The 56604-nt window shown below is 71.4% G+C and carries 48 protein-coding genes (2 of these 48 only partly in view); 23 read left to right on the plus strand and 25 right to left on the minus strand.

Features of this window, described 5'->3' with window-relative positions; translation table 11 throughout:
* Nucleotides 1-271, plus strand: the end of a protein-coding gene (locus ACWC2B_RS22225; protein ID WP_450719136.1) for a Type-2Aa cytolytic delta-endotoxin. 326 nt of this gene lie to the left of the window's left edge; the window shows 271 of its 597 coding nt (coding positions 327-597); its start codon lies off the left edge, out of view; it ends in the stop codon at nucleotides 269-271.
* Between the two features lie 9 nt (nucleotides 272-280).
* Here the strand turns inward: ACWC2B_RS22225 and ACWC2B_RS22230 are convergent, their stop codons facing one another.
* From ACWC2B_RS22230 to ACWC2B_RS22240, 3 genes are all read right to left on the minus strand, one after another.
* Nucleotides 281-2005: a ricin-type beta-trefoil lectin domain protein gene (locus ACWC2B_RS22230; protein ID WP_450719138.1), complete on the minus strand. Its 1725-nt coding sequence runs from the start codon at nucleotides 2003-2005 to the stop codon at nucleotides 281-283.
* 316 nt (nucleotides 2006-2321) lie between these two features.
* Entirely contained in the window at nucleotides 2322-2972 is a 651-nt protein-coding gene (locus ACWC2B_RS22235; protein WP_450719140.1) for a response regulator, read from the minus strand.
* 3 nt (nucleotides 2973-2975) lie between these two features.
* A complete protein-coding gene (locus ACWC2B_RS22240; RefSeq protein WP_450719142.1) occupies nucleotides 2976-4181 on the minus strand; it encodes a sensor histidine kinase in 1206 nt (401 codons plus the stop codon).
* A 168-nt stretch (nucleotides 4182-4349) separates the two neighbouring features.
* Here ACWC2B_RS22240 and ACWC2B_RS22245 point away from each other — a divergent pair, with 168 nt between their 5' ends.
* From ACWC2B_RS22245 to lepB, 4 genes are all read left to right on the plus strand, one after another.
* Complete coding sequence (locus ACWC2B_RS22245) at nucleotides 4350-4865, plus strand: YceI family protein (protein ID WP_450719144.1); 516 nt, start codon at nucleotides 4350-4352, stop codon at nucleotides 4863-4865.
* A 131-nt stretch (nucleotides 4866-4996) separates the two neighbouring features.
* The gene (locus ACWC2B_RS22250) at nucleotides 4997-5755 is read left to right on the plus strand and encodes an N-acetyltransferase (protein ID WP_450719146.1); all 759 of its coding nucleotides are present in this window, start codon (nucleotides 4997-4999) and stop codon (nucleotides 5753-5755) included.
* A gap of 230 nt (nucleotides 5756-5985) precedes the next feature.
* Nucleotides 5986-7095: an alpha/beta hydrolase gene (locus ACWC2B_RS22255; RefSeq protein WP_450719148.1), complete on the plus strand. Its 1110-nt coding sequence runs from the start codon at nucleotides 5986-5988 to the stop codon at nucleotides 7093-7095.
* Between the two features lie 169 nt (nucleotides 7096-7264).
* The gene (gene lepB, locus ACWC2B_RS22260) at nucleotides 7265-8137 is read left to right on the plus strand and encodes a signal peptidase I (protein ID WP_450719258.1); all 873 of its coding nucleotides are present in this window, start codon (nucleotides 7265-7267) and stop codon (nucleotides 8135-8137) included.
* A 57-nt stretch (nucleotides 8138-8194) separates the two neighbouring features.
* Here the strand turns inward: lepB and ACWC2B_RS22265 are convergent, their stop codons facing one another.
* The 4 genes from ACWC2B_RS22265 to ACWC2B_RS22280 form a co-directional block, all read right to left on the minus strand.
* Nucleotides 8195-8710, minus strand: coding sequence for a hypothetical protein (locus ACWC2B_RS22265; RefSeq protein WP_450719150.1), 516 nt, complete (start codon nucleotides 8708-8710; stop codon nucleotides 8195-8197).
* Nucleotides 8707-9354 carry an RNA polymerase sigma factor gene (locus tag ACWC2B_RS22270; RefSeq protein WP_450719152.1) on the minus strand — a complete coding sequence of 216 codons (648 nt, stop codon included), beginning with the start codon at nucleotides 9352-9354 and terminating at the stop codon, nucleotides 8707-8709. The genes ACWC2B_RS22265 and ACWC2B_RS22270 overlap by 4 nt, the downstream gene beginning before the upstream one ends.
* A gap of 73 nt (nucleotides 9355-9427) precedes the next feature.
* Nucleotides 9428-9898 (minus strand): LAETG motif-containing sortase-dependent surface protein, encoded by a 471-nt coding sequence (locus ACWC2B_RS22275; RefSeq protein WP_450719154.1) that lies wholly within the window; start codon nucleotides 9896-9898, stop codon nucleotides 9428-9430.
* 179 nt (nucleotides 9899-10077) lie between these two features.
* Entirely contained in the window at nucleotides 10078-11295 is a 1218-nt protein-coding gene (locus ACWC2B_RS22280; RefSeq protein WP_450719156.1) for a carbohydrate-binding protein, read from the minus strand.
* A 244-nt stretch (nucleotides 11296-11539) separates the two neighbouring features.
* Here ACWC2B_RS22280 and ACWC2B_RS22285 point away from each other — a divergent pair, with 244 nt between their 5' ends.
* The 11 genes from ACWC2B_RS22285 (at nucleotide 11540) to ACWC2B_RS22335 (ending at nucleotide 24062) form a co-directional block, all read left to right on the plus strand.
* Entirely contained in the window at nucleotides 11540-12700 is a 1161-nt protein-coding gene (locus ACWC2B_RS22285) for a D-alanyl-D-alanine carboxypeptidase family protein (protein WP_450719158.1), read from the plus strand.
* Nucleotides 12701-13067: 367 nt separating this feature from the next.
* Nucleotides 13068-13514 carry a subtilase-type protease inhibitor gene (locus ACWC2B_RS22290; protein WP_450719160.1) on the plus strand — a complete coding sequence of 149 codons (447 nt, stop codon included), beginning with the start codon at nucleotides 13068-13070 and terminating at the stop codon, nucleotides 13512-13514.
* 203 nt (nucleotides 13515-13717) lie between these two features.
* A complete protein-coding gene (locus ACWC2B_RS22295) occupies nucleotides 13718-14809 on the plus strand; it encodes a phosphatidylinositol-specific phospholipase C domain-containing protein (RefSeq protein WP_450719162.1) in 1092 nt (363 codons plus the stop codon).
* 433 nt (nucleotides 14810-15242) lie between these two features.
* On the plus strand, nucleotides 15243-15641 hold the full coding sequence (gene melC1, locus ACWC2B_RS22300; RefSeq protein WP_450719164.1) for an apotyrosinase chaperone MelC1: 399 nt from the start codon (nucleotides 15243-15245) through the stop codon (nucleotides 15639-15641).
* A 109-nt stretch (nucleotides 15642-15750) separates the two neighbouring features.
* Nucleotides 15751-16578 (plus strand): tyrosinase MelC2, encoded by an 828-nt coding sequence (gene melC2 / locus ACWC2B_RS22305; RefSeq protein WP_450719166.1) that lies wholly within the window; start codon nucleotides 15751-15753, stop codon nucleotides 16576-16578.
* 384 nt (nucleotides 16579-16962) lie between these two features.
* On the plus strand, nucleotides 16963-18081 hold the full coding sequence (locus ACWC2B_RS22310) for a hypothetical protein (RefSeq protein WP_450719260.1): 1119 nt from the start codon (nucleotides 16963-16965) through the stop codon (nucleotides 18079-18081).
* A gap of 134 nt (nucleotides 18082-18215) precedes the next feature.
* On the plus strand, nucleotides 18216-19433 hold the full coding sequence (locus tag ACWC2B_RS22315; RefSeq protein ID WP_450719168.1) for a cytochrome P450: 1218 nt from the start codon (nucleotides 18216-18218) through the stop codon (nucleotides 19431-19433).
* Between the two features lie 66 nt (nucleotides 19434-19499).
* Entirely contained in the window at nucleotides 19500-20180 is a 681-nt protein-coding gene (locus ACWC2B_RS22320; RefSeq protein WP_450719170.1) for a transcriptional regulator, read from the plus strand.
* A gap of 170 nt (nucleotides 20181-20350) precedes the next feature.
* Nucleotides 20351-21889 (plus strand): alpha/beta hydrolase, encoded by a 1539-nt coding sequence (locus ACWC2B_RS22325; RefSeq protein ID WP_450719172.1) that lies wholly within the window; start codon nucleotides 20351-20353, stop codon nucleotides 21887-21889.
* A gap of 131 nt (nucleotides 21890-22020) precedes the next feature.
* Nucleotides 22021-23496: an MFS transporter gene (locus tag ACWC2B_RS22330; protein WP_450719174.1), complete on the plus strand. Its 1476-nt coding sequence runs from the start codon at nucleotides 22021-22023 to the stop codon at nucleotides 23494-23496.
* Nucleotides 23493-24062 carry a TetR/AcrR family transcriptional regulator gene (locus tag ACWC2B_RS22335; protein ID WP_450719176.1) on the plus strand — a complete coding sequence of 190 codons (570 nt, stop codon included), beginning with the start codon at nucleotides 23493-23495 and terminating at the stop codon, nucleotides 24060-24062. The genes ACWC2B_RS22330 and ACWC2B_RS22335 overlap by 4 nt, the downstream gene beginning before the upstream one ends.
* Nucleotides 24063-24129: 67 nt before the next feature.
* On the opposite strand, the gene ACWC2B_RS22340 is transcribed toward ACWC2B_RS22335, so the two are convergent.
* Together ACWC2B_RS22340 and ACWC2B_RS22345 are read right to left on the minus strand one after the other, a co-directional pair.
* Nucleotides 24130-24321 carry a ferredoxin gene (locus ACWC2B_RS22340; RefSeq protein ID WP_450719178.1) on the minus strand — a complete coding sequence of 64 codons (192 nt, stop codon included), beginning with the start codon at nucleotides 24319-24321 and terminating at the stop codon, nucleotides 24130-24132.
* Between the two features lie 32 nt (nucleotides 24322-24353).
* Complete coding sequence (locus ACWC2B_RS22345) at nucleotides 24354-25586, minus strand: cytochrome P450 (RefSeq protein WP_450719180.1); 1233 nt, start codon at nucleotides 25584-25586, stop codon at nucleotides 24354-24356.
* A gap of 348 nt (nucleotides 25587-25934) precedes the next feature.
* On the opposite strand from ACWC2B_RS22345, the gene ACWC2B_RS22350 reads away from it, so the two are divergent.
* Nucleotides 25935-26939 (plus strand): cytochrome c oxidase assembly protein, encoded by a 1005-nt coding sequence (locus ACWC2B_RS22350; protein WP_450719182.1) that lies wholly within the window; start codon nucleotides 25935-25937, stop codon nucleotides 26937-26939.
* A gap of 16 nt (nucleotides 26940-26955) precedes the next feature.
* On the opposite strand, the gene ACWC2B_RS22355 is transcribed toward ACWC2B_RS22350, so the two are convergent.
* A complete protein-coding gene (locus ACWC2B_RS22355) occupies nucleotides 26956-27369 on the minus strand; it encodes a hypothetical protein (RefSeq protein WP_450719184.1) in 414 nt (137 codons plus the stop codon).
* Between the two features lie 83 nt (nucleotides 27370-27452).
* Complete coding sequence (locus ACWC2B_RS22360; RefSeq protein WP_450719186.1) at nucleotides 27453-28223, minus strand: DUF2127 domain-containing protein; 771 nt, start codon at nucleotides 28221-28223, stop codon at nucleotides 27453-27455.
* A gap of 391 nt (nucleotides 28224-28614) precedes the next feature.
* Between ACWC2B_RS22360 and ACWC2B_RS22365 the strand changes: the two genes are divergently transcribed.
* Complete coding sequence (locus ACWC2B_RS22365) at nucleotides 28615-30048, plus strand: PP2C family protein-serine/threonine phosphatase (protein ID WP_450719188.1); 1434 nt, start codon at nucleotides 28615-28617, stop codon at nucleotides 30046-30048.
* A gap of 69 nt (nucleotides 30049-30117) precedes the next feature.
* Here the strand turns inward: ACWC2B_RS22365 and ACWC2B_RS22370 are convergent, their stop codons facing one another.
* Nucleotides 30118-31611, minus strand: coding sequence for a DNA-binding protein NsdB (locus ACWC2B_RS22370; RefSeq protein WP_450719190.1), 1494 nt, complete (start codon nucleotides 31609-31611; stop codon nucleotides 30118-30120).
* Between the two features lie 233 nt (nucleotides 31612-31844).
* Between ACWC2B_RS22370 and ACWC2B_RS22375 the strand changes: the two genes are divergently transcribed.
* Complete coding sequence (locus ACWC2B_RS22375; RefSeq protein ID WP_450719192.1) at nucleotides 31845-32978, plus strand: aminoglycoside phosphotransferase family protein; 1134 nt, start codon at nucleotides 31845-31847, stop codon at nucleotides 32976-32978.
* 182 nt (nucleotides 32979-33160) lie between these two features.
* Here ACWC2B_RS22375 and ACWC2B_RS22380 read toward each other — a convergent pair whose 3' ends face one another.
* The 3 genes from ACWC2B_RS22380 to ACWC2B_RS22390 all read right to left on the minus strand — a co-directional run bounded on the left by ACWC2B_RS22380 (nucleotide 33161) and on the right by ACWC2B_RS22390 (nucleotide 38352).
* Entirely contained in the window at nucleotides 33161-34489 is a 1329-nt protein-coding gene (locus ACWC2B_RS22380; protein WP_450719194.1) for an N-acetylmuramoyl-L-alanine amidase, read from the minus strand.
* 287 nt (nucleotides 34490-34776) lie between these two features.
* Complete coding sequence (locus tag ACWC2B_RS22385; protein WP_450719196.1) at nucleotides 34777-35277, minus strand: hypothetical protein; 501 nt, start codon at nucleotides 35275-35277, stop codon at nucleotides 34777-34779.
* Between the two features lie 153 nt (nucleotides 35278-35430).
* Entirely contained in the window at nucleotides 35431-38352 is a 2922-nt protein-coding gene (locus ACWC2B_RS22390) for an ATP-binding protein (protein WP_450719262.1), read from the minus strand.
* Nucleotides 38353-38622: 270 nt separating this feature from the next.
* Here ACWC2B_RS22390 and ACWC2B_RS22395 point away from each other — a divergent pair, with 270 nt between their 5' ends.
* Nucleotides 38623-39684, plus strand: a complete 1062-nt coding sequence (locus ACWC2B_RS22395; protein ID WP_450719198.1) for an isoafricanol synthase — start codon at nucleotides 38623-38625, stop codon at nucleotides 39682-39684.
* A gap of 122 nt (nucleotides 39685-39806) precedes the next feature.
* On the opposite strand, the gene ACWC2B_RS22400 is transcribed toward ACWC2B_RS22395, so the two are convergent.
* The 5 genes from ACWC2B_RS22400 to ACWC2B_RS22420 all read right to left on the minus strand — a co-directional run bounded on the left by ACWC2B_RS22400 (nucleotide 39807) and on the right by ACWC2B_RS22420 (nucleotide 44464).
* Nucleotides 39807-40043 carry a DUF397 domain-containing protein gene (locus tag ACWC2B_RS22400; RefSeq protein WP_053726879.1) on the minus strand — a complete coding sequence of 79 codons (237 nt, stop codon included), beginning with the start codon at nucleotides 40041-40043 and terminating at the stop codon, nucleotides 39807-39809.
* Between the two features lie 131 nt (nucleotides 40044-40174).
* On the minus strand, nucleotides 40175-41341 hold the full coding sequence (locus ACWC2B_RS22405) for a thiolase domain-containing protein (protein WP_450719200.1): 1167 nt from the start codon (nucleotides 41339-41341) through the stop codon (nucleotides 40175-40177).
* Nucleotides 41338-42399: a thiolase domain-containing protein gene (locus ACWC2B_RS22410; protein ID WP_450719202.1), complete on the minus strand. Its 1062-nt coding sequence runs from the start codon at nucleotides 42397-42399 to the stop codon at nucleotides 41338-41340. The genes ACWC2B_RS22405 and ACWC2B_RS22410 overlap by 4 nt, the downstream gene beginning before the upstream one ends.
* Complete coding sequence (locus ACWC2B_RS22415; RefSeq protein WP_450719204.1) at nucleotides 42399-43358, minus strand: Zn-ribbon domain-containing OB-fold protein; 960 nt, start codon at nucleotides 43356-43358, stop codon at nucleotides 42399-42401. The genes ACWC2B_RS22410 and ACWC2B_RS22415 overlap by 1 nt, the downstream gene beginning before the upstream one ends.
* A gap of 305 nt (nucleotides 43359-43663) precedes the next feature.
* The gene (locus ACWC2B_RS22420) at nucleotides 43664-44464 is read right to left on the minus strand and encodes a crotonase/enoyl-CoA hydratase family protein (RefSeq protein ID WP_450719206.1); all 801 of its coding nucleotides are present in this window, start codon (nucleotides 44462-44464) and stop codon (nucleotides 43664-43666) included.
* Nucleotides 44465-44630: 166 nt separating this feature from the next.
* Here ACWC2B_RS22420 and ACWC2B_RS22425 point away from each other — a divergent pair, with 166 nt between their 5' ends.
* Nucleotides 44631-46253, plus strand: a complete 1623-nt coding sequence (locus tag ACWC2B_RS22425) for an acyl-CoA synthetase (RefSeq protein WP_450719208.1) — start codon at nucleotides 44631-44633, stop codon at nucleotides 46251-46253.
* Between the two features lie 74 nt (nucleotides 46254-46327).
* Here the strand turns inward: ACWC2B_RS22425 and ACWC2B_RS22430 are convergent, their stop codons facing one another.
* On the minus strand, nucleotides 46328-47854 hold the full coding sequence (locus tag ACWC2B_RS22430; protein WP_450719210.1) for an alpha/beta fold hydrolase: 1527 nt from the start codon (nucleotides 47852-47854) through the stop codon (nucleotides 46328-46330).
* A gap of 210 nt (nucleotides 47855-48064) precedes the next feature.
* Here ACWC2B_RS22430 and paaK point away from each other — a divergent pair, with 210 nt between their 5' ends.
* Nucleotides 48065-49357, plus strand: coding sequence for a phenylacetate--CoA ligase PaaK (paaK, locus tag ACWC2B_RS22435; protein WP_450719212.1), 1293 nt, complete (start codon nucleotides 48065-48067; stop codon nucleotides 49355-49357).
* Nucleotides 49358-49439: 82 nt separating this feature from the next.
* On the opposite strand, the gene ACWC2B_RS22440 is transcribed toward paaK, so the two are convergent.
* The 4 genes from ACWC2B_RS22440 to ACWC2B_RS22455 all read right to left on the minus strand — a co-directional run bounded on the left by ACWC2B_RS22440 (nucleotide 49440) and on the right by ACWC2B_RS22455 (nucleotide 54691).
* On the minus strand, nucleotides 49440-50930 hold the full coding sequence (locus ACWC2B_RS22440) for an acyl-CoA synthetase (RefSeq protein WP_450719214.1): 1491 nt from the start codon (nucleotides 50928-50930) through the stop codon (nucleotides 49440-49442).
* 70 nt (nucleotides 50931-51000) lie between these two features.
* Entirely contained in the window at nucleotides 51001-51858 is an 858-nt protein-coding gene (locus tag ACWC2B_RS22445) for an RNA polymerase sigma-70 factor (RefSeq protein WP_450719216.1), read from the minus strand.
* 188 nt (nucleotides 51859-52046) lie between these two features.
* Nucleotides 52047-53585 carry an acyl-CoA synthetase gene (locus tag ACWC2B_RS22450; RefSeq protein WP_450719218.1) on the minus strand — a complete coding sequence of 513 codons (1539 nt, stop codon included), beginning with the start codon at nucleotides 53583-53585 and terminating at the stop codon, nucleotides 52047-52049.
* The gene (locus ACWC2B_RS22455) at nucleotides 53582-54691 is read right to left on the minus strand and encodes an NAD(P)H-dependent flavin oxidoreductase (RefSeq protein ID WP_450719220.1); all 1110 of its coding nucleotides are present in this window, start codon (nucleotides 54689-54691) and stop codon (nucleotides 53582-53584) included. Before ACWC2B_RS22455 ends, ACWC2B_RS22450 begins: the two co-directional genes overlap by 4 nt.
* 305 nt (nucleotides 54692-54996) lie before the next feature.
* Between ACWC2B_RS22455 and ACWC2B_RS22460 the strand changes: the two genes are divergently transcribed.
* A protein-coding gene (locus ACWC2B_RS22460; protein WP_450719264.1) for a serine hydrolase crosses the window boundary here: on the plus strand, nucleotides 54997-56604 show its 5' portion. 111 nt of this gene lie beyond the right edge of the window; 1608 of the gene's 1719 nt are visible here — the first part of the coding sequence; it begins with the start codon at nucleotides 54997-54999; its stop codon lies beyond the right edge, outside the window.

Raw genomic sequence — 56604 nt, forward strand, 5'->3', positions numbered from 1 at the left:
CCAGGTGTTCCTCGGCCTCGGCGAGCAGGAGGGGGCCGCGCACCTCGCCTTCCAGGACGGCACCGACGGCACCCATTACTTCTACAACCTCCTCTTCGCGCTCCAGGACGAGGAGACCGGCCGCCATCTCCACGTCGTCGCCTTCCGGGTCGAGGTGAGGGTGGGCGCGGACAAGGCGAAGCTCCTGTCCCTGGGCGCCGAGGACACCGCGGCGGTCACGATCCGCCTCGACGCGATCAGCGTGCGACAGGACCTCGCCGTCACGGCCTGACACGGTCCGTCACACGGGCAGCGACCACGCCTGGTTGGCCTGGTGGTCGCCGCAGGTCCACGTGTCGAGCTTGGTGCCGCTCGCCGTGCCCCCTCCGTACACGTCGAGGCAGAGCCCGGATCCGGCGTTGACGAGCGTGCCGTCCTGGTCGGTGGTCCACCGCTGGGCATCGGCGCCGGTGCACGTCGAGAGGGTGGCGGCGCTACCGGCGCCGGTGCCGCTCGCGGTCAGGCACTTGCCGAGCGCCCGTACGGTGTCGTCGCCTGCCAGGGTCCAGCGCTGGTTGGTGTTGCCGGTGCAGGGATAGAGGATCACCGGGGTGCCGTTCGCGGTGCCGCTGTTGGCCACGTCCACGCAGTTGGCTCCGTTGCCGGTGATCTGCCCGGTGGGCACGGCGGGGGCGCAGCCGCTGCCCGGCGTGAGGCGCCAGATCGCGGTGCCGTGGGCGGGCACGGTCGCGGTCAGCGCGGACGAGGTCGTCGAACTCGCCCCGCTCCAGAGGTCCTTGGCACGCACCTCGCAGCCGGGCAGGCCGATCGAGGCGAGCGTCGTGGAGATGTTCCGCGCGGAGGAGGACCGGTTGAGCACGGCGACAGCTCGGTCGCCATTGGCCAGCGGGCGGGCCAGGACATCGGTGGTGCCGTTGGTGGCGACCACCCCGGCCTGCCGTCCGAGACTGTCCTGGTCGATGGCGACGAGGGCGGTGTTGCCCAGTGCCGCGAGTCCGGCCGGGCTGAGGGCAGCAACGTCGGAGGAGAGGATCAGTGGTGCGGCCATCATCGACCAGAGCGCCACCTGGCTGCGCGATTCGTCGGCGGTCAGGCCGGGCGCCCCGGCGAGCACGAAGTCGGGGTCGTTCCAGTTGCCCGGCCCGGCGTAGCGGCCGATCCAGCGGTTGTAACCGTAGTTGGTCAGCACGCTCGCCCAGCGGCTCGCGTCGGGCTTTCGCGGGTCGTACGTCGCGATGTCGTAGCCCTCGCGCCAGAGCTGGCCGTCCTCGCCGACCCACGAGAGCACGGAGAACCAGCCGGGGTTGCCCCATTCGCCGGTCTGGAAGTAGGCGGGTGCCGATTCGGAGAAGACGATGTCCCGGCCGACTGCCGCCAGGGCCGCGGCCTCGGCGTCGTACGCCTGGCGGTAGGCCTGCTCCTTGGTCTGGCCGGGCTCGACGTACAGGTTGCAGCCGTCGAGCTTGAGGTAGTCCACGCCCCAGGAGGCGAAGGTGGCGGCGTCCTGGGCGAAGTGGTCGGCGCCGCCGCCCTGGGGCCGACCGCTGCCGGGGTAGCCGCCGCAGGTGCTTGAGCCGGCGTCCTCGTAGATGCCGAACCTGAGGCCGCGCGCGTGCAGGTAGTCGCCGAGCCAGGCCATGCCGTGCGGGAACCGCGCCGGGTCCGCGACGAGGTTGCCCGCCGCGTCCCGGCTCTTGGTCATCCAGCAGTCGTCCACGGTCAGCGTGTTGTAGCCCTTGGCGGCGAGGCCCTTGGAGACCAGGGCGTCCGCGTTGTGCACGACGGTCTGTTCGCTGATGTCGCACATGTAGTGCGCCCAGTTGTTCCAGCCCATCGGCGGCGTGGCCGCGAGCGGCCGGCTCGGGGCGGGCACCGGGAGCTCCGCCGAGGCCGCGGGCTTCGCGGGGGCCGGGGAGGCCAGAGCCGCGGTCGCGGTCAGCGGGACGGCCAGGAGTGCGGCCAGCAGAGCGGCGACTCTGCGGCGGCGCGCGGGAAGTGACGGCACGACAGATTCCTTCCTGGCCCGGCCGGTTGGGGCCCGGGCGGGATGCGTCGGAGGGCAGGGGAAGGTGCCGATCCCGCCGGCACGAGCCTGCCGGAGGGCACCCGCCAGTGCAGTACTGATGCTCGTATCTGTCAATGGCTCCCATCGAACGAGCAGAAACAAGCATCCGCCGCCGTCCGCACCGAGCCCCGCATTGCCACGGCGTGTCCGGGCGCGGGCCGCCCGGGGGCGATGAACGACCCCGCACGCACTTCCACAGGCTGGACGCGCCGACGACCCAACTACCGTATGGATCAGGGAAGTTGACGAGGAATGGCTACGGTGCGACCACGCCCGCCTCGTGGGCGAGCAGGCCGGCCTGGGTGCGATTGGCGCATTCCAGCTTGTCGAGCACCCTTGACACATAGCCCTTGACGGTCGCCTCCGACAGATACAGCCGGGCCGCGATCCGCGCGTTGGAGAGTCCCTCCCCCAGACCCGCCAGGACCTCGGCCTCGCGCTCGGTCAGCTGGGCCACGCGTTCGCGCGCCCGGTCGCGGGCCGACAGGCCGTCCGTCGAGGCCGCGATCAGCCGCCGGGCCGCGGCGGGCGAAAGGACGGTGTGTCCCTCGGCGGCCACCCGGACGAGCCCGATGAGGTCCTCCGGCGGAGTCGACTTCACCAGGAACCCCGAGGCCCCGGCGCGCAGCGCCCGCAGGACGTACTGGTCGGCGTCGAAGGTCGTGAGCACCACGATGGGCGGCGCGTCCGCGCGCCGGGCCAGCTGCTCGATGGCCGCGATCCCGTCCATGCCCGGCATCCGCAGATCCATGAGGACGACGTCGGGCCCGTGGCGCAGCACCGCTTCCACGCCCGCCGCCCCGTCGTGCGCCTCGGCGACCACCTCGATGTCGGCGGCCGAGCCGAGGATCGTACGGAGGAACCCGCACACCATCGGCTCGTCGTCCACCACAACCACTCGGACCACAGGTCACACCACCGATTCCGCTGTCGGTACATAGGCGGGCAGCACGGCCTCGACGCAGAACCCGCCGTCCGCCTGAGGTCCGGCCCGCAGGCTTCCGTGCACGAGCTCTATACGCCGGCGCAGTCCCGCGATGCCGAGGCCCGAACCGGTGCGTGCCAGCTCGCTGTTGGGCCCGCCGCTCGGCCGGGTGTTGCGGACGGCGACCCGCACCCGGGTCTCGTCGTACTCGACGTCGACGGTGACACGGGCCCCGGGGGCGTGCTTGTGCACGTTGGTCAGCGCCTCGCGCACGATGCGGTACGCGGTGCGGCCGACGACCGGTGAGGCCAGCGACCGGTCGCCCCGCTCGGCCAGTTCGGCCGGTACGCCCGCCGCCGTCGACTCGGCGACCAGCGCCGCGAACCCGTCGAGCGAAGGCGTCGGATCGTCTTCCGGTGCCGTACGCAGAATGCCGACGAGGTCCCGCAGCTCCTCAAGGGCCTGGCAGCCGGCCGCCCGCAGTTCCTCGGCCGCGCGCCGCGTCGCCTCGTCGGACGCCGTCACGCGCAGCGCGCCCGCCTGGAGCACCATGAGGCTCACCCGGTGGGTCACCACGTCGTGTATCTCACCGGCAAGCCGGGCGCGTTCCTCGGCGCACGCCCGCTCGGCGAGCAGATGGCGCTCCCGCTCGGCCCGCTCGGCGCGCTCGGTCAGGGCGCACACGAGGCGCCCGCGCGCGTCGAAGTACAGGGCGAGCAGGGGGCCGACGGCAGTGCGCAGCAGACCGATGGTGATGACCGTGATGGACGGCTCCCAGGCCCGGGCGACGATCAGGGTGAAGACGCCGAGCACGAGGAACGCCACGCGCCGGTTGCGGGCGTGCTTGCCGTAGAAGAGGGGACCGTACGCCGCGAGGGCCGTCGACAACGGGGCCCATACGTTGCCCGGCTTCGCCGGGGTCAGCGCGTGCACGGGCGAGATCAGCAGGGTCACGGCGAGCAGGAACGCGCCGAGGACCGCCACCACCGTCAGGGGTGCCCGCCGTCGGGCGACCAGCGAGAGGCAGGCGAGCGCCTGGAGACCGAGCAGCGTCCAGGCGAGGCCGCCCGGCCGCTCGGGCCACCACGTCGCGCCGACCAGTGTCAAACCGACGTCACCCAGGGCGAAGCAGAAGGCGAGCGCCGCATCCACGGCGAGCGGATGCCGACGGTGCCATGGTCCGTCACTCATGCGGCTTACGGTAGGTCATTCCCGGGCGGGGGCTCCCGGCATCGGACCTTCCGGCCCGGGCACCACCTACGAAAGTCGCATGCCGCGCCGAACGGCCCTTCCTTCGTCGCCTCGGAACCCGACCGGCCGCCCTGCCGCGCGGCCCCCGTTCCGCGGTGGAATCGACGCATGGAAACGAATCAGGACAGGACCACGGCGGCCCCCGGCCTTGGGCGCTACGAGATCGACCCGGGCGGCTCGACCGTCACCTTCCGGACTCGGCACGTGTTCGGGCTCCTTCCGGTGAGCGGCGGTTTCGCGATCCGGTCCGGGACCGTCGACATCGCCGAGCCGCTCGTCGGGTCGGGCGTCCGCGCCGAGATCGACGCGGCGAGCTTCAACACCGGCAGCCGGCAGCGCGACACCGCCGTACGCTCACCGCGCTTCCTGGACGCCGACCGCCACCCGCTGATCACGTTCACCGCGGACCGCCTCGACGGCACGACCCTGCCCGGCACACTCACGGTGTGCGGCGTCGCCCGGCCGGTGAGCCTGACCATCGAGGAGTCCACCTCGTCGGCGGGGGCGTTCAGCGCCGTCGCCACGACCCGGATCGACCGCACCGCGTTCGGGGTGACGTCGTCGCCCGGCATGGCGGGGCGCCATCTCGACCTGACGGTGCGGGTCCGGTGCATACGCCCGTGACCTGCTTGGGCCGCGCGGGGGCGGTCGGCGCGATCCGCCGGTTCCGCCAGGCCCCGCGGCCTCGGCGGGCCCGGAGCGGCCGGGTCCAAAAGCATTGGCAGGGCCCCGGGGCTTCTGGCAGGGTCCGGTCCGTGACGGACACCGAGAACATCGAGATCAGCACCCTCGCGGAGCGCCCCGAACTGGCCGCCCAGCTCTACGACATCAGCAACAATTGGCCCGAGTTCATAGCCCGGGACCTGGTCGGCTACACCCTGCTCAGCCGGGTGCCCGAGGAGTTCCCGCAGTACTGCGTGGTGGCCACCGAGGGGGACCGGCTGATCGCCCGCGGATACAGCGTCCCCTTCGACGCGACGCTGGAGGGCCGCGAGGAGATGCCCGACCGCGGCTGGGACCAGGTCCTCACGTGGGCCTTCGACGACCTCCGGCGCGAACGCCCGGCGACGACGGCCAGCGCACTGGAGATCACGATCGATCTCGACCACCTCGGGCGCGGCCTGTCCCACCTCATGCTGGCCGCGCTGCGCGACGCCGTGCAGCGCCAGGGGCTCGACGTCCTGGTCGCGCCGGTGCGCCCCACGGCCAAGCACCTCCAGCCCCGGGTGCCCATGGCCGAGTACATGCGCCAGGTCAGGGACGACGGGCTGCCCGCCGATCCGTGGCTGCGGGTCCACGTCAGGGCGGGCGGCACCATCGAGAAGGCGGCCGCCGCCTCCATGACGGTGAGCGGGACGCCGGCCGAGTGGCACCGCTGGACCGGCGTCCCCTTCGACCGGGACGGCGAGATCGAGGTGCCGGACGCCCTGGTCCCGGCGCACTGTGACACCCGTCACGATCGCGTCAGCTACGTGGAACCCAACGCGTGGGTGCGCCACGGTCTGCGACCCTGAAGTGAGAGCCGGTGCCTGATCCGAACGGTGTTCGGACACAGGCTCTCAGGCGCCCGGTCGGCTGCGCCGGGCCGGGCGCGGCAGGAACGTTCCGTGATCGCCGTTGACTGATCGATCACTTTCACAAGATTTGTAAGATAAATCCGGAACCCTTTGGCCACTGTTGCCCATCCCGTCTGGTGAACGAACAGGCATGCCCTTGGGCCACAGAACCATCCGGAGCGATCGCAATGACCTACCCCCGCCACGGGGCCTATCAGTCTCAGGGGCACCGCCGGGCCCACCGCGCCAAGCGCTGGATACTCGGCGTGGTCTCCCTCGTCGTGCTCGGCCTGATCGCGTGGCCCGTCCTGAACTACTTCGACGTCTTCTCGGACAAGGGCGACGCGATCAGCTTCGGACAGGACGGCGGCTCCGGCGGTGGGGACAAGCCCGGCGGCTCGGCGAAGGGGGCCGACTCCAAGGTGCTCATGCCGACCGGCCCGGAGGCCAAGTTCACGGTGGCCGGCACGGTCCCCGAGAACGACACCAAGATCGCCGTGACGACCCTCGAAGGCAAGAAGTCCGGCTTCAAGGGCAAGGTCTGGGTCTGGGTCCCGCCGGAGTACAAGGACCCGAAGTACGCCAAGAGCGGCTTCCCGGTCATGGTCGCGCTGCCCGGCGGCGCCGGATACCCGACCAACTACTGGATGGGCACGGACCTCAAGCTGGAGGCGAGCATCTCCCAGTGGTCCAAGGAGGGCAAGAGCCTCCCGTTCATCCTGGCGATGCCGGTCCTCAACCCCAAGCCGGACACGGGCGGCCTGTACTGGGACGCGAGTGACATCCCGGGCCAGCCCAAGATGGGCACCTGGCTCACCGAGGACGTCCCCGACCTCATCAAGGCCAACTTCCGTACGGTCAAGTCGCGTGACGGCTGGGCCTTCATGGGCTCCTCCACCGGCGGCTTCGCTGGCCTCAAGAGCGTGCTGCAGAAGCCGAACCAGTTCAAGGCGGTCATAGCCTCCGGCCCCGACATCACGCCCGACTCCCGTCTGTGGGCCGGGCATGACAAGGAGAAGGCGGAGAACAACCCGAAGCTGCTCGCCCAGAAGCTGATCGACGCGAAGGGCCCGGACGTCTATCTGGCCTTCCAGGTCGGCACCGCGGGCTCCGACGCGCAGGCCAAGCCGAAGATCGAGGACTTCGTGCAGAAGTACACCAAGGGCCCGGTCAAGACAAAGCTGAGCGTCATCCAGGGCGGCGACCACAACGCCAAGACGTACGTGCCGAACATGGCCAACGGCGGCCTCATCCAGTGGATCAGCGAGCACATGCAGGGCCCCGAGCCCGCCTCCTGACCCGTCCTCCCCGTACGCGAGAGCCCCTGCCGTCCGGCGGGGGCTCTCGCGTACCCGGGGTCCATCGGATGCAGGAATGCGGCCGAACACCCCCCCGCAGACCGCGGTGATCGGGGCCGCCCGGAACTACCGTTCGTTGGTCAGGTCGTGGACCCACGCCGCCCGGCGCATGGGCCTCGGTACGAACGGAGGAGCGGGCGTGGGGAATTCAGCGGTCGGCGCGGACGGAAGCCCACAGACCGAGGGTGAGGAGCCGGACGGACCGCGCCGCCCGAAGGCCGGGAAACACCGCTCCTTCTGGAAGGAGTTGCCGATCCTCATCGGTGTCGCGCTGGTGCTCGCGCTCCTCATCAAGACGTTCCTGGTGCAGGCGTTCTCCATCCCGTCCGAGTCCATGCAGAACACGCTGCAGCCGGGCGACCGCGTCCTCGTCGACAAGCTGACGCCCTGGTTCGGCTCGGAGCCGGGGCGCGGCGAGGTCGTCGTCTTCCACGACCCCGCCAACTGGCTTGCCGGGGAGCCGCATTCGGCCCCGAACGTCGTGCAGAAGGTCCTGTCGTTCATCGGGGTCATGCCGTCGGCCAACGAACAGGATCTGATCAAGCGGGTCATCGGGGTCGCCGGAGACACCGTGGAGTGCAAGGGCACCGGCCCCCTGAAGGTCAACGGCAAGGCGCTCGTCGAGCCCTACGTCCATCCCGGCAGCACGCCGTGCACGGTCGACGATCTGGGCGGCCAGTTCAAGGTGACCGTGCCCAACGGCAAGATGTGGGTGATGGGCGACAACCGGCAGAAGTCCGCGGACTCCCGCTACCACCAGAACGACAAGAACCACGGGTTCGTGCCGGTCGACGAGGCCGTGGGCCGCGCCTTCGTGGTCGCCTGGCCCGTCTCCCACTGGGCGACGCTGCCCGTCCCGGACACGTTCGACCAGACCGGCGTCAACGCCGCCCCCGCCCTCGCACCCGGCGCCCTCTCGCTCGCGGGCGCGGTGCCCGCGGTGCTGGTACGCCGCCGACGGATCAGCGGCCGCCGCGATTGAGCCGCCCCGGTCTCAGTTTGTTCTTTTTCTTTCGGGCCCGAAAGAAAAAGAACAAACTCAGCGGGCCGGAGGCACCGACGGAGGTACCGACGGCGAATCGGACCGGCGGGGCACCGCCCCGTGCGACGGCACTCCCGTCACCGGGCCCGCGGCGGGCTTCGACGGGGTGGGGGTGGGCGTCTCGCTCCGCGGCTTCGGGCGGGCGACGGACGCGGACGGCGAGCGGCTGGGCGGCGACGGCACCGGACTGGGTGCCTTGGACGGGCCCGGCGTCGGCGGGGTCTTGACCGGCCCCGGCGAACTCGCGGGCAGCGGGCGCTGTTCTTCGTGACCTGAGGCCAGCGTGACGTAGCCGACCGCCACCGCCGCGACAGTGGCGAGCCCGGCCAGCGGCAGGGTGAACCGGCGCAGCCGCAGCCGGGCCAGCGGGGTGCGGTGCAGATGGGGGCCCGGCGGGTCGGCGGGCCGCAGATCCGCGCGGGTGATGCTGTCCGCGCGGGCGGCGAGGGCGCCGCGCAGCCGCCTCTCGACCGGACGCTCGGCGGTTTCGGGCCCGCTCCAGTGGCCGCTCATGCCCGTGCCTCCAGGATCTTCTCCAGCGAGTCGAGGGCCCGGCTCGCGATGGACTTCACCGAGCCCCGGCTGATGCCGAGGGTGGTCGCGATCTCCGCCTCCGTCAGGTCGCTCCAGTACCGCAGGACGAGCACCTCGCGCCGGCGCACCGTCAACTGGCCCAGAGCGGCGAGCACTTCGCGGTGTTCCTCGTCGAGGACGACGCGTTCCTCGGCGGACGGCGCGTCGGGTATGTGGGGCGGGGTGTAGCCGCGGGCCGTGCGGCGCCGGCGCAGTACGGAGCGCGAGGCGTTGACGACGGCGGTGCGCAGATAGGCGAGCGCGTTGTCGATCTCGTCGATGTGCTCGCCGTGACGCCGGTACAGCGCGGTGAACGCGTCCTGCACGACGTCCTCGGCGCTCGCCCGGTCGTCCACCAGCATGACGGCTAGGTGCACCATCTTGAGGCGGTGCGCGTGGTAGAGCTCGCTGACGGTCGGCGGCGTGGCCCCGGGGTCGCAGGCGTCACCGAACCGGCGCCCTCCGAACGCTTCCGCGTGTCTGTCGCGGGGTGCGGTGCGGCCCCGGCACAGCAGTCCGCGCCACCAGGGCGCGAGCCGGCTCGGGGCGAAGGGGGCCGGGTGCAGTGCGGCGGTGTGCTCCATCAGTTCCTCGGTACGCGGGCGTGGCCCCGCCCTGGTCGCGGGCGGGGCCGTGGGGTGCCTCAGAGCCTGTGTCTCAGTGCTGTTGCCGCCGCCGTACGGCGTAGACGGTTCCGGCGCCCGCGAGGATCAGCGCTCCGGCGCCGGCGCCCATCACCGCGGTGGTCGTGGACGAACCAGTATGGGCGAGCTCCTTCTGGTCCGAGGGCGCGGGGGCGGCGGCCGGTGCGGCCGGTTTGGCGTCCGTGCCGGACGAGGGGGCCGCGGGCCGCGCCGTCGAGGGCGGGCTGACCGAGGGCCGCGCCGACGGGGCGGCCGGCCGCTTGCCCTCGCCCGCGCGCTTGACCGGCGAGGCGGGGGCGGCGCTCGGTTCGGCCGGCTTGGCCGAGGAAGCGCGCTTCGGCTGGGCGCTCGGCTCGTCGGCGTACGCCGTACCGGCGAGCGCGGGGACGGCGAGAGCGAGGAGCAGGACGGTCGCCGCCGCACCGGCGAGACGGCGGGGGCTGCGGGAGACGGGGCGGTCGGGACTGTGCTGGGGGACGGTCACGTTGTGCTTCTCCACGGTCGGCGAGGTGGCGCGGAATTCGCGCCTTCACCCCTGACGACGTGCGGCGGCGACAGGGGTTGCCGCTCGGCCGGAAAAACTTCCGGCCAGTGGACGCGGACGGCCCCGGCCGGCGCGCGGACCGGAGCCGTCATCTCAAGGAGACTCGGGCCGCGGGAGGTTCAGCAGGCGCCCTCGTCCTGCCAGACCCCCCACTCCCCCGTGGTCCCGGGCTCCTCGTTCTGGGTCCACCACTTGGCCTTCCACTGGTGGCCGTTGTGGGACACCTCGTTGCCCTGGGTGTAGACCGTGCCCGAACTCCAGGCCGCCACCGTGCAGGTGCCGCCCGGCGAGGAGGACGGCGGGGGCGAGGAGGGCGGGGTGGCTCCGGCGAACTTCACCGAGTACTTGGCGAAGTCCCAGGCCGCCTGCGGAACGCTGCTGCACGTGCCCGACGTCGTGCCGTTGTTGTCGGGCGGGGTGCACTGCCGGTCCCGGTTGAGGGACCAGAAGGTGAAGCGGGCCATGCCGTGGCTGGTCGCATAGTCGAGCACCGTCTGGAAGTCGGCTGGCGTGAAGAACTCACCCGTGTCGCTGCGGCCGTTCATCCCGGAGAAGCCCTCGTGGGCGTAGGCGGTCGCCGCGTTCCAGCCGAACGTCGACTGGAGGATCGAGTTGAAGTTGGTCAGCGCGCTCGTCTGGGCGGCGGCTCCGGCGAACCCGCCGTCGAAGGGCATGATCGAGAAGTTGTCGGGGACAAAGCCCTGCGTCTTGGCCTCGTTCAGCATCTGCTTCCCGAACCAGCCGGTGCCGTCGGCGGTGCCGGCGGTGGTCACCGACACGTACAGGCCCGGGTTGTTCTGCTGGAGGATCTTGGCGGCGCCGATCTCGTGGGAGATGGCGGTGGTGTTCTCGTACTCCGGCTCCTCAAGGTCGAAGTCGATCGCCTTGAGCTGGTACTTGGTGATGACCTGCTGGTACGCGGCCGCGGTGGAGGCCGCGTCCGAGCAGTTCTGGCCGAGCTTGGTGCCGCCGTAGCCGCCGACGGAGGCCGAGACGTCGCCGCCCTTGGCACGGATGGAGGAGATGGTTCCGGCTACCGCGGTGTCGGAGGAGACCGGCGCTGTGCCGCCCCAAGTCGGGCTGCAGCCACCGCCGTTGGGGGCCAGGACGAAGGCGAGCTGGAAGGCCTTGAGGCCGGTGGCGTCCATGATGGCGGAGGTGTCGGGCGGGTTGTTGTCCAGCGGCATCAGATAGGGCGCGGCGGCGTACCAGCGGCTGCCGAGCCCTGCCGCGTCCGCGGTCGCGCCCGAGGCGTGACCGGTGACGAAGGCGGTGAGCCCGGCCGCTGCCAGTGCGGCGCCGGCGGCGCCGCAGAGGAGAGCACGAAGTGGCTTCATGTCGGGGTCTCCTGGGGGTGGGAGGGGCTCCCAGAATTGGGCGGTGGCCGGAACACGTCAACGACTTGGACTAGACCATTGCCCTTCCTTGAACAAAGGAATCAGGCCACCGATCCAGCGGCTCGGGCTTCGCCCCGGCCGTTCGGGCCGGGCCCCGGACCGCCCGCCGCCCGGACGCCCGCCGTGTAGGCCGGACGGCACAAGCCGACCTGCGTGATGCCCGTTCTGTTCCTACGGTGGCTGAATGGTCATCAGATCCGGATTCCGCTCCATGGCCGCGCTCACCGCCACCGCCGCCATCGGTCTGTGCTGCCTCGCCTCGACGCCCCACAGCACAGCCTCCGCGCCCCGGCCGGGGCCGGCGGCGGGCGAGCAGGTCCGTCCGCGGCCGGGTGCGCCCGCCCTTCCGAGCGAGGTGTCCGCCCTCTCGTACGTGGTCGCGGACGCCCGCACGGGGAAGGTTCTCGCCGCCCGGGACGCCCACCGCAAGCTGCCTCCGGCCAGCACCCTCAAGACGCTGTTCGCGATCACCGCGCTCCCCCACCTGCGCGCCGAGGACCGGCACACGGTCTCCGAGCAGGATCTCGCGGGCATCGGCCCGGGCAGCAGCCTGGTGGGCATCGAGCCCGGGCACACCTACCAGGTGTCCGACCTGTGGCGCGGGGTGTTCCTCAGCTCGGGCAACGACGCGGTGCACGTACTGGCCTCGCTGAACGGCGGCTGGGCGGAAACCGCGGCCCAGATGCAGGCCCAGGCCCGGCGACTCGGCGCCCTGGACACCGAGGTCGTCTCGCCCGACGGCTACGACAGCCCGGGCCAGGTCTCCTCCGCGTTCGACCTCGCGGTGTTCGCCCGGGCGGGCCTGGCCCGGCCCGACTTCGCCGAGTACTGCTCGACCGCGTCGGCGCAGTTCCCCGGCGGGGGCGGCTCGTACGGCATCGTGAACACCAACCGGCTCCTTTCGGGCGCCGACGGGATCGCCCGCTACCCGGGGATCATCGGGGTCAAGAACGGCTACACGACCCATGCGGGCAACACCCTGATCGCGGCCGCCAAGCAGGGTGAGCGCACCTTGCTGGTGACCGTCATGAATCCGCAGGCCGGTGGCGGATTCACGGTCTACGAGGAGGCCCGCACCCTGCTCGACTGGGGCTTCAAGGCGTGGGACAGCGTCGACGCGGTGGGCTCGCTGGAACCCGTACGGCCCACCAAGCCGGCCCAGCGTCAGGCGCAGATCACGCACGCGGCACCGGTCACGCCGAACGCCGCGGCGGACGACGACGAGTCGGTCTGGCCGGCGGCGGGTGCGGCGGCCGGGGGTCTCGCCGTGGCCGGAACGTTTCTCCTGTTGGTACGCCACCGCTCGGACCGGGGCCGGAGCGGTGGGGAGCGTCCCACCGAGTGAACGCACCCCGGGGCATGAAGGCCGGGGGCGAGGGGCCGGGGGCGTGAAGCTGGCACTCCCCCGGCCCCCGGCCCGAGCCCCGCACACACCGCAGAGTCACAGCCTGACCAGCACTCAATTCGGCCTAAGATTCCCAGAATCAAGCTTCCAGTTGCCTTGAAATCGACCACGGATCCGTCAACATGCCTTTCTTTTGGCCGACGTTGGCGAGCTCGGCGACCTGGGCACCAGTGCGATGTCCTGCATTGATGCGGCTTCCTTCGGTGACTTCATGTGACCGAATGTGTCCGTCGTGTTGCGCGAAGCTCACCGCTGCGGGAGAGACTCCTGTTCGTTCTTCGGAAACCAACCCCCAGGAGTGTTCGAAATGCGGAAGATCGCAGCAGTCAGCGCCGTCGCCGTCGCCCTACTGGCCAACGGACTTGTCGGCACCGGACTCGGCAGCGCGGCCGCGGCACCGGCCGACGCCATGACGCCCATGAGCCTGTACGCGCCGTCCGCGCTCGTGATCTCGATCGAGCCCGGCACCGGCGAAGAAGGGGCTTCTGTCCAGCGTGCGGTCACCCTCAGCTGCGCCCCGACGCCGTCGGGCACGCACCCCGCACCGGCCGCGGCCTGCGCCGAACTCCGGCATGTGCAGGGCGACTTCACCGCCCTCTCCGCGAGCGGCGCCCCCCGCATCTGTACCAAGTTGTGGAACCCGGTCACCGTACGGGCGGACGGCATCTGGAACGGCAAGCGGGTCAGCCACGTACAGACCTACGGCAATTCCTGCATGAAGGCGGCCGGCTCCGAAGCCGTGTTCAACTTCTAGGCAGCCGCCCCCGAGGTGCCCATCAACTCGGCCTGTTCACAGCCGAGTTCCTCCTCGGGCGGGATCCGCGGGTCACATCCTCGGGCCGCACAGGCCGCAGGGGGTGACAGGAGGAATCCAACTCGTGTTAGTTGACATGTCTTCGTCGCTTCACTCGACGATGGCAATGTCCTGACGGAGAGTCACCCCCACTAGGAGGACCCGTGTCGGATCCCCGGCCCAGACGTTTCACCCCCCGGCTGCGGACAGCCCTGCTCGGCGCGCTCGCCGCCTGCCTCGCCCTCACCTCGGCGGGCGCCGGCGGCAGCGCTTCCGCGGCGGGGCCCGAGACCCTGCCGCTGTCCGGGGCCACCGTCTCCGGCCTGCACAACACCTACGACCCGGCCGCCTTCCCCTACCTGGCACAGGCCCTCGACACCGGTACGTCGATGATCGAACTCGACGTGTGGGACGACTTCATCACCAAGGAGTGGAAGGTCAGCCACTCCAACCCGCTGGGCAACAGCAACAACTGCGTCAACGCGAGCACCCCCGCCCAGCTCTACACCGGCGGCGCCAACAAGAACCTGGAGAGCTGCCTCGACGACGTACGGGTATGGCTCGCGGCCCACCCCGGGCACCCGCCGCTCGTCATCAAGCTGGAGATGAAGGCGGGCTTCCAGGCCACGTACGGGATGGGCCCCGCCAAGCTCGACCAGACGATCAGCGACCACCTGGGCTCGGCGGTCTTCCGCCCGGCGGACCTGCTGGCCAAGCCGGGCGGCGGCCAGTACGCCACTCTCGACGAGGCCGCCGGCGCGGGCAACTGGCCGACGCGCGGGGCGCTCGCGGGCAAGGTGATGCTCGAAGTGATCCCGGGCACGGTCGAGGAGGGCAACCCCGCCGACCGCCTGTGGACGGACGTCGAGTACGCACGGTACCTGCGCGATCTGGCGGCGGCCGGCCGCACGGCGCAGGCTCAGGTCTTCCCGGCGGTCCACAAGGCACAGGCGGGCGACCCCCGTTCACGCTATGCCGACACCTCGCTCCGTCCCTGGTTCGTCGTCTTCGACGGTGACGCGGCGACGTACACGAACGGCTCGATCGACACCAACTGGTACGACGCCCACCACTACTTCGTCGTCATGACCGACGCCCAGAACGTCTCCCCCGCCCTCGACGACAAGAACCCGTCACCGGCGGACGCCCAGGCACGGGTGGCCCGGCTCGCCGCCGCCCACGCCAGTGTCGCCTCCAACGACTGGACCTCTCTTCCCCAGGTCCAGTCGCTGGCCCTGCCCCGCGGGGTGGGCTGACGGAACCCGCACGGACGGGGGCGGCACACCTCAACCGGCCACGCGGCCAGCAGCTCCGCGGCCCGTCGCCGCCCCGTCCGTGCGGATCCGCCCCCAGACAGTGAAGGTGGCCCCGCCTGCCGCCCGTACGGCACTGCCGGGCCGGACACGGACGGCCCTTTCCGGTCACCTTCCGAGCGTGAGGGCAGCCACACCCAACCCACCAAGTCAGCAAGATTTTCACGGACTTGGCCCATTCCGGGGAGAATTTTCACGGTTCGCGGTCCGGTGACCGGTGTTCAGCAAGAACTCCCTTGTTGAACACTGCACTTCAAATCGGGACATGTCCGCATAGCGGCCAACCAATGTGTCCCGACTTCTTGCTTCGCGGCCCCGACCGGTAGGGATGGCACTGAACCACTTGCCAACCCACCGCGAATCAATGGGGATTCCTATGTCTCGACCGTCCCGGCCCACCCGCCGCGAGGCCATCGGCGCCACCGTCGGCACCCTCGCCGGACTCACCCTGGCCGGCACCGCACACGCCTCCACCACCGGCACCCGGACGCCGTCGGACGACGCGAAGACCGGCCCTGAGGGACACGGCGCACCCGAGGCCTTCGACGAGGTGTTCCAGGGCCGGCGAATACAGGGCGCGCCCGGCGCCGGGCACATGCACCACGGTGGCGGGTACGCCGTGCGGATAGACGGCCAGGAACTGCATGTGATGCGGAACGCCGACGGGACCTGGATCAGCGTCGTGAACCACTACGAGCCGTTCGCCACGCCCCGCGCGGTCGCCCGCGCCGCCGTGGTGGAGCTCCAGGGCGCCGCCCTCGTCCCGCTCGCCTGAGCCGAAGCAACCGAAGCGGCGGGACCCGCAGGACGCAAGGTCCACCGGTCCGCATACCGATCCGCATGCCCATCCGCACCCGCATCCGCGCCCAACAAGGAGCACAGCCATGGCCGTTCGCAAGAACCAGGCGAATCTCACCGCCGCCGAGAAACGCCGTCTCGTCGACGCGCTGCTTCAGCTGAAGCGCAACGGGACGTACGACGCCTTCGTCACCACGCACAACGCCTTCATCATGAGCGACACCGACACGGGCGACCGGGTCGGCCACCGTTCGCCGTCGTTCCTGCCCTGGCACCGCAGGTTCCTCATCGAGTTCGAGCAGGCCCTGCAGTCGGTCGACCCCTCGGTCACCGTGCCGTACTGGGACTGGACGGTCGACCGCACCCCGAGCTCCTCGCTGTGGGCGGCCGACTTCCTGGGCGGCACCGGGCGCAGCCGGGACGGCCAGGTGATGGACGGGCCGTTCGCGCACAGTGCGGGCAACTGGCCCGTCAACGTCCGTGTGGACGGCCGCACCTATCTGCGCCGGGCGCTCGGCGCGAACGTCGCCCAGCTGCCGACCCGGGCCGAGGTCGACAGCGTCCTCGCCATGGCGACGTACGACATGGCGCCGTGGAACAGCGCGTCCGACGGCTTCCGCAACCACCTCGAAGGGTGGCGCGGGGTCAATCTGCACAACCGCGTCCACGTCTGGGTGGGCGGGCAGATGGGGACGGGGGCCTCGCCCAACGACCCGGTGTTCTGGATGCACCACGCGTTCGTGGACAAGCTCTGGGCGCAGTGGCAGGCCAGGCACCCGAACTCGCCCTATCTGCCGACGGCGGGGACGCGGAACGTCGTGGACCTGCACGACACGATGCGGCCGTGGAACAACGTGACCCCGGCCGACCTCCTCGACCACACCCGCTACTACACGTACGACACGGCGGCCTAGGCTCGCGCGCCCGCCTCGGTCCGCCGGTTGTCCAGGAGGCATGTGTCACATCCGGGCCGGGTGGTGACGAGCCTGGGCAGCTCGATGTGGGCGCCGCGCAGCCGGGGCACGGCCATCCGTGGCGCAGCCGCCGGCGGACGATCCGCTGGATTCCGGCCGGCACATCGGCGAAGGGATTCGTCGAACGGTTCGGCCACGTCGACAGCCATGCCCCCTCCCCCGGGGCTCCGGAGGGGTGTGGCAACGAGCACATGTGGACCCGCTGTGTGAACGGACTCGGGCCACATGACATCTTTCCCCGGGGCCTCCCGTGCTCCACGGAACGCCATTCGTATCGGGCAGGGAAACAGGAGCTGAACGCACGTGCCGGCCATCAGCCAGAGGATGCATCTGATCCTTCTCTCCGCATGGACCGCGCTGTGGTTCGCCGTGGTGGAGCCCAACGGCGGCTTCTCCTGGCACTATCTGCGCACCGGCGGCGAACTCATCTTCCAGGGCCCTTCCGGTGACGGCACCGGCGGGCTCAACCTCTACGCCCACCATCCCGAGCTCCAGATGGGCCCGGTCAGCTTCCTGACGGCGGGGCTCTTCAACGCGTTTCCCGACCGGACGGGCCAGTTCCTCGCCGCGCTCCTGATGTCGGTGCTCGGCCTGGTGATCGTGGTGATCGCCGGACGCAGCGCCGCCTGGTACTTCCTGGGGACCGGCACCAACCATCAGCGGCTGCGGCAGCGGGTGCTGATCGCCGGTCTGGCCTTCATCCCGATGTGGATCGAGGTGTCGGTGCGCTTCGGCCACCTCGACGACGTGCTCGCGCTGTTCTTCACCGCGCTCGCCGTCCGCTCGGTGACCCGCGGCAGCGCGGTGGGCACCGGGGTGTGGCTCGCGCTCGCGATGGACTCGAAGCCGACCGCGGTGACGTTCGCCGCGCTGCTCTTCGCGCTGCCGCGCCACCAGTGGCTGCGCGCGGGGCTGTGGTGCGCGGCGGTGGTCGCCGTCGCCTGGGCGCCGTTCTTCCTCAACAACCCGCACTCGATGTCGGCCGCCGGTTTCGCGATACCCAACCAGCCCGCGTCCGCCCTGCGCTGGCTCGGAGTCGCCGACGCCGAGACGCCCGGCTGGGACCGCCCCGCCCAGGCGGCCCTCGGCCTGCTGCTCGGCGCGATCGCGGTGTGGCGGGGGCGGTGGGCCGCGGTGGTGCTGCTCGGCGCGAACGCGCGGATCGTCCTGGACCCCAGCGTCTACACGTACTACACGGCGTCGGTCCTGCTCGGGACCCTCCTGTGGGATGTGATCGGGCAGCGCAGGCTGGTCCCGTGGTGGAGCTGGCTCGCGCTCCTGACGCTGTACGGGAGCGTGTTCGTGGTGCCTGACGACGCGGCGCGGGGGCTGATCCGGCTGGCCTTCGTGGTCGTCTCGACGGCGTACGTGCTGCTGTGGCCGCAGCGCGACAGAACCCGGGACCGCCGTCGAAGGCGCCGGTCCGCCCCTGTCACCGCCTGAGGGGCGGCCTGGCCTGAATCGTTCCCTCGGGCAACTTGGCTCGCGTCCGACCGATGACGTGACGGTGCGTCAGATGCGATGCTCGGCGGAGCCGTCCGACAGGTGCCGCCGGCAGGCCGAGAGGAGCCGCCGTCATGGCCGAGGTGTCGAACCCCCCGCGCGACAGCGGATCGTTCCCCTTCCCGCCCGGCCCGCTGGGCGGCTGCCCCGAGGAGTACCGGCGGCGGCGCACGGAGTGTCCGCTCGGCCCTGTCACGCTGCCCAGCGGCGACGAGGTGCTGCTCGCCACGGCGTACGACGACATCCGCGAGGTGCTCGCGGGCACGTTCTTCTCGCGCGACCTGCGCGGTCCGGGAGCGCCCCGGATGCTGCCCGGCGACGCGCTGGGCGACGATCCGGACGCGCTGACCAACATGGACGGACCCGAGCACGCGAGGCTGCGGCGCATCGTGCGGGGCGCCTTCACGCCGCGCCGCGCGGAGGCCTGGCGCCCGCAGTTACGCGCCATCTCCGAGGAGCTCCTGGACGCTGTCGTGGCGGCGGGGCCGCCCGCCGATCTCCTCGCCTCGTACGCGTTGGCGCTGCCCGTCGAGGTGATCTGCCGGCTGCTCGGGGTGCCCGCGAAGGACAGCGGGCTCTTCCGGGCCTGGTCTGAGACCCTGCTGTCGCTGACACCCGCCGCGGGCGGGGAACGGCTGCGGGCCTCCGCCGCGTTCGGCGCATACGTCGAGGGCCTGGTGGCCGAGCATCGCCGTGCGCCGGGCGGCGACCTCATCGACGCTTTGATCGAGGCGCGCGACGAGGGCGACCGGCTCAGCGAGGCGGAGCTCGTGCGGATGGTGTGCGGGCTGATCGTCGCGGGCCACGAGACCACCGCCCATGTCATCGCGCGCGGCGTCCTGACCCTGCTCCGCCACCCGGCCGAGCTCGCGGCGCTGCGGGCCGACCCGGGGCTGATGCCGGACGCGGTGGAGGAGATCCTGCGTCTGCAGATTCCCGGACACGGCGCGCTGCTGCGGGTGGCGACGGCTGATGTGACGCTGCCGTCGGGCGGCGCGGTGGCCCGTGGCCGGGCGGTGCTCGCCCCGATGGTGGCCGCCAATGACGACCCCGCGCGGTTCCCCGGGCCCGGCCGCCTGGACATCCGCCGCACCGACAACAGGCACCTCTCCTTCGGTCACGGGCCGCACTTCTGCCTCGGCGCGCACCTCGCCCGGGTGGAGGTCCAGACCGCCCTCGAAGCGGTCGTGCGCCGCCTGCCGGGGCTCGCGCTCGCCGTCCCGGCCGAGGAGCTGACCTGGACGACGGGAAGCCGGGTGTGCGGGCTTCGCCGACTGCCCGTCACCTGGTGAGCGCCGGAGGCGGGCGCGCGTGAGACGCTGGGCGCGACCGCACCGGCAGACTTGCGAAGAGGGTCCATGATGACTCGTCAGACGCGTACGGCCAAGGAGATCATCGCGGCGACGGCGGCCACGCTCGCCCCCTCGGCGGACGACAACCTGCTCGTGCCGCTAGTCGAGGCCGGCACGGCGCCGCTGTCCGCGCTCGCCGGGCTCGCCCTGGAACAGCGCCACATCATCGCCTCCGACCGGCGCGCCTTCGAGCTCCTGGCCGAACGCTCGGGCAAGAGCACGGCGTGCGCGGAGTTCTTCGGCTCACTCGCCGTGGGTGAGACGCTGGCGCTCGAACGGCTCGGGGCGTACGAGAGCGCCTGCGGGCTCACCCCCGAGGCCATCGGCCGGTACGAGCCCAAGGCGGGCTGTCAGGCCTATCCGGCCTATGTGGCGTGGCTGGCGCTGAACGGCGAGCCGCCGAGCGTGGCCCTCGCCCTCACCGCCAACTTCGCGGCCTGGGGCGGCTATTGCGCCCGGGTGGCCGCCGCGCTGCGCACCCGGTACGGGTTCACCGACCAGGCGTGCGGCTTCTTCGACTTCTTCGCGGGACCGGCCCCCGAACTCGAACAGCAGGCCGTCGCGGCCGTCGCCGCCGGCTCGGACGACGAACACGGCGAGGGCGTCGGCAGCGGGGCCCACTACGGGCGGCTGCTCCAGACGTACGAGGCGATGTTCTGGAACACGCTCGCGGAGGCGTGCGCCTGACGTCAGCGCCCGCGCACGTCATCAGGCCGGGCACCTGAACCACCCCGGGGGTGGCATCCGTGCCACCCCCGATCCGGGTGGTGGCCAGATCGCGGCGGGGCGCCCGGGCGGTGGACGATCTCTACGACCGATTCACCGCAAGGGGAGCGATCCCAACGGGGGAGAAACACATGCAGTTGTTCAGGAAGCCGGGCCGGTGGGCCGCGGCCGCCGCGTGCGGGCTGCTCGCCGCGGCGGCCCTGCCGGCCGGTGCGGCGAGCGCCGCCGCGCAGAGCACCGTGCCCGACCGCTACCGACTTCAGCGGCTCGACTGGCAGCCGTGCGTGTCCGGCACGCTGGAGTGCGCCACGATGTCCGTACCCCGGGACTGGTACCACGCCGACGCCGGGCCGAGCCTCAGCATCCAGGTCTCTCGGCACCGCGCGACCGACCCCGCCAAACGGCAGGGGGTGCTCATGATGGCGGCGGGCGGGCCCGGCGCCTCGGGCTACCAACGCCCGGCCCGACTCACCAAGCTCAGCCCGAAGCTTTCGGCCGCGTACGACGTCGTCAGCTTCGACCAGCGCGGCGTCGGGGCGAGTACGAACGTGGTCTGCTCGGACCAGGACAAGGTCGACGGCTTCATCAACAGCGGGGATCTGCGCGACCGTTCGCCGCAGGCGGTGCGGGCCACGTTCAAGAGGGCCCGTGACTTCGTGGCGGACTGCGAGCGCAATTCGGGCGGTCTGCTGCCGTACATCACCACCGACCAGGCCGTGCACGACATGGATCTGTACCGGTCGCTGCTCGGCGTGGACAAGGTGTCGTACTACGGGCCGTCCTACGCCACCTTCCTCGGGGCGTACTACGCGACCGAGTTCCCGCGCCGGGTCGAGCGGGTCGTCCTGGACAGCAACGTCGACTTCACCGGCAGCTGGCAGTCGTTCATGACCGGGCAGCCGACGAGTTTCCAGCGCCGCTTCGAGCAGGACTTCCTGCCGTGGCTGGCGAAGAACGACGCGACGTACCACCAGGGCCGCACCCCCGCCGAGGCCAAGGCGTCCTACGAGCGGCTGCGGGCCGCGCTGCACGACCACCCGCTCGACCTCGACGGCACCGTGATCACGCCCAACCACCTCGACGCCGCCGCGACGAACGCGATGTACAGCGCGAGCGACAGGTTCCGGGACCTCGCCTCGCTGATGGGCCTGCTCGAACACCCCGACAGCGCTCCGGCGGACGCGAAGAAGAAGGTCGCCGAGAAGTTGCGGCACTTCTACGGCGCCAACTTCTTCGCCGACTTCACCGCGGTCACCTGCGGCGACACTCCGTGGACGCGCGACAGCCGGTACTGGGCGGCCAAGAGCGCCGAGGCGACGCGCTCCACCCCCCTTGCCGGGGCCATGGAATTGACGTACGGCGCCATCTGCGCGAACTGGCCGCAGTCGAAGGCGCCGCACATCAAGGTGACCGGCAAGGGGCTGCCGCCCGTCCTGATGCTCAACTCGACGCACGATCCGGCGACTTACTACGAGGGCGCACTGCGCGCCCATCGCGGGCTCGCGGGCTCACGCCTGATCACCGTGGACGACGGGGACCACGGCCAGTTCCAGACCGGCAACGCGTGCGCGGACGCCTACGTCGAGAACTACCTCCTCGACGGCACGCTGCCCGCGAAGGACACCACGTGCGCGGGCGTGCCGCTGCCGCAGCCCGCGGCGCGCGGATAGCGCACCCGGCACCCGAGCGTGAATGACCGACCCCGAACCGACGGGAGTGGGCAGCCAGGGGGTGTACGTCCGTTTACCCTGGGGGTGAACGGACGTACACCCCTGCCCGCACTCCAGTCGCCCGGAGAGTCATGCCCCCAGCGATACCCCTGGCCGCCGACCCGCCGCGCCCCCGTTTCCTCGTCGGGGTCCTGGCGTTCTGCGGTGTGGTCGTGGCCGTCATGCAGACGCTGGTGGTGCCACTGCTTCCGCATGTGCCCGCGCTGACCGGCAGCACCCCGGCCGCGGCGAGCTGGCTGGTCACGATCACGCTGCTCACCGGCGCGGTCTTCACGCCGGTGCTCGGCCGGGCCGGGGACATGTACGGCAAGCGGCGGCTGCTGTTGGTCTCGCTCGGGGTGCTGACGGCGGGCTCGGCGATGTGCGCGGTGAGCTCCCACATCGGGGTCCTGATCGCGGGCCGCGCCCTGCAAGGCGCGGCGCTCGCCGTGATTCCGCTGGGCATCAGCATCATGCGGGACGAGCTCGCGCCCGCGAAAGTGCTCTCGTCGGTGGCCCTGATGAGTTCGACGCTTGGCATCGGCGCGGCGGTGGGACTGCCCGTCGCGGCGCTGGTCGTCGAGCACTTCGACTGGCACACCATGTTCTGGGCGTCGGCCGCGCTCGGGGTGCTCGACATCGTCCTGGTCCTGTGGTGCGTGCCGGAGTCGCCGCTGCGCTCACGCGGCCGGTTCGACGCCGTGGGCGCGCTCGGCCTCTCGGCGGCGCTGGTCGCGGTATTGCTCGCCATCACCCAGGGCGCCGACTGGGGCTGGAGCTCGCCGCGCACCCTCGCCCTGCTCGGCGCTGCTGTGGTGATCTGGCCGCTGTGGGGCGCGTACGAACTGCGCACCCGCTCCCCGCTGGTGGATCTCCGGGTCTCGGCGCGGCCCGCGGTGCTGCTCACCAATGTCGCGGCGCTCCTCATCGGCTTCGCCTTCTACGCCAACTCGCTGGTCACCGCGCAGATGGTGCAGGAGCCGAAGGCCACCGGGTACGGGCTCGGCGCGTCCATCGTGGTCAGCGGGCTCTGCCTGCTGCCGGGCGGGCTCGCGATGGTGGCGCTGTCCCCGGTCTCGGCCAAGATCTCGGCGAAGTACGGTCCGAAGGCCGCGCTCGCGCTGGCGGCCGCCATCATGGCGGTGGGCTACGGGGTGCGCTTCTTCACCAGCCACAGCCTGCCCCTGATCATCGCGGGCGCCACGGTGGTGGCCTGCGGCACCGCGATCGCCTACTCGGCGCTGCCCGCCCTGGTGATGCGCGCGGTCCCGGTGAGCGAGACCGGCGCCGCCAACGGGCTCAACACCCTGATGCGCTCGGTCGGCCAGGCCTGCTGCAGCGCGGTGGTGGCCGCGGTCCTGGCGAACGTCACCTTCGAGGCCGGCGGGCACACCGCCCCGACGCTGCACGCCTATCTCCTGGTGTTCCTGATCGCCGCCGGTGCCGCGCTCGCCGCACTCGCCGCCACACTGTTCCTGCCGGGCCGCGGCACGCCCGCCCCCGGTACCGTCGGGGCGGACCGTGCCGAGGGCGCCACGGGACGTACGACGGCCGAGGAGAGCGCATGACGGGGCAGCGGGCCATCGGCGGCGACACGGAGACGGGCAGGGACGCGATCCTGCGGGCGGCCCGCCGGGCGTTCACGCTGCGCCCGTACGCGGAGGTCACGATGCGTTCGATCGCCGCCGACGCGGGGGTCAGCGCCTCGCTCATCGTCAAGCGGTTCGGCAGCAAGGAGCGGCTATTCCACACGGTCGCGGACTTCGGGCCGGCCGCCGACGCGCTGTTCGCGGCGCCGCTGGAAGGACTGGGGAGGCACCTGGTCCTGACCCTGGTGCGGATGCGGCGCGAGGATCAGGGGGATCCGCTGCTGCGGGCGGTGTTCTCGCTGGGCAACGTGGATGAACGGACACTGCTGCGGGAGCGGTTCCGCGAGCAGGTCACGTCCCGGCTGGCCGGTCAACTGCACGGCGGGAACAGCGAGTTGAGGGCCGAATTGATCGCCGGTCTGCTGCTTGGCCTGGGCGCGACCCTCAGTCTGCACCGGCCGGGCGCCGGGGAACGCGCCACGCCCGAGCAGCTGGCGGATCTGTACGCGCCGGCTGTGCAGCGTCTGATCACCGGCTCCGAGTGACCGGAACCGGACGTTTCGCCGTTCCTGAAGGTTGCCGTTCCTGAAGGTTCGCTGGTCCTGGAGTTCGCTAGTCCTGAAGGGTGATGGCCTGCACCGGGCAGGCCCGGGCGGCTTCGCGGACCAGGGGGTCGCCGCCGCCGTCCTCGCGGCCGGGCAGCAGTTCGCTGAGCCCGTCGTCGTCCTGGGTGAAGACGCTCGGGGCGGTCAGCGCGCACTGCCCCGCGCCGATGCAGACGTCCTTGTCGATGCTGATCCGCATGTGCGGCTCCTTTCCGTCGGTCCCTCCCCCCACTACCAGGCGACGGGGAGTTCGACCATTCCCTGGATGGTGTCGCCCGGCTTGAACGGGATCTCCTCGGCAGGTACCGCCAGGCGCAGCCCGGGCAGCCGGTCGAAGAGGGAGCGAAGCGCGATCTCCATCTCGGCCCGCGCCAGGTTCTGCCCGAGGCACTGGTGGATGCCGAAGCCGAAGGCGACGTGGTGGCGGCTGGTGCGGTGCCAGTCGAGCCGGTCGGGGGCGTCGTAGCTGGCGTTGTCCCGGTTGATGATCGACGTCGAGAAGACAACGCCCTCGTCGGCGCGGATGGTCTGGCCGCCGATCTCGATGTCGTCGACGGCCACCCGCAGCATGCCGTCGGCGATCGACAGATAGCGCAGGAGTTCCTCGACCGCGGCCGGCATGAGCGCCGCCTCGGAGCGCAGCTCGGCCAGCTGGTGCGGGTGCTGGAGGAGCGTGAACGTACCCAGCGAGATCATGTTGGCAGTGGTCTCGTGGCCCGCGACCAGCAGGATGGTCGCGAACTGGACGAGCTCCTGCCGGTCCAGACCGCCCTCGTTCAGGCGCTGCTCGATGAGTTCGTCGAGCAGCCCGTCGCCGGGTTCTCGCTGTTTGCGGTCGATCAGCCGGAAGAAGTAGTCCTCCAGCGCGTCGCGGGCCGCCTCGCTGTCGGAGGCCTCCGGCCCGCGAAGGAGCTTGCGGGACTGACCCTCGAAGAACTCGTGGTCCTCGTAGGGGACGCCGAGCAGCGCACAGATGACCATCGACGGCACCGGCAGCGCGAAGGCGTTGACCAGGTCGACGGGCGGGCCCTGCGCGATCATCCTGTCGAGCAGTTCGTCCACGGTCCGCTGGATCTGCGGCCGCAGCGAGGCGGTGCGCTTGAGGGTGAAGCTGGGGATCAGCATCCGGCGCTGGGTGGCGTGCTCCGGGTCGTCGACGCCGAGCAGTGCGGTGCGCCGCCTGGTGATCGCGGCGAAGCGGGCCGTCAGCGACGGGAAGGCCAGGTTCTCGCGGTTGGAGGACAGCCGGGGATCGGCGAGCAGGGCGCGCGCCTCGGCGAGCCCGGTGACCATCCACACGGTCCGGCCGTCGTAGAGCTGGACGCGGGCGAGCGGGCGCTCGTCGCGGAGCGGCTGATACGCGGTGGGCGGGTGGTAGGGGCAGCTGCGGTGCTGCGGGAAGGTGACGCTGCTGGTGTCGGTGGCGGTGTGGTCCGTGTTGACGCTGGTGTTGCTGCCTGTCATGTAGACCTCGCAAGCGAAGGGTTCCGTCTTGCCGATCTCCACTACATGCCTCGGGCACCTATGACGTCTACCTATTCTTCGGCCGATTCCCTACCTTCGACCGAGCACGCGCGGGGGCCCGGTGCGGGGGTCCCGGGGCGGCGGGGCTAGGGTCTGTCCGGCGGATCTGGTCGCCGTCCAGGGCGCTCGGGCTTGCAGAACCGACGACAACGCGGCTGGGGTCCCCGTGGCCCATCAGGCCTTGGGGGAGGGCGTGCCAGGCCCCCGCGTCCCAGGCAAGATCCGCAGCAGGGCCTAACGTGTGGGCGGCTCGTCGTACGTCACGGGCCGGTGAGGAGATCGACCCGGATGTCCGGTATGACGCTGAGCGAGGCGGCGGGGGACCTGCCCGAGCTGACGACGGGGCGGCTGCTGTCGGTGTGGGAGCCGGACGCTGCGGCGCTGCTGCTGATCGTGGCCCTGGGCGGTCTGTACGCCTGGGGCGTGCTGCGACTGCGCCGGCGGGGCGAGCGCTGGCCGCTGCCCCGCGTCCTGGCCTTCGCGTTCCTGGGCCTCGGCAGCCTGGCCGTCGCCACGATGTCGGCGCTCGCGGTGTACGACACCGAGCTGTTCTGGCCGGCCGCCGTGCAGAACGTCCTGCTCGACCTGATCGCACCGCTCGGCCTGGCCCTCGGCGACCCGCTGCGGCTCGGGGTGCTCGCGCTGCCCGAACGGGGAGCCGGCCGCCTCAGGAGCGCGATGACCGGGCGCCTGGTGCGGTTCCTCACCTTCCCGCTGGTCAGCACCGGCCTCGTGCTCGCCTCCGAGCTGTGCATCTACTTCACGCCGTACTTCGAGACCGCGCTGCGGCACGGCGCGCTGCACGAGCTGATGTACCTCCAGCTGCTGCTCGCCGGGAGCCTGTTCGTGCTGCCGGTGCTCACCCGCGAGGAGGCCCTGCCGGCCTGGTGCAGCCACCCGGTGCGGGCCGCGCTCGTCTTCGTCGACGGCCTGATCGACGCGGTGCCCGGCATCGTGGTGATGACGCACAGCACTCTGATCGCGGGTGCCTGGTACCTCCACCACGCACCGGCCTGGGCGCCCGACGTCCACCGCGACCAGCAGCTCGGCGGCGGCGCGATGATCACCATCGCGGAGCTGGTGTCCCTGCCGTTCCTGCTCGCGATCCTCGTGCAGTGGTCACGCGCCGACCGGGCCCAGCGCGTCGCGCTCGACCGCCGTCTGGACGCGGAACTGGCTCCGGCCGCCCCGGTGGAGGGACGGCCGGAGGACTCCGAGCTGGTACGGCCCTGGTGGGAGACCGACGGCGGAACGGTCGGGCAGCGGATGCGTCAGCGGCGGCCCGGGGACTGAGCCACAGGCTCTGAGGTCAGTGCCGGTCGCGGCGCCTGCGCAGCCGGCTCACGATGAACCAGATCACGAACACGACGAACGCGATGAAGAGGATCACCAGGATCAGCAGGAAGATCCCGAGCTTCTTGAAGAAGCTCTTCTTCTTCTTGGACTTCTTGGACTTCGTGGCTTTCTTCGAGGCGAGGACGCTCGACTTGCCCGCGACGGCGTGCCGGCCGGACTGCCCCGCCGCCTCGACCGGCTGCGCCAAGTCCCGTACGGAGGTGGCCTGTTGGGCCGTCGAGGCCACGACAGCGGTCCGGGGTGCGGCCTCGGCCGTCACCGGTCCCGCCACCAGGGCGGCGCCCAGCAGCAGGGCGAGCAGCACGGCGGCGCGGCGCAGCGGCCCCCGGCCGGTCTTCGAAGCGGGCGTGGAGTGCGGTTCGTTCATGGTTGTCATCCCCCAGGGAAGCTCGGTGCGGCGGACCTGCCGCACGCTGTCTGTATCTGTACCGGACAAGAGATCAGTACGCCTCAGGCGTGCGCCGCGACGCCCGCCGACGTCTCGACCTCGATGAGCGAGGCGCTGTGGCGCTCCGCCTCGAACGCGGCGAGCCCGCCCCGCAGGCCGAACAGGCGCTTGGCGAGCAGGATGTAGAGGACCGCGAGGATGTTGACCGTCAGAGTGGCGATCTTCACCCAGCTGACCTTCTCGGTGAGCTCGTAGATCTCAAGGGGCAGGAACATCGCCGTGGCGACGACGGTGAGGTACTCGGCCCACCGCTTGGCGCGCCACAGGCCGACGCCCTCGACGATCTCGATCAGCGCGTACACGAGCAGCGCCACCGCGACGATCACCAGGGTGGAGTGCTTGTAGTCGAAGGTCTTCTGGATGGTGCCGACGACCGGCGAGTGGTCGAGGTCGTAGTGGAAGTGGCGGAAGACCGGCCGGAACACGTCGAGGTACTCGTCGAAGAACCGGCGCACCGAGTCCTGACTGTTGCTGAACTTCCACACCGCGAGCGCCACGAGCACGATGAACACGCCGCGCACGGCCCGCTCGACGGCCAGGAAGCGCAGGATGAACAGATCGCGCAGGACCTTGCCGCGCGGCACCAGCGGCGCCTCGTCGGCCGGTCCGGAACCGTGCGGCGCGCCCAGGGCGAAGTCCCCGCAGCGCAGACAGCGCCAGGCCTCGCCGAGACCGGTGTCGGCCCGCAACCGGGCGCGCAGCACGTCCTCCTGCGGCGCGTACGTCACATGGCCGCGGCGCGCACAGGTGCGCCGGTCCCAGTCGATCTTCATGCTCTTCCTCCCGTGAGGCCCGCGACGTGCGCGGGCCGGTGTACTCACAGGGACCGTAGTGGACTCTTGTCGTGGACTTGCCACGGGGTCGGGTCCGGGTGCCTGCCGCCTCCGCCGGTCCAAGGACCGGCCCCTCTAAGGACACGAGAAAGCCCTGCCGGGTTCCGCGGGTCCGGCCGGTGCACGAGGAGGCCGGTGATCGGCCGAGCCGCATATGCCGCACGCCTCCACCCGCTCACGACAGGCGAAACCGCTCGCCTTTGGCATATGCCACAAGCACCACCGTATCGAGTGTTGCCAAATCCCTTACGGGGCATCGCTCCCTGTGCAACAGTCGTTACCGGTCCACCTCACCAGACCAGGCTCTACCGCGGCCGCATCGGAGAACGTCATGCCGTCCCATCTGTTTGCGGACCGTCCCGCTCCACAACCGCCCGAGCGGGGCACGGTCGACGCGCTGATCACGCAGACCCGCCGACTGCGCGGAGGCGTGGACGCGGTGCGCCGCGACGCACTCGTGGACGACGACGACGCGCAGGGCCGCTGGCAGCGCGCCCTGTGCGATCTGGCGGTCCATCAACTCGACGATCTGGGCTCGCACTTGGACCAGCTGCGCGAGGGTCTGAGCGCCGAGGAGGAGGACGCGGCGGCGCTCGCCGTCGAGAGCGCCTTCAGCGACGATCCCGGCGCAGGCTCCCTGCTCAGCCGCGTCGGCAGCGCCGAATGGAACCTGCTCACCGACGCCGTGAGCTGGTCCGAGGAGCTCTTCCAGATCTTCGGACGCCCCCCCGAGAGCGGCGGCATGTCCCTCGACGAACTGCCCACCATGGTGTTCGCCGACGACCAGGCCCTGCTCACCTCGATGGTCACGGGAGCCCTGGTCGACGGCAGGCCGATCGACGGGGAGTTCCGGATCGTACGGACCGACGGCCGGGTCCGTACGCTCCACATGATGGGCGAACCGGTACTCGACGCCGACGGCTGCACCGCTTCGATGTGGGCCGTCCTGCGCGACGTGAGCGAGCTGCGGCGCAGTCAGCGAGCCGTGCGGGAGAGCCGCGACTGCGTGCAGCGCCAACGCCACATCGCCCAGACCGAGCACCGGCTCGCGGTCGAGTTGCAGGAGGCCGTACTGCCACCGTGGCGCGGCTCCCTGCGGCTCCCGCAGGGCGGACCCGGCGCGCTCGACGTCGCCGCGCACTATCTGCCGTCCTCCTCCAGCGCCCTCATCGGCGGCGACTGGTACGACGCGCTCGAACTCCCCGACGGGGCCTCTTTACTGACCGTCGGCGACCTCACGGGCCACGGGGTGACGGCGACCGGCGCCATGGCGATGCTGCTCGGCGCGCTGCGCGGGATGGCCGTCGCGGGCATCGCCCCGGGCTCTTTGATGGGCCACCTCAACCAGCTTCTGGAGACGACCGTGCAGCCCGCCCTGGGCAGCGCGGTCTGCTGTCGTTACGAGCCGGCCGGGCGCAGGCTCACCTGGTCCCAGGCGGGCCACCCCGCCCCGCTGCTCTTCCGCGACGGGACGGGGCGGGCGCTCGGCGCACCGGAGGGGGTGCTGCTCGGCGCCACCCACGGGGCGTCCTACGGCCAGGCCGAGGTCACGCTCCGCGCGGGCGACCTGCTCGTTCTGGGCACCGACGGGCTGACCCGGCGGGGCGCGTCCGAGGCCGGGGACCAGCGCCGGCTGCTCGAACTCGCCCCGCTCTTCGACGGCGGCCGCACAGCCCAGGACTGCGTGCGGATGATCGTCGAGGAGTTCGGCGAGCACGAGCGCGAGGACGACGCCTGTGTGCTGGTGGCCCGCATCGGGTCCTGACGCACAGGCGGCGGAGATACGGCCCGAGGGGGGCCCGGGGGTTGTACGTGTCCGGCGTACAACCCCCTTCTAGATGTCCGCGATCCGGCTCCGCTTCGACGGCGCCTGGGGCAGCGCCAGCTCGATCTCCTCCCGCAGATCCTGGATCTTGGCGTAGCCCGCGTACTGACCGGTGAGCCGGTACATCTCGCGCAGCCGGTCCCAGGTGCGGTGCGAGGAGGTCTCCCCCATCGACACCAGCGCCAGACGGGCATAACGGTCCGCCTGTTCCGGGTCGTCGGCGATGAAGCAGGCCGATGCCAGCGAGATGTAGTCGAAGATCTTCGAGCGCTGACGGCCACCCACCCGCAGCTCAAGCGCCTGCTTGGCGTGGTGCTGCGCGATGGTCGCCGCCGCCGGATCGTGCTCGGCGAGCGTACGGAAGGCCAGGGCCTCCATGCCGTGCAGATCCGCCTCGTCGAACATCTGCATCCAACTGGGCGGCGGCACGTCGCCCTTGTCCGAGACGAAGAGCTCCTCAGCCTCGCCGAGGGTGCGGCGCATCGCCTGGCCGCGCCCCAGGGACGCCTGGGCCCACGCCTCGATGGTGTGCAGCATCGCCCGGGTGCGCGGCAGGGTCTCCTCGCCCGAACCGGACTTGGCGAGCTTCATGAGGTCGAGGGCTTCGCCGGGACGGCCCAGGTGGACCATCTGGCGGGCGGCCCGCGAGAGGGCCTCGCCGGCCCGCGGGCGGTCGCCGCCCTCGCGGGCCGCGTGCGCGGCGATCACGAAGTACTTCTGCGCGGTGGGTTCCAGGCCGATGTCGTGGGACATCCAGCCCGCGAGGACGGCCAGGTTGGCGGCGACGCCCCACAGGCGCCGCTGGAGATGGTCGGGGTGGCGGTAGGCGAGCATGCCGCCCACCTCGTTGAGCTGGCCCACCACCGCTTTGCGCTGGAGCCCGCCGCCGCGCGAGGCGTCCCAGGCACGGAACACTTCGACCGAACGCTCCAGGGCGTCGATCTCCTGCGATCCGATGGGGGCGGCCTCGTAGCGGTCGAACCCGGCGGGATCCGCGTGCAGGGGGTCGTCGAGGCGGGGGGCGTCGGCCGAGAGTACGGGGTCGGTGTGCAGCCAGTCGTGCATGGCGCTGCTGAGTACGGAGCCAGTGGCGAGCGCGGCGCCCGCGCCCACCAGACCGCGTCGGTTGAGCATGAGGTCCATTCCCGTGAATTCGGTGAGGACCGCCGCCGTCCGTTCGGGCGCCCACGGAAGGCCGTCCGGATTCTTCTTGTTCCTGACGTCGTTCCGCTTTCCAGCGCGCCCGTGCCGGTCGAACCCGAGGTCCTCGATGGTCACGACACGGCCGAGCCGCTCGGTGAACAGCGCCGCCAGCACCCTGGGCACCGGATCGCGCGGGGTCTCCCCCATGTCGATCCAACGCCGCACCCGCGAGGTGTCCGTGGCCAGTTGGGGGTGGCCCATGGCCGCCGCCTGCCGGTTCACCATTCTCGCGAGTTCACCCTTGGACCAGCCGGCGAGGCCGAACAGGTCGTTCAGGCGGGTGTTGGGTTGTCCGCTCACGTCAAGCCCCCAGGTTCTCGGCTGAGTTGACAGTAATCCCCCTGTCAGATGCGGCGCGAGTATTCGCCAGGGTTCGCCAGGGCACGCCAGATGGTGTGCCACCCGCGGCCGGGTGTCAGGTAAGAGAGCGCCACCCCGACCCGGGGGCCGGACCCCATTCCCCAGGGTGCGGCTCGGCCACCGGGACGGGTAGCGCACGCAACTTGTCGGCACACGAAGGGATCTGTCACCCCATGTACACAGCATCGTCCTCCGTGTCCGCGCCGCCCCGGCCGCACCGTCCACTGGGGGCGGGTGGCGGACCGTACCTCGACCCCACCCACGCCGGGTCGGCCTACGGCGCGGGCCGGATGCCTCGCCGCCCCGGGACGGGCGCGCAGCCGCTCAGCGGGAGAATCGACTTGTCCGGCCCCCAGGGCGCGCAGCTGCGCATCGCGATCTCCTCGGTGCAGCGCATTTGTCCGGAGTTCAATCCGGTGCAGGTGCTTCGGCACAGCGGACGCTCGGTGCTGATCGTCGGCACGACAGGGCGCACCGCGGTCGTCGCCAAGTGTTTACTGGACCACTCCCCCGCCTGGGCCGAGCGGTTCCGGCACGAAATAGCTGCCTATCGCGCCTTCGTCCGGCACCGGCCACCGGTGCGGGTGCCGCGGCTGATCGCCGCCGATCCCGACAACTGCACCCTGGTGATCGAGCGGATGCCGGGCCGGGTGGCGGCCCTGACGCGACACCCGGTCGAGGCTCCGCCGCGTGCCGATGTCCGGGCCGCCCTCGGCGCGATCGGGCGCATCAACGCCTGGCGGCCGCCCGCCGAGATGTTCGGCAGGCCGCTGGACTACGCACCGAGGATCGCCCGCTACCACGAGCTGGGACTGTTCACCGACCGGGATCTGAGTGACCTTCAGAAACTGGTGCACGGTCTGGCCCTGTCGGGCCGGGTCGACTGGCAGTTCTCGCACGGCGACGCGCTGCTCTCCAACATCCTGCTGTCACCAGCCGGTCCGGTCCTGGTCGACTGGGAGCACGCGGGCTGGTACCTGCCCGGGTACGACCTGGCGACGCTCTGGTCGGTACTCGGCGACGCGCCGATGGAGCGGCGCCGGATCAGCCAGGCGGCCCAGGCGGCGGGCCCGGCCTCGCGGGACGCCTTCCTGGTGAACCTGATGCTCGTACTGACCCGCGAGATCAGGACGTACGAGACGGCGGTGCAGCGCACCATGCGGGACGCGGCGCCGACGAGCCCGGCACAGAACCCCCCGCCGGGTGTGGTGTCCGCCGGGGAGCAGCAGCGGCTGCTGCTGCGCAGGCTGCACGACGACTGCGCGCTGGCGCGGCGGGCCGTGCGGGCGGCGGTCGGCACGCGCTGACCGTCGGGCAGAGGGGGAAGCGTGCTGCGCGTCCGGTGCCGACACACTGGGCGCGCAGCGCGCTGTCGTGGCCCCCTGGGTGCATTCATCACGAGTGCACGCCCAGCTGACCCCCGCTCACCAGCGCCGAAGCCTTACTCCGAGCCTCCGAGCCGGGGCCAACCAGATCCGCCGGACAGGCCCTAGCTCACCCGGACGACGTCCACGTCCGAGGCCTTCACGAAGGCGAGCCGGTGGCCGATCTGCACCGTCACGAAGCGGGTGCTGCCGGGGAAGAACGTGTGGTCGTAGGGGAACGACGAGTCGATGGTGGGGGCGTAGTAATAGCCCGCCTGCGTCGGTTCGCCGCCGGGGTAGGACTGGCCGGCCTTGATGGTGTAGCCGAGCGGGACGCTCACGCGCGGCGCCTTGAAGTCCGCCGGGTAGTCGCTCGCGACCGGGTAGGCGGTTCCGTAGACCGGCACATCGGTCAGGCCCGGCTTGGGGCGTACGACGTAGCCGGCGGTCGGGGTGGTGGTGCGGGTGTGCTCGGGGCTCTGGAACCAGGCCTTCTGTCCGTACCACCAGATCGCGGTCCAGCCGGGCTTGCGGTCGGCGACCACGGCCTGCTGGGTGGCGCTGATCTTGCTCCCCCAGTCGTTCGCGCAGTTGGTGCCGGGCTGGCCGGGCGGGTGGAGCCCGGGGTCGGCGAACAGCGGGGCGTCGGTGGAGGGTTCGGTGTGCAGCGGGACCGCGCTGGAGGGCTGCACGGGCAGGTCGATGTTCTTCTCGCAGTCGCGGACGGCCTGGAGGTTCCGCTTGAACTGCGGGTTGATGGTGATCAGTTGGCTGCCGGGGCGGCCGGTGGGCTCGGTGGGTCTGCCGAGCAGGGTCATGAAGTGGTTCCAGTCCCAGTACGGGCCCGGGTCCCAGTGCATGGCCGCGGTGCCGGACTGGGTGGTGGGCGGCACGTTGTCGTGGCCGAGGATGTGCTGGCGGTCCAGCGGGATGTCGTACTTGGCGGCGAGGTAGCGCACCAGGGCCGCCGTCGAGCGGTACATCTCGGGGGTGAACCAGGTGGCGCCCTCGGTGGCGTAGCCCTCCTGCTCGATGCCGATGGACTCGGAGTTGATGTACCAGTTGCCGGCCTGCCAGGCGACGTCCTTGGTCTTCACCATCTGGGTGACGTGGCCGTCGCCGGAGCGCACGACGTAGTGGGCGGAGGCGGCCCGCTTCGGGTCCTGGAAGATCTTCAGGGTGGTGGCGAAGCTTTCCTCGGTGTCGTGCAGGACGATGTACTTGATCTTGTTGGTGTCCGGCCGGTCGGAGAGGTCGTAGTTGCCGTACGCCTCCTTGTTGGCCGGGTCGCCGGTCTGCTGGTAGGCCGCCGGAACCCAGTCGCACTTCAGGACGCGGGGGCATTCGGTGCCGCCCGCGGCCGCGCTCGCCGGGGAGGCGGGGGCCAGGGCGAGGCCAAGGGCGCCGGCCGTCGCGGTCGCGAGCGCGAGTCGGATCCTCTGCTTGGACGTCATGGACAACCCTTCCTGCCGGGAGGTGCCTGGGCTCTCTCGCCGTACGGCGCGTGGGCACGCGCGGACACTGTGTGACCCCGGATGACGGCTCGTCAAGTGCCCCTGGGGTGCCATGACTTGTATCAGCGGCCCAGACCTCTGGCGGGGCGCCTGACCTGCTGGTGTCGCGGCCCGGTCAACAGGCGGTGGCGCAGGACCGGTTCACGGCCGGGGACATGCGGCAGCCCGGCGCCTTGGACGGAAGGTGCCGGGCTGTGGGGCGAAACGCCGGGGTGTCGCTCAGGCTCTCAGCTCTGCTGGAAGAGCTCCGCGGGCAGCGGCTTCAGAAGGGCGTACAGGTCGTCGGTGATCGGCCGGTCCCAGCTGGCGATGGTGACGAGGACGTTGTCGCTGCGGTCGAACTGCACGCAGGAGATGCGGCTTTCGGAGAGCTTGAGGCGGCGCACGATGAGGAGGTTGTCGCCCTGCATGACGGGCATGTCCTCGGTGCTGACGACCTCGATGGGCTCGTCGTTCTCCAGCGCCACGAGCAGCTGGGCGACCTCGAAGGGGACCTGTCCCTCGGCCATCTCGCGGGCCGGGGAGCCCTCCGGCAGATTGCCGATGATCATCGCGGGGCCGCGCCCGCCGAACAGGTCGTAGCGCAGGAAGACACCCTGGCAGCTGCCGTCGGGGGCGGGCAGCAGGCCGGCGCCCAGGTTGCCGGGCCAGTCTCCCGGGTCCATGGCCAAGACATCGAAGTCCGGGCCCGCGGGAGTGGCGGCGCTGCGGCGGCGGAGGAAGGACATGCCGTCAATGGTACGTGCCCGGGGCGGTCCGGCGGAGCCGGGCCCGGGGCCCTGGGCGGGTCGGCGGGCCCGTACGGGCCCGCCGCACGGCGCGGCCCCGGCTCCCCTGCCTACGAGTGGCTCGGGGGCCGGGGCCGTCCGGGGGTGGCCTCCTCAGCGACCGGGTGGCACTCCTCGGATGCCGGTGCCTCGGCTCTGGTGGGGCAGCAGCCCGGACAGGCCGCTGCGGTCGGTGCCGAGCTTGCGGAAGGCGCCGGAGAGCAGGAGCTCCACCGTGCGCTCCTTGGTGCCCAGCTCTTCCGCGATCCGCCGGTTCTCCCAGCCCTGCGCCGCCCGCTCGGCCACCGCCTTCTCCTGCGAAGTGAGCGAGTCGGAGTCGATGGCGCGCAGCTGGAGCGGGCGGAGCCCGGAGGCGGCGAGTTCCTCGCGGGCCCGCGCCGCCAGGGCGTCGGCACCGCAGAGCGCGGCGCTCTCCAGGCCGCGCATGAGCAGGTCGGCGGCGTCCTGGGGCAGCCCGGCGCGACTGAGCATCGCGCCGTGGTCGACCAGGGCCTGGGCCAGCTCGTAAGCGGCCGGGGACTTCTCCAGTTGGCGGACGGCCTCGGCCATCATGGCCAGGCTGTCGGCTCCGGAGGCCACCTTGGCGGCCGCGTGCAGGGCGCGGCCGATGGCGCCGGGGGTGCCGAAGCGGCGCGCGATCTCCACCGCCTCCTGCGCGACGGCGGCGGCCTCGCCGGGATCGGTGTGGGCGATCGTCTGGGCCAGGAGCGGCCGCCACTGGCACCACATGGGGTTGCGCATGCCGCGTGGTTCGAGCCTGCGGCCGACCGCCCGCAACCGTTCCTCGGCGTCGGTGCGCAGCCCCCGGGCGATCAGGAGCTCGCTGTAGACGGTCTCGGAGTCGGGGTAGACGACGGCGTTGGGGACGACCTGGCCGTAGTTGTAGGTGTCGGAGAGTTCCTGAGCCTCCTGGATGCGGCCGCGGGCGATCAGGATCTCGATGAGGATGCCGAGCGCGAACCACTGGGCGGGGACCTGCTGGCCGACCCGGTCGGCGATGCGCAGTCCGCTGTGCACCAGGTCCTCGGCCTCGGCGAGGCGGCCGCGGTGGAACTTGATGTAGCCGAGCAGCGTCAGGCCGAAGGACAGGTGGGCGCCGCGCCAGCCCTTGCGTTCGCAGTCGGCGATGCCCTGGTTGAACAGTTCGTCGGCGCGGCCGGGCTGGTCGCAGTACATGAAGGTGAGCGCGACCAGGACCGGGACCTCGAAGCCCCAGTTGTCGTCGGTCCAGGGCAGGCCGCCCTCCAGGGCCTCCTCGGCGTAGCGCAGGGCGGTCTCGGCGGGCTCGCCGCGCACCATCGCGTCCCAGGCGCGCAGGCCCAGGATGTAGCGCTCGGCCTTGCCGCGTCCGGTGAGGTGCTCGGCGAGCTTGGCCAGGCTGCGTGAGCGGGTCGGCGAGTCCTCCTCGTCGGCGCGGAAGGCGTTCCACTGGAAGGTCTCGGCCTGCATGCGCAGCCGGGTGCGGGCGCTGGTGGAGTGCTTGGCCTCGGCGGCCACGATCGCGGCGGCCTCGGCCATGCGGTCGGTGTGCGCGAGTGCCTGGGCGAGCCGGTAGGTGACGGCTTCGCGCAGTTCCGGGGCGAGTTCGGGCTCTTCGAGGGCCGCCTTGAGGTGGTTGACGGTGGTGGCCGGCTCGTTCAGCAGGGCCGAGCAGCCCAGCTCGAAGAGGACCTCGGCGCGTTCTTCCAGGGCGGGCGGTTCGCGCAGGGCGCGGGCCAGGCAGCGCCTCGCCGCGTCGGGTGCGCCGGCCCGCAGGTAGTCGCGGGCGGCGGCGCGCAGTTGCCGCACCGCCCACCGGTCGTTCTCGGGGTGCATCTCCAGGATGTGGCGGGCCGCGGCGGTCGGGCCGAGTCCGGCCTCGCTGACGGCGAAGGCGGCCTGCCCGTGCATCGCGACGCGCATGGCCGCCGGGATGGCCCGGTAGACGGCGGTGCCGACGAGCGGGTGGAAGAAGTCGAGCCGGCTGGGGCCGTCCTGCGGGGCGGCGAGGATGCGGGCCTCGCGCAGCTTGTCGACGGCGTCGGCCAGTTCCTCGGCGCCGACTCCGGCGACCCCTGCCGCCATTTCGCGGTCGGCCTCGGTGCCGAGCACGGCGACGGCCCAGGTGAGCCGCACCGCGGACGGGCCGAGCCGTTCGAGGCGCTCGATGAGGCCGCTGCCGCGTACGGCGGAGGCCAACTCGCGCAGTTCGGTGGCGTTGGCGTACTGCGGTTTGATGCCGCGGTCGCGGATCCTCGCGACGAGTTCGACGGCTTCGTAGGGGTTGCCCGCGGTCAGGGCCCAGCACTCGCGCGCGAACAGTTCGTCGCCGCCCTCGCCGAGCACGTCGCGCAGCAGGTCGCCGACGGCTGCCGGGGTGAACGGCGTGAGGTCCAGCGGGCGCGAGCCGTGCCGCATGGCGAGCCGGCGGAACTCGGCGGCGTGGCGCGGCAGTTCTTCGGGCCGGTAGGCGACGACGATCAGGAGCGGCAGGTCGCTGGCGCGCAGCGCGAACGAGGTCAGCCAGGCCAGCGTCTCCTCGTCCGCCCAGTGCGCGTCGTCCACCACCAGCACGACCGGCGAGTACTGGACGGCGAAGCGGGTGACGAGCCAGTCCAGGCCGTCCCGGACGCCCTGCGGGTCGGGTGCGACGCCGCTCTGTCCCGCGACCAGGCCGACCGCGGGCGCGACGATGTCGTACCAACTCCCCAGTATCTTGCGGTGCTCGTCCTCACTGGACGCGGCGAGCACCGGCTGCACGAGCTGGCGTACGACGTGGAAGGCCACGCCTTCTTCCTGCTCGCTGCCGCGGGCGGCCAGCAGGGTGCAGCCGCGGGCCGTGGCTTTGCGGCGCACTTCAGCCACCAGTGTGGTCTTGCCCAGGCCGGCCGTTCCGGCGATGGCGAGCAGGCCGCCGTTGGGCGCGCTCCCTTCGCCCGCGCGGCCGCACAGGTCGTTCAACATGCCGTCGAACAGCAGCAGTTCTTCGTCGCGCTCGAAAAGCATCCGGCGCGGAACTCCGCCCCGGCCCCTCATCTCCGCCACAGCGGTCCCCTTCTGGCAGTAGCACCGAGCCTACGCCCCGGACACGTACCGTGACATGAATAACCGACTTCCGTCTCCTCGTTCCGCCTTTAAGTTGGCTCAATCCATGGACGGTTGGGATCGGACTGTCAATGCGGGGCGCCAAGTGCCGTCCTGCACGCCCCCTGTGCGCTGACGGGCTCCGGCGTGATGCGACTTCTCCCCGGCCTTTGCCGCGTTAATGATTGAACGACGTACGGAGCACTAAGGAGGCGGTGCCGCATGGGCAGTACTGGCAGAGTCCGGTCGGCCCGGACACGGACCGGTCTCGTCGACATCCCTTTCCCTCCTCGCCGCCATCCCCGGCACGACCTCGCCCGGAAGCACACGCTGGACTGGCTGCACCAGTTCGGCATGCTGGCGGGCGAGCAGGCGACGGCCGAGTACGACGCGATGGGTCTTGAACGCCTGATGGCGTACTTCTATCCGGATGCCTCGGACGCGCATCTCGCTCTGGCCACCGACCTCAATGCCTGGTTCTTCGTCTTCGACGACCAGTTCGACGGGCCGCTCGGGAAGCGTCCCGACGTGGTGCTGCGCCAGATCGACACGGTGCTCCGCACCATGGGCGACGAGCTGCCGGTGCCGGGCGAGGCGTCGAACCGGCTGGCCGAAAGCTTCCGCGATCTGTGGCAGCGGGTTACCGCCGGCACCCCCTTGCTGTGGCAGGACCGCTTCCGCGCCCACTGGCGGGAGTATCTGACGGCCTACCACTGGGAGGCCCTCAACCGGATGCGCAACGGCACGCTCTCGCTGCCAGGATTCCTGCGTGGCCGACGGGACTCCATAGGCGTGCAGCCCTGCTTGGACCTGGTGGAGCGCTGCGGCGGCTACACGCTGCCCAGGGAAATACACGAGGGGGAGCCGCTGGCCGAGATGCGGGAGATCACGGCCGATGTGGTGATCTTCGTCAACGACATGGTGTCCGTGGACAAGGAGTTGGCCGCGGGGGACGTCAACAACAGCGTCATCATTCTGCTCCGGCAGGAGATGTGCACCGTGGACCAGGCGGTGCGCCGGGTGGCCGCGACGGCCAACGCGCGCATCGCCCGCTTCCAGGACCTGACCGCCGAGCTCGACGCCCGGCTCGACAAGACCGCCCTGCCCGAGCGGGCGCGGGCTCAGGTGAACGACTACGTCGACGGCATGCGCGCCCTGATGAGCGGCAATCTGGCCTGGTCCCGGGAGACCGCCCGGTACGGCGAGGCGGGCATCGCCGCCGTCAGCGAGGGCCGGCAGCGGCCCTGGGCCCAGTTGTTCCCCGAGCAGGCCGCCGAGGGGTGAGGGGTGCGCGCGGCCGGCCGTCGCCCGCCAAGGACGACGATCGACCGCGCGCACCGCTCCGCTACGGGATCACCGGGGTCCGGAATCTCCGTGCCAGGAGAACCTCCAGATGAGCAGGGCCCCTAGGTGAGGTCGAATTCCCCGTCCCGGGCGTTGATCACGAAGGCCCGCCATTCGGCGGGGCTGAAGATCAGCGACGGGCTGCCCGGGCTGCCGCTGTTGCGCATCGCGATGAAGCCCTCGACGAAGGCGATCTGGACGTCCCCCGCCCCCTGACTGCTCGACTGCCACTCGGCCTTGCTGAGATCGAGCTCCGGCTTGTCCCAGCCGGAACGGGTGTGCCCCGCAAGGGCCTGCAAGGTGTGCTGGGTGGTGGTGTCCACGTCCGTGCTCCTCCCCGGTTCTGTCGTCCGGGGCCAGACTAGCGATCGCCCGCTGTGACGGACAGGCCACGGAAGGAGTACCCAGGCCCGCCCGTCGCGTACAGCTCTCAGCGGGTGGGCGGTTCGGCGCCGACGAGCCACATCGAGAAGAACTGGGAGCCGCCGCCGTAGGCGTGGCCGAGCGCCTTGCGGGCCCCCTCCACCTGGTGTTCGCCCGCCTGGCCGCGCACCTGGAGGGCCGCCTCCGCGAAGCGGATCATGCCCGAGGCGCCGATGGGGTTGGTGGACAGGACGCCGCCCGACGGGTTGACGGGCAGGTCGCCGTCGAGTTCCGTGACGCCGGCCTCGGTGAGCTTCCAGCCTTCGCCCTCGGCGGCGAAGCCCAGGTTCTCCAGCCACATCGGCTCGTACCAGGAGAACGGCACGTACATCTCGACGGCGTCGATCTCGCGGCGCGGGTCGGCGATGCCTGCCTGCCGGTAGACGTCGGCCGCGCAGTCCTTGCCCGCCTGGGGCGACACGAAGTCCTTGCCCGCGAACAGGGTGGGCTCGCTGCGCATCGCGCCGCCGTGCACCCAGGCCGCCGGACGGGGCGAACGGGCCGCGCCCGCACGGTCGGTGAGGATCATCGCGCAGGCCCCGTCGGAGGACGGGCAGGTCTCGGAGTAGCGGATCGGGTCCCACAGCATGGGCGATGCCTGGACCTTCTCCAGGGTGATGTCGTGCTCGTGGAGGTGCGCGTACGGGTTCTTCAGCGCGTTGCGCCGGTCCTTGTACGCGACGAGGGATCCCACCGTGTCGGGCGCGCCGGTGCGCCGCATGTAGGCCCGTACGTGCGGCGCGAAGAAGCCGCCGGCCCCGGCGAGCAGCGGCTGGGTGAAGGGCACGGGCAGGGACAGGCCCCACATGGCGTTGGACTCGGACTGCTTCTCGAAGGCGAGGGTGAGCACGGTCGTGTGCACGCGGGCGGCGACCAGGTTGGAGGCCACGAGCGCGGTCGATCCGCCGACCGAGCCAGCCGTGTGCACCCGCAGCATGGGCTTGCCCACCGCGCCGAGCGCGTCGGCGAGGTAAAGCTCCGGCATCATCACGCCCTCGAAGAAGTCGGGCGCCTTGCCGATGACGACGGCGTCGATGTCGGACCAGCTCAACTCGGCGTCATTCAGGGCCTGTTGGGCGGCCTCGCGGACGAGTCCGGCGATCGAGACGTCGTGCCGGGCGGCCACGTGCCTGGTCTGGCCGATCCCGACGACGGCCACGGGTTCCTTGCTCATGACTCCCCCTCCAGGACGGCGACCAAGTTCTGCTGCAGGCAGGGGCCGGACGTGGCGTGCGCGAGGGCCCGGTCGGATTCGCCGCGGTGGATCCGGGCGGCGGCCTCGCCGAGCCGGACAAGACCCGCGGCCATCACGGGGTTCGCGGCGAGCGCGCCCCCGGACGGGTTGACGGTGACGCCGTCGCCGAGCCGGAGCGCCTTGCGCAGGACGACCTCCTGCGAGGTGAAGGGCGCGTGCAACTCGGCGGTGTCGACGGGCCGTTCGAAGACTCCGGCCCGTTCGGCGGCGAGCCGTGTGGACGGTGAGTCGGTGAGGTCGCGCACTCCGAGGCTGTGCGCCTCGATGCGGTGGTCCATGCCCCGGATCCAGGCGGGCCGAGCACACAGCTCACGAGCCCGCTCCCCCGCGGCGAGGATCACGGCGGCCGCGCCGTCCCCGACGGGCGGGCAGTCCCCGGTCCGCAGCGGCCGCACCACATACTCCCCCTGCGGCCGCGAACCCCTTACCTGTGCATGGGAGTTGGAGGAAGCGGCATCACGACTGCGGGCGGCGACAGCGGCGAGCGCCGGCTCGTCCGTATCTCCCCCATCGATGAGGGCCTGGGCCTGGAGGGCGGCGAGGGAGACCGAGTCGGGCCAGAGCGGCGCCACGTAGTAGGGGTCGAGTTGCCGGGTCAGTACGTCGCGCACCTCGCCGGGCGAGGACTTGCCGTACCCGTAGACGAGCGCGGTGTCGGCCTCCCCGGTGAGGATCTTCACCCAGGCCTCGTAGAGCGCCCAGGCGCCGTCCATCTCCACGTGGGACTCGGAGATCGGCGGCCAGGCGCCGACCCCGTCGAGCGCCATGGTGAACGAGAAGGCGCGCCCGGCGAGATAGTCGCTCGATCCGGAGCAGGTGAAGCCGATGTCGCTGGTCTTGAGACCGGTCGCGTCAAGCACCTGGTGCAGCACCGGCATGAGCAGCTCGACCTCGGACGACTCGTCCGTGCGCCGCCGATGGTCGCTCTGCGCGAACGCGACGATCGCCACGTCCCGGACGGGAGAGGTGGGCGCCATCAGATCAGCTCCTTGTACGTCTCGTAGTCCGCGTCGGGTTCACCGGTGGGCCGGTAGTGATCGGGATAGCGCCCGCCCTCGCTCCACACGGGCTCGACCCGCAGCCCCATCCGCACCTGGTCGTACGGAATGCCGCCGATCCGCCCGTGCAGCGCGAGCCCGGCTCCGTCCAGCGCGATGTGCGCGTAGACGTACGGCACTTCGATATCAAGATTGCGCGCCTTGATGTTGACGATGCAGTACGTGGTGACGGTCCCGGCGGGCCCGACCTCGACCCGCTCCTCGGTGGCCACCCCGCAGGTGGGGCAGGCGCCCCGCGGCGGGACGTACACCTTCCGGCAGGACGGGCAGCGCTCGCCGACGGTCTTCCGGTCGGACAGCGCGTTGATGTAGGCGGACTGGGCGCGGCCGGGACTGTAGGTGTAGTCGAGCCGGGCGGGCGCGACGATCCCGGTGACGAGATCGACGAACTCACCACTGTGAGACGGGAGTTGCTGACTCCCCTCACCCCCGTACGGTTCGAAGCACGCGATGTCGGTGATGGCACCGGTACGCTCCTCGGCCCACCGGATCCGGACCCGCATCCCGGTACGGACAGAGTCGGGCCCGGGGGCGTCGAGAGCGTGCAGCAGGGCGGTGTCGGCCCCGTCCAGCTTCACGAGCACCCAGGCGAAGGGCCGGTCGAGGGGCTGGTCGCGGCGGGGGGTCGGGTTCCAGGCCCAGGTGGTGACGGTCCCGGTGGGCGCGACCTCGACGAGCTCGCGGATCTCCTCGGCGGTGACGGGGTCGTACTCGACGGGCGGCACGAGCACGCGCCCGTCCCCGCCCCGCACCCCGAGCACGATCCGCTCGCGCAGCCCGGTGAGAAAGGCACTCTGGACGGGCCCGAGGGAGCGGGTGAAGGGAAACTCGACGACGAGGGGGGCGCGCAACACGTCGGGCGCAGCAGAACCTGTCATGGCTGAACTCCTTTGATCCTGGACAACTGTCAGCCCTTCCGGCGTTTGAGATCCTGAGCCACTGTCAGGCCGTCCGGCGCTTGAGATCCTGAGCCACTCTCAGCCCGTCCGGCGTTTGAGGACGAGCGCCCTCAAGGCGCGAACGGGGTCCGGGGCAGAGCCCCGAAAGCGGGGTGCAGGGGGCGCAGCCCCCGCCCGGGGTCCGGGGCGGAGCCCCGGGAGCCCGCCCTTCCCCCCTTGACCTGCCGGAGGCCACGCGGCGGAGCCGCAGAGTGTCACAGCGGGAAGGGGCGGGGTGGGGAAACTCAAGTCCGCCGATACACCGGCGCCCGCTTCTCCGCAAACGCCCGAGCCCCCTCCTTCGCATCGGCCGTGGCGAAGATCGGCCACCCCCGCTCCAGCTCAGCCGCAAGCCCGTCCACCTCACTCATGGACGCCGTGTCGTAGACACACGCCTTGACCGCCTCGACCGCCAACGGCCCACAGGCATTGATCTGCGCAGCGATCGAAAGCGCCACGTCCAGCGCCGTGCCGTCCGGCACGACCCGGCCGATCAGCCCGATCCGAGCCGCCTCCTCCGCCCCGTACGGCCGCCCCGTGAGCAGCATCTCCAGCGCGTGCGTCCGCGGGATCTGCCGCTGGAGGCGGACGGTGGAGCCTCCGATGGGGAAGAGCCCGCGCTTCACCTCGAAGAGCCCGAACGTCGCCCCGGCCCCGGCGACCCGGATGTCCGTGCCCTGGAGGATCTCGGTGCCGCCGGCCACGCAGTACCCCTCGACCGCCGCGATCACGGGCTTGCGGGGCCGGTGGTGCCGCAGCATCGCCTTCCAGTGCAGATCGGGGTCGGCCTTGAGCCGGTCCCGGTACTGGTCGCCCTCCATGCCCTGGCCCGCGAGGGCCTTGAGGTCCATGCCGGCGCAGAAGTCGCCGCCCGCGCCGGTGAGGACGACCGAGCGGATCGAGTCGTCCGCGTCGGCCTCCAGCCAGCCGTCGTACAGCCCCACCAGCAGCGGCAGCGAGAGCGCGTTCTTCGCCTCCGGCCGGTTCAAGGTGAGCACCAGTGTGGCGCCCTCGCGCTGCACGGTGAGGTGTTCCGTACCGCCCATTGCCGTCCTCCCGTCTCAAGACCTAGAACAGGTTGCAGTAGGGGCGGTGCCAGTTCAATAGTTTTCTGACAGTCAGTCAGATTTCTTCTGCGGCACCTCTTCCCAGTTGTGCACGGCTTTGCTCTGATGACCCCCGAGTCAGTCGGGGCCGGTGTCAGGAGGAATGGTGGAGTACAACCTTGCCGACCTGTTCGAGTCCGTCGTCGACGTGGTCCCGGACCGCGAGGCACTCGTGTACATCGACCATCCCGGAACGGGCGCCGAGCGCAGGCTGACGTACCGCCAGCTGGATGCGGCGGCGAACCGGCTCGCGCACCATCTGATCGAGGCGGGCCTCAGGCCCGGTGAGCACCTGGGTCTGCACCTCTACAACGGCGTCGAGTACCTCCAGACGGTGCTCGCCGCTCTCAAGGCGCGCCTGGTCCCGGTCAACGTCAACTACCGTTACGTGGAAGAGGAGTTGGTCTACCTCTACCGGGACGCCGACCTCGCGGCGCTGGTCTTCGACACCGAGTTCGCGGAGCGGGTGGCTGGGGCGCTTCCGCGGACGGAGAAGCTGCGGCACCTGGTCCGCGTCGGCCCGGTCCGGGACGGCGCACCGGGCCTCGCCGCGGTCGCGTTCACCGACGCCGAGGCCGCCGGCTCCCCCGAGCGGGGCTTCGGGCCGCGCTCCGCCGACGACCTTTTCATCATCTACACCGGCGGCACCACGGGCATGCCCAAGGGGGTGATGTGGCGTCAGGAGGACCTGTTCTTCGCGGGGTTGTTCGGTGGCGAGCCGGCGGGCGAGCCGGTGAAGCGGCCCGAGGAACTGGCGGAGCGGGTCGCGAAGAGCGGCGAGGGACTGACCTTCTTCCCCGCCCCTCCCCTCATGCACGGCACCTCGACGCTGACGTCGTTCGTCGCCTTCAACTACGGCCAGAAGGTGGCCATCCACCGCAAGTACGTGCCCGAAGAGGTGCTCCGCACGATCGAGAAGGAGAAGGTCACCAGCGTGTCCCTGGTGGGCGACGCGATGCTGAGGCCCCTGGTCGACGCGCTGCGAGGCCCGCTCAAGGACACGGACCTGTCCTCCCTGTTCACCGTCTCCTCATCGGGGGCGATCATGTCGGAGACGGTGCGCGACCAGTTCCAGGCGCTCGTCCCGAACGTACTGATCCTGAACAACTTCGGCTCGTCCGAGTCCGGTTCCAACGGCCGGGCGACCGACGACTCGGGCCCGGAGAGGGGCTTCCGCCTGGAGGTCAACGAGCGTACGCAGGTGGTGGATCCGGTGACGCACGAGCCGGTCGCGGTCGGCGAACCGGGGCGGCTCGCCCAGCGCGGGCACGTTCCGCTCGGCTACTACAACGACGCGGCGAAAACCGCGGAGACCTTCTTCCAGAAGGGCACGGAGCGGTGGGTGCTGCTCGGCGACATGGCGACCGTCGACGAGGACGGCATCGTCACGGTCCTCGGGCGCGGCTCGCAGTGCATCAACACGGGCGGCGAGAAGGTCTACCCGGAGGAGGTCGAGCAGGCCCTCAAGTCGCATCCGGACGTGTACGACGCGCTGGTGGCCGGGGTGCCCGACGCGAAGTGGGGCAGCCATGTGGCGGCGGTGGTGCAGGTCCGCGACGGTGCGGCCGAGCCCACGCTCGAAGCGATCCAGACCCACTGCCGCACCCGCCTCGCGGGCTACAAGGTGCCGCGCCAGCTCGTGATCGCCCCCAGCATCCAGCGCTCCCCCAGCGGCAAGGCGGACTACCGCTGGGCCCGGACGGTGGCGGCGGAGGCGGACGCCGGCTGACGAGGCGGACGTCGGCGGAGACGGCGACGTCAACGGAGAAGGCGGACGTCGGCGGAGACTGCGTGTCGCTCCGCTCACGCGATGCCGAACTCGCCGAGCGCGTCCAGGAATTCGGCGGGGCGATCGTTGTGCACCAGGTGGCCCGCTTCGATGGTGACGAGTCGGGCGTCCGGTATCCGCGAGGCCATCCAGGCCAGCTTCTTCTGGTCGATCTCGCTTGCCGGGCCGCCCGCGACGACGAGCGTGGGCACCGAGATGGCGGCGAACCGGCCGCGCCAGGACGGATCGGGGTCGTTCAGCTGGGCGTTGGTGGCCGGGACGACGGGCCAGTCGAAGCCGAGCCGCCCTTCGGGGCGTTCGACGTGCCCGCGCGGCGGGTCCAGGGGAAAGAACGGCGGGCTCTCCTCCAGGACGAGGCGGCCGATCAGACCCGGCTCGTCCTCGGCGAGCAGGGCTGCGGCCGCGCCGCCCATCGAGTGCCCGACCACGTCGGCGCCGACGAGGCCGAGCGCCGTCAGAAAGCCCCGCAGATCGTCGCGGAACGCCTCGAAGGAGTAGTCGCCCGGCCAGTCGCTCAGGCCGTGGCCCCGCAGGTCGACGGCGTACACCCGGCGGGTGGCCGCGAGTCGCCCGGCGATCTCGGCCCAGTCACGGCTGTCGCCGCCCCGGCCGTGCACGAGGACCACGGGCGGCGCGGACTCGGCGCCCCGGACACGGTGGGCGAGCCGGACGCCGCCGACGGTGACCGTGCGCACGTCCGGGTCGAGGAAGGCGGCGACGGTACGGGTGAAGGCACCGGCGTCGTCGACCCACGGGTAGTGTCCGGCGCCGCGCTGGACGACGAGCTCGGCGTTCGGGAAGAGCCCGGCCAGCTCGGCGGCGCGGGCGGGCGTCGGCCCGCCGTCGTACTCGCCGGCGAGGACCAGCACAGGCGCGGTCAGCCCCGCGAGCGCCGCGGTGGTGGCCGCCGGGTCGAAAGCGCCGTCCGCGTAGTAGGCGTCCGCCGCACCCCGGTTCCTCGCGGTCCGGGTGACGGCCTCGTGCCGCTGGGCCGTCGCGTCCCAACGCCCGTACGCGAACGGCGTGATGGCGTCCCGCACCTCGTCCCAGGCCGCCTCCCCCGCCCACGTCCGCTCGAAGGCCGCGCAGCCCTCCGCGTACCAAGGTTCGCCCGTGCGCAGGGCGACGGCCGCACGCCAGTCGTCCTCGGTCACGTCGATGCCCACGGCGCGGATGCCGGGCGCGACCAGGGTGAGCGAGCCGACGCGGTCCGGGTGGCGGGCCGCGTACAGCAGTGCAAGGTTGCCGGAGGCCGAGTGGCCGAGCAGATCGATCCGGTCGAGGCCGAGGTGTACGCGCAGTGCCTCGACATCGGCCACCTGACGGTCGCAGCGGTACGACGCCGGGTCCTCGGGTATCGCCGAGTCCCCCGTCCCCCGTGGATCCAGCAGCACCAACCGGCGGTGCGTGGAGAGGCCGCCCAGGTCACCGAGGTAGGAGGCGGCGCCCATCGGTCCACCCGGGAGGCAGACGAGGGACGGGCCCTGACCGGTGAGCCGGTAGGCGAGCTCGGTTCCGTCGTGGCTGGTGAAGGTCGGCATGCGGCCGATCCTCACAGGGGCTCGACGATCATGGCAATGGGTTTCGCCGACAGCGCGACCCGACAGCGCGAACGGCCGCCCGTCGAGTTGTCCACAGCCCTTGACGCACCCCTCGGGTGGCTGAATTACTGATCCGAGAAGAGCGACCGAATGATCGGTCGTCCGATTTCGTCGCCCCATCCGGGGCGGAGCGAGGACGGGAGCGCACCCATGGCAGCGGAGCTGGACGAGGCGGAGCGGCTGAACCGGCCGGAGCTCGAAGCCCTGCAGCTCGACCGGCTGCGCGCCTCACTGCGCCATGCGTACGACAACGTCGGGTTCTACCGGGAGGCCTTCGACAAGGCCGGCGTCCACCCGGAGGACTGCCACTCGCTCGCGGACCTCGCCCGTTTCCCGTTCACCGCCAAGTCCGATCTGCGCGACCACTACCCGTTCGCGATGTTCGCGGTCCCCGAGACCGACATCCGCCGCATCCACGCCTCCAGCGGTACGACGGGCCGCCCGACCGTCGTCGGCTACACCCAGCGGGACCTGGACACCTGGGCGGACGTGGTGGCCCGCTCGATCCGCGCGGCGGGCGGGCGGCCCGGCCACAAGGTCCATGTGGCGTACGGATACGGCCTGTTCACCGGGGGCCTCGGCGCGCACTACGGTGCCGAGCGGCTCGGCTGTACGGTGATTCCCGCCTCCGGCGGCATGACGGCCCGTCAGGTCCAGCTCATCCAGGACTTCCGGCCCGAGATCATCATGGTGACCCCGTCCTACATGCTGACGCTGCTCGACGAGTTCGAGCGCCAGGGCGTCGACCCCCGCGGCACCTCGCTCAAGGTCGGCATCTTCGGGGCCGAGCCGTGGACGGAGGAGATGCGCCGCGAGATCGAGGAGCGGTTCGCGATCGACGCGGTGGACATCTACGGGCTCTCGGAGGTGATGGGCCCGGGTGTCGCGGCCGAGTGCGTGGAGACCAAGGACGGGCTCCACATTTGGGAGGACCACTTCTACCCGGAGATCGTGGACCCGCTGACCGGCGAGGTCCTGCCGGACGGGGAGCGGGGCGAGCTCGTCTTCACCTCGCTGACCAAAGAAGCCATGCCGGTGATCCGTTACCGGACGCGGGACCTGACGCGGCTGCTGCCCGGCACGGCCCGGGTCTTCCGCCGGATGGAGAAGGTGACCGGGCGCAGTGACGACCTGGTCATCCTGCGCGGGGTGAACCTCTTCCCCACCCAGATCGAGGAGATCGTGCTGGCCACGCCCGGCCTCGCCCCGCACTTCCAGCTGCGGCTGACCCGTGAGGGCCGGCTCGACGCGCTGACGGTGCGGGTGGAGGCCCGGGCGGACACACCGCCGGAGCGGCGCGAGGCCGCGGCGCGCTCGATCGTCGCGGCGGTCAAGGACGGGATCGGTGTCTCCGTGGAGGTGGAGATCGTCGATCCCGAGACCATCGAGCGCTCGGTGGGCAAGTTCAAGAGGATCGTGGATCTGCGGCCGGGGCGCGCCTGAGAGCCCTTGCGTGCCAGGCGCCGCGGACCCGGGCGGGGTGGAGACACAGGCTCTGACCCCGATGCGCCCCGGCGACGGGATGTCACGCGAACCGGTCGCGGAGCTCCCGCTTCAGGATCTTCCCGCTCGCGTTCCGCGGCAGCTCGTCCACGAACAGGATCCGCTTGGGGGCCTTGAAGTGGGCGAGCAACTCCCGTGCGTGGTCGATGAGTTGGACCTCGGTCACCTCGTCGCGCCGTACGACGAAAGCCGTGACCGCCTCGATCCAGCGCTCGTCGGGCAGGCCCACGACGGCGGCCTCGGCGACCGCCGGGTGGGTGTACAGCGCGTCCTCGACCTGGCGCGAGGCGATCAGTACGCCTCCGGAGTTGATGACGTCCTTGACCCGGTCGACGACGGTGAAGTAGCCCTCGCCGTCGCGCACCGCGAGGTCGCCGGAGTGGAACCAGCCGTCGCGGAAGGCGTCCTCGGTCTCGGCGGGCTTGTCCCAGTAGCCCTCGCACAACTGCGGGGAGCGGTAGACCACTTCGCCCGCCGTTCCGTCGGGCACCTCCTTGCCGTTCTCGTCGACCACCCTCGCCTCGACGAAAAGGACGGGCCGCCCGCACGAGTCCATCCGCCCCTCGTGCTCCTCGGGACCGAGCACGGTGGCGAGCGGGCCGATCTCGCTCTGCCCGAAGCAGTTGTAGAACGCGAGCCCCGGCAGCCGCTCGCGCAGCCGCTCCAGGACCGGCACCGGCATGATCGAGGCACCGTAGTACGCCTTGCGCAGCCCGCTCAGATCGCGTGTGGCGAACTCGGGATGGCCCGCGAGGCCGATCCACACCGTGGGCGGCGCGAACAGCGAGTCGGCGCGGCCCGCCTCCACCAGGTCGAAGATCCGTACCGCGTCCGGCGCGTCCAGGATGGTGTTCTCCGCGCCCACCGCGAGATAGGGCAGCAGGAAGACGTGCATCTGCGCCGAGTGGTAGAGCGGCAGCGAGTGCACGGGCCGGTCGCTCCCGCGCAGGTCGAGCGCCGTGATGGCGGAGACGTACTCGTGGACGAGGGCACGGTGGGTCATCATCGCGCCCTTGGGGAGCGCTGTGGTGCCCGAGGTGTAGAGCAGCTGGACCACGTCGCGCTGCCCGTCGTTGGGCTCGTACGGGAGCGGCTCGGCCAGGGCCGCGAGGAGCGAGCCCTCGCCGTCGCGCAGGGCAAGCACCGGGAGGCCGTCGGGCACCCGGTCGGCGAGCGCGGGGTCGGCGAGCACGAGGGCGGCGCCGGACTGTTCCAGGATGTACGCCAGGTCCTCGCCGGTGAGGTGCTGGTTGACCGGCACATGGATGTACCCGGCTCGGGCGCAGGCGAGGAACGCGATGAGGTACGCGTCCGAGTTGTGGCCGTAGGTGGCGACCCGGTCGCCCTTGTCCAGCCCTTGGGAGGTGAGGAAGGCGGCCGCGGTGGAGACGGCCGCGTCCAGTTCGGCATAGCTCCAGGCGCGGTCCGCGTACCGGACGGCGGTGCGGTCGGGAGTGCGGCGGGCGCTGCGGCGCACGATGCCGTCGACGGTGCTGCTGCGTACCTCTTCCATGGCTGGATCCTGGGTGGCCCGTCCGGCGGGGTCAAGACGTGGCCGGCTTTCCCCGCCGAACGGCGTGTCCCTAGGACGGCAGGTGGGTGAGCTTGTCGGGGTTGCGGATGGTGTAGATGGCGTCGATGAGCCCGTCGCGGAAGGCGACCAGGCCGATCTGGCGCTGGCCGGCCGCGGTGATGGACAGGGCCGGGCCGCCGTTGATGTCGATGACCTCGAAGCTCTCCAGCTCGTACCGGTTGAGCAGGCCGGTGATGAAGGCGAGCACCTTCTTGCGGCCCATGACGGGGCGCAGCGCGGCCCTGACCTTGCCGCCGCCGTCGCTCCAGGCCACGACGTCCTCGGCGAGCAGGTCGGCGAGCGCGCTCAGGTCGCCGCCCGCGGCCGCTTCGAGGAAGCGGCTGAGCAGCTTGGCGTGTTCGTCGTCGGACAGCGGGAAGCGGTCGCGGCCGGCGGCCAGGTGACGGCCGGCCCTGCTGAACATCTGGCGGCAGTTGGCGACGCTCGCGTCGACGATGGACGCGATCTCCTCGTACGGCAGTTGGAAGGCCTCGCGCAGTACGAACACGGCGCGCTCCGGCGGCGAGAGACGTTCCATGAGGTGGACGGTGGCGTAGGCGACGGTGTCGCGCAGCTCGGCCGTGTCCAGCGGGCCGAGCGCGTCGGTGGCGACGGGCTCGGGCAGCCACGGCCCGACGTACGCCTCGCGGGTCACCCGCGCCGAGCGAAGCTGATCGATGGCGAGCCGCGATACGACGGTGATGAGGAAGCCGCGCGCGTCCCTGACCTCGGCCCGGTCGACCCGGCTCCAGCGCAGATAGGCGTCCTGGACGACGTCCTCGGCGTCCCACACGGAGCCGAGCAGCCGGTAGGCGAGCCCGAGCAGCACCTGCCGGTGGTCCTCGAACTCCTCGGCGTGTTCCGTCATGACGTGTGCCACCTCCCCGTACGGTGCCGTCGGCTCGTGCCCCGGCGGCTGCCGCGTCATTCAACTCGACGGCGTGCCGGGGCGCCAGCGGGCCCGGGCAGGTGTCCGCCGGGTCACATCGCGCGCGGGGAACTGCGCGCCCAGCCCCATCGGCCCGCGGATGAAACACTCCACTTCCCGCGGAGCGCTCAGTGGCCTTCCCAGTACGGTTCGCGCAGCCGCCGCTTGTAGAGCTTGCCGTTCGGGTCGCGCGGCATCGTCTCGATGAAGTCGACGGTCCTGGGGCGCTTGTATCCGGCCAACCGGCCTGCGCAGTGGGCGAGTATCTCGGTGGCGAGGGCGTCGCCCGCCTCGTGTCCCTCGGCCACTTCGACGACGGCCTTCACCTCCTCGCCCCAGTCGGCGTGCGGGATGCCGAAGGCCGCGGCGTCCGCGACGGCCGGGTGGGTCAGCAGCGCGGCCTCGATCTCGGCCGGGTAGATGTTGACACCGCCCGAGATGATCATGTCGATCTTGCGGTCGCGGAGGAAGAGGTAGCCGTCCTCGTCGAGGTAGCCGAGGTCGCCGACGGTGAAGAAGTCGCCGATGCGGTTCTTCCGCGTCTTGCTCTCGTCCTTGTGGTAGCTGAAGCCGCCGGTCGACATCTTCATGTAGACGGTGCCCAACTCGCCTGCGGGAAGGCGGACTTGGTCGTCGTCGAAGACCGCCAGCTCGCTGATGGGCCAGGCCTTTCCGACCGTGCCGGGCCTCTTCAGCCAGTCCTCGGCGGTCGCGAAGGCACCGCCGCCCTCGCTGGCCGCGTAGTACTCCTCGACGCAGCTCCCCCACCAGTCGATCATGGCGCGTTTGGCGTGGTCGGGGCAGGGCGCGGCGCCGTGGATGGCGTGCCGCATCGAGGAGACGTCGTACCGCGCCTTCACCTCGTCGGGCAGCGAGAGCAGCCGGTGGAACTGGGTCGGCACCATGTGGGTGTGGGTGCAGGCGTGTTCGTCGATGAGGCGCAGCATGTCCTCGGGCGTCCACTTGTCCATGAGGACGACGCGGTGCCCGATGTGCAGGGAGGCGCCCGCGAATTGGAGGACCGCCGTGTGGTAGAGCGGCGAGCACACCAGGTGGACGTTGTCGTCGAACGGCTTGATGCCGAAGATGGCGAGGAATCCGCCGAGGTACGTCTCCTCCGGCGGCTTTCCGGGCAGCGGGCGCCGGATGCCGCGTGGGCGTCCGGTGGTGCCGGAGGTGTAGTTCATGACCCAGCCGAGCGTGCGGTCCGACGGCGCCGACTCCGGCTGCCCGTCCAGGAGTTGGGCGTACGGCGAGAAGCCCGCGATCGTGCCGACGGCGTAGCGGTGGGATGCGGGCAGCTTCGCCTCGTCGGCGGCGGCGGTGGCCGCGTCGGCGAACCGCTCGTGCGCGATGAGGACCTTGGCGCCCGAGTCGGAGACGATCCAGGCGATCTCCGGGCCGACCAGATGGTGGTTGACGGGCACGAGGTAGAAGCCGGCCTGGGAGGCGGCGAGATAGGCCGTGAAGAACTCGACTCCGTTGGGCAGCACCACCGCGAAGGCGTCGCCGCGCTCCAGGCCCGCGGCCCGCAGGCCGTGCACGAGTTGGTTGACGGCGCCGTGCAGGCGGCCCGCCGTCCACTGTTCGCCGTCCGGGGCGACGAGGACCGGACGGTCGGGGTCGGCGGCTGCCTGGGCCCAGAAGCCGTTGGGCGGCTGGTTCATCGGGCGTCCCTCCCGGCGATGCGGTTGATGCGGTCGATGGCACGCTCGAAGCCGCGCGTGAGCTCGTCGAAGGTTTCCTGGACGCTGCGTTCGGCGGTCATCTTCCCGACGATCTGGCCGACTGGGGTGCCGAGCAGCGGCTCCACCTCGTACTTCTGGATGCGGGACACGGCCTCGGCGACCAGCAGGCCCTGGAGCGGCATGGGCAGGGTGCCGGGTCCGGCCGGGTCGTCCCAGGCGTCGGTCCATTCGGTACGGAGCTGACGGGCGGGCTTTCCGGTGAGCGCGCGGGAGCGGACGGTGTCGCCGGAGCCGGCCGCGAGGAGCTTGCGGGTGAGCGCGCGGGAGTGGAGTTCGGCCTCGGTGGTGGTGAGCCAGAGCGAGCCGAGCCACACGCCCTGGGCGCCGAGCGCGAGCCCCGCGGCGATCTGCTCGCCGCTGCCGATGCCCCCGGCCGCCAGGACCGGCAACGGACCGACGGCGTCGACGACTTCGGGCACGAGCACCATGGTGGCGATCTCCCCGGTGTGCCCGCCGGCCTCGTAGCCCTGGGCCACGACGATGTCGATGCCCGCGTCCGCGTGGTGACGGGCGTGCCGCGCGCTGCCCGCGAGCGCGGCGACGAGCACGCCGTTGTCGTGGGCGCGCCGGACCACGTCGGCGGGTGGTGAACCGAGCGCGTTGGCAAGAAGCTTGATCGGGTAGTCGAAGGCGACGTCGAGCTGGCCCCGGGCCACCTGCTCCATCCAGCCGGTGATGCGCCAGCCGGACGCCTCGCCCTCGGCGAGTTCGGGCACCCCGTGTTTGGCGAGGGTGTCCCGCACGAACTGCCGGTGCCCCTCGGGGATCATGGCCTCGACCTCCGCCTCGCCGACCCCCTCGACCTTCTTGGCGGGCATCACCACGTCGAGCCCGTACGGCAGCCCGTCGGTGTGCTCCTGCATCCAGTCGAGGTCGCGCGCGAGGTCGTCGGGCGCCGTGTAGCGGACCGCGCCGAGCACACCGAATCCGCCGGCCCGGGTGATGGCCGCGGCCACCGCCGGGAACGGCGTGAAGCCGAAGACGGCGTGCTCGACTCCCAGTTTCTTGCTCAGCTCCGTCTGCATGGGGCGCAGGATGCCGCAGCCGGGGCGACGAGGGAAGAGATTTTCTGATGCTGCGTCAGATTCTTTGCCGTGTGCTGTCACGACTCGCCGCCTCATTGACACGGGCAGGTCGACGGAAGAAAGTTTCCGGTGTCTGGCGTGATCACGAAAGATACTTTCGCCATGTCGGAAACGGCGTGGAACCCGCGTGGAGCCGGCGTCGTGAACCGCGTCGGGAAGGCGCCTCGGAAAGGCGCGCAGGAAAGGGTGCGGCAGTGGCCGAGGAAGTCCGGGGCGTCAGCAGGCGACGGCTGGCCGGTGCGGCCATGGCTCTGGGAGGTGCGCTGGTGGTGGGCTCGTCGCCGGGCGGGGAGGCGATCGCGGCAGGGCGCGGCCGGACGCTGCGGCGTGGGTCCGCCCAGCAGGCCGGGCTGCTGCCCGAGCACCTGGACCGCCTCGTCGCGGACGCGGAGAAGTTCCTCGGCCCCTCCCCCGAGCACCCCTGGTACGCGGGCGCCGTGCTGCTCGCGGGACGCGGCGGCACGGTGGCGCTGCACCACCCCATCGGCAGCGCGGTGCGCTACGCGGCGTACGACGAGAAGCGCGACCGGGCCGTGGAGTTCCCGCGGGAGCGGCGGATCGCGGCGGCCGAGGACACGGTGTACGACCTCGCCTCGCTCTCCAAGCTGTTCACCTCACTGCTCGCCGTCCAGCAGATCGAGCGCGGCGCGCTGGGCCTCGACCGCACGGTCGCCTCGTACCTGCCCGAGTTCGGGGCAGCGGGCAAACAGGCCGTCACCGTACGGCAGTTGCTCACCCACACCTCGGGGTTCCGGTCCTGGATGCCGCTGTACGGGGCGCCGACGTACGAGGAGAAGCTGAAGCTCATCTGGAACGAGCCCCCGGCGAGCCCGCCCGGCAGCACCTACCTCTACTCCGACCTCAATCTGATCTCCCTCCAACTGGTCCTGGAGAAGATCACCGAACGCCCGCTGGATGCACTGCTCCACGACGAGATCACTGCTCCACTCGGGATGCACCGCACTCGCTACAACCCGCCCGCCTCCTGGAAGCCGGGGATCGCGGCGACCGAGGACGCCCGCAAGCCGTGGTCGGGGATCGACCGGGGCCTGGTGTGGGGCGGGGTCCACGACGAGAACGCGTACTGCCTCGGCGGCGTCGCGGGCCACGCCGGGGTCTTCTCCCGCGCCTGGGACCTCGCGATCCTCGCCCGTACGCTGCTGAACGGCGGCGCCTACGGCCGGACCCGGATCCTGACCCCCGCCTCCGTGGACCTGCTGTTCAGGGACTTCAACACGGCCTTCCCCGGCCATGAGCACGGGCTCGGGTTCGAGCTCTACCAGCACTGGTACATGGGCGCGATGGCGACACCGCGCAGCGCGGGGCACACCGGGTTCACCGGCACCAGCATCGTCATCGACCCGAGCACCGACACGTTTCTCGTGCTGCTCGCCAACTCCGTTCATCCGGTGCGCACTTGGCGCTCCGGGTCCGCGCCGCGCGTGGCGGCGGGCAACGCGCTGGCGCGAGCCGTCGCGGTCCGTCCCGCGCACGGCGGGACGTCCTGGTTCGCGGGCATGGCGCGCGGGACGAGCGCCACGCTCACCTTGCCCGAGCTGTCCGTCGCCTCCGACCGCACCCGGCTCAGCTGTTCCCTGTGGTGGGACACCGAGCCGGGCGTGGGGGTCGTCGCCCTGGAGGCCTCGGCGGACTCGGGGTCCGCATGGCGGCCCGTGCCGTTCACGACCGTACGCCCGGGAGAAGGGGCCGTGGAGCACCCGGCCGGGTCGGTGACGGGGTGGTCAGGGCGGGTCTGGCACGAGGCGACGGCGGACCTGGCGGCCTGGCGCGGCCGGCCGGTGCGGCTGCGCTGGCGGTACACGACGGGCCCGCTGTACGTCGGCCGAGGCGTG

This window comes from Streptomyces sp. NPDC001415 (assembly GCF_053597395.1).

What these genes read in the sequence shown, in the direction of transcription:
- ACWC2B_RS22270 (WP_450719152.1), bottom strand. Translation starts at nt 9,354, where the DNA reads ATGGAGCACACCGCCGCACTGCACCCGGCCCCCTTCGCCCCGAGCCGG.
- ACWC2B_RS22430 (WP_450719210.1), bottom strand. Translation starts at nt 47,854, where the DNA reads ATGCCGACCTTCACCAGCCACGACGGAACCGAGCTCGCCTACCGGCTC.
- ACWC2B_RS22335 (WP_450719176.1), top strand. Translation starts at nt 23,493, where the DNA reads ATGACGGGGCAGCGGGCCATCGGCGGCGACACGGAGACGGGCAGGGAC.
- ACWC2B_RS22420 (WP_450719206.1), bottom strand. Translation starts at nt 44,464, where the DNA reads ATGGGCGGTACGGAACACCTCACCGTGCAGCGCGAGGGCGCCACACTG.
- ACWC2B_RS22440 (WP_450719214.1), bottom strand. Translation starts at nt 50,930, where the DNA reads ATGGAAGAGGTACGCAGCAGCACCGTCGACGGCATCGTGCGCCGCAGC.
- lepB (WP_450719258.1), top strand. Translation starts at nt 7,265, where the DNA reads ATGGGCCTCGGTACGAACGGAGGAGCGGGCGTGGGGAATTCAGCGGTC.
- ACWC2B_RS22390 (WP_450719262.1), bottom strand. Translation starts at nt 38,352, where the DNA reads ATGAGGGGCCGGGGCGGAGTTCCGCGCCGGATGCTTTTCGAGCGCGAC.
- ACWC2B_RS22285 (WP_450719158.1), top strand. Translation starts at nt 11,540, where the DNA reads ATGGTCATCAGATCCGGATTCCGCTCCATGGCCGCGCTCACCGCCACC.
- melC2 (WP_450719166.1), top strand. Translation starts at nt 15,751, where the DNA reads ATGGCCGTTCGCAAGAACCAGGCGAATCTCACCGCCGCCGAGAAACGC.
- ACWC2B_RS22325 (WP_450719172.1), top strand. Translation starts at nt 20,351, where the DNA reads ATGCAGTTGTTCAGGAAGCCGGGCCGGTGGGCCGCGGCCGCCGCGTGC.
- ACWC2B_RS22395 (WP_450719198.1), top strand. Translation starts at nt 38,623, where the DNA reads ATGGGCAGTACTGGCAGAGTCCGGTCGGCCCGGACACGGACCGGTCTC.
- ACWC2B_RS22265 (WP_450719150.1), bottom strand. Translation starts at nt 8,710, where the DNA reads ATGAGCGGCCACTGGAGCGGGCCCGAAACCGCCGAGCGTCCGGTCGAG.
- ACWC2B_RS22445 (WP_450719216.1), bottom strand. Translation starts at nt 51,858, where the DNA reads ATGACGGAACACGCCGAGGAGTTCGAGGACCACCGGCAGGTGCTGCTC.
- ACWC2B_RS22365 (WP_450719188.1), top strand. Translation starts at nt 28,615, where the DNA reads ATGCCGTCCCATCTGTTTGCGGACCGTCCCGCTCCACAACCGCCCGAG.
- ACWC2B_RS22310 (WP_450719260.1), top strand. Translation starts at nt 16,963, where the DNA reads ATGCATCTGATCCTTCTCTCCGCATGGACCGCGCTGTGGTTCGCCGTG.
- ACWC2B_RS22345 (WP_450719180.1), bottom strand. Translation starts at nt 25,586, where the DNA reads ATGACAGGCAGCAACACCAGCGTCAACACGGACCACACCGCCACCGAC.
- ACWC2B_RS22280 (WP_450719156.1), bottom strand. Translation starts at nt 11,295, where the DNA reads ATGAAGCCACTTCGTGCTCTCCTCTGCGGCGCCGCCGGCGCCGCACTG.
- ACWC2B_RS22290 (WP_450719160.1), top strand. Translation starts at nt 13,068, where the DNA reads ATGCGGAAGATCGCAGCAGTCAGCGCCGTCGCCGTCGCCCTACTGGCC.
- ACWC2B_RS22375 (WP_450719192.1), top strand. Translation starts at nt 31,845, where the DNA reads ATGTACACAGCATCGTCCTCCGTGTCCGCGCCGCCCCGGCCGCACCGT.
- paaK (WP_450719212.1), top strand. Translation starts at nt 48,065, where the DNA reads ATGGCAGCGGAGCTGGACGAGGCGGAGCGGCTGAACCGGCCGGAGCTC.
- ACWC2B_RS22240 (WP_450719142.1), bottom strand. Translation starts at nt 4,181, where the DNA reads ATGAGTGACGGACCATGGCACCGTCGGCATCCGCTCGCCGTGGATGCG.
- ACWC2B_RS22450 (WP_450719218.1), bottom strand. Translation starts at nt 53,585, where the DNA reads ATGAACCAGCCGCCCAACGGCTTCTGGGCCCAGGCAGCCGCCGACCCC.
- ACWC2B_RS22245 (WP_450719144.1), top strand. Translation starts at nt 4,350, where the DNA reads ATGGAAACGAATCAGGACAGGACCACGGCGGCCCCCGGCCTTGGGCGC.
- ACWC2B_RS22340 (WP_450719178.1), bottom strand. Translation starts at nt 24,321, where the DNA reads ATGCGGATCAGCATCGACAAGGACGTCTGCATCGGCGCGGGGCAGTGC.
- ACWC2B_RS22385 (WP_450719196.1), bottom strand. Translation starts at nt 35,277, where the DNA reads ATGTCCTTCCTCCGCCGCCGCAGCGCCGCCACTCCCGCGGGCCCGGAC.
- melC1 (WP_450719164.1), top strand. Translation starts at nt 15,243, where the DNA reads ATGTCTCGACCGTCCCGGCCCACCCGCCGCGAGGCCATCGGCGCCACC.
- ACWC2B_RS22380 (WP_450719194.1), bottom strand. Translation starts at nt 34,489, where the DNA reads ATGACGTCCAAGCAGAGGATCCGACTCGCGCTCGCGACCGCGACGGCC.
- ACWC2B_RS22315 (WP_450719168.1), top strand. Translation starts at nt 18,216, where the DNA reads ATGGCCGAGGTGTCGAACCCCCCGCGCGACAGCGGATCGTTCCCCTTC.
- ACWC2B_RS22255 (WP_450719148.1), top strand. Translation starts at nt 5,986, where the DNA reads ATGACCTACCCCCGCCACGGGGCCTATCAGTCTCAGGGGCACCGCCGG.
- ACWC2B_RS22350 (WP_450719182.1), top strand. Translation starts at nt 25,935, where the DNA reads ATGTCCGGTATGACGCTGAGCGAGGCGGCGGGGGACCTGCCCGAGCTG.
- ACWC2B_RS22410 (WP_450719202.1), bottom strand. Translation starts at nt 42,399, where the DNA reads ATGGCGCCCACCTCTCCCGTCCGGGACGTGGCGATCGTCGCGTTCGCG.
- ACWC2B_RS22320 (WP_450719170.1), top strand. Translation starts at nt 19,500, where the DNA reads ATGATGACTCGTCAGACGCGTACGGCCAAGGAGATCATCGCGGCGACG.
- ACWC2B_RS22330 (WP_450719174.1), top strand. Translation starts at nt 22,021, where the DNA reads ATGCCCCCAGCGATACCCCTGGCCGCCGACCCGCCGCGCCCCCGTTTC.
- ACWC2B_RS22360 (WP_450719186.1), bottom strand. Translation starts at nt 28,223, where the DNA reads ATGAAGATCGACTGGGACCGGCGCACCTGTGCGCGCCGCGGCCATGTG.
- ACWC2B_RS22405 (WP_450719200.1), bottom strand. Translation starts at nt 41,341, where the DNA reads ATGAGCAAGGAACCCGTGGCCGTCGTCGGGATCGGCCAGACCAGGCAC.
- ACWC2B_RS22455 (WP_450719220.1), bottom strand. Translation starts at nt 54,691, where the DNA reads ATGCAGACGGAGCTGAGCAAGAAACTGGGAGTCGAGCACGCCGTCTTC.
- ACWC2B_RS22355 (WP_450719184.1), bottom strand. Translation starts at nt 27,369, where the DNA reads ATGAACGAACCGCACTCCACGCCCGCTTCGAAGACCGGCCGGGGGCCG.
- ACWC2B_RS22415 (WP_450719204.1), bottom strand. Translation starts at nt 43,358, where the DNA reads ATGACAGGTTCTGCTGCGCCCGACGTGTTGCGCGCCCCCCTCGTCGTC.